Below are 55769 nucleotides of genomic sequence, written 5' to 3'. Positions count from 1 at the left end.
GCCGGGAGAGCGGGCACGGCAGCCAGGGTGGTGGGCGCGTGACGGTCGATGTGGATGCCGTCGACCGTCCGGGTCACGGTGTTGCCGGCCTTGTCGGTGCAGGTGGCGGTCGAGGACAGGTTGGAGCCCTCGCCGCGCACGACGTCGTCAACGGGACCGGTGGCGACGCCGGACAGCGCGTCGGTGCAGGACCACGTGACCGTGACGTCCCCGGTGTGCCAGCCGCCCGGGACGTCAGCGGTCAGGACGGGCTTCGTCTTGTCGACGTTGATCCCGCTGACCCCGGCAGACGCCTGGTTGCCGGCCGCGTCGGTGACCGTGGCGTCGGCGCTCTGGTTCGCGCCCTCGCCCAGGACGTCGCTCGCCAGGGCGCCCGAGACGCCGGAGAGCGCGTCGCTGGCGGTGTAGGTCACCGTGACGTCGGCGTTGTACCAACCGGCGGCGTTCTTGACGCCGTTGGCGGTCGCGGTGATGACCGGGGCGGTCCGGTCCACCCGGACGGTGGCCTGGTCCGTGGCGGTGTTGCCCGCGCCGTCCGTGGCGGTGCCGGTCACCACCTGGCCGGCCTTCGGGGTCTCGGCCGAGACGGTGGTGGTGGGGGAGCAGCTCGCGACCCCGGAGCCGCCCTGGTCGGCGCAGTCGAAGGTGACCGTCACGTCCTGGTTGGTCCAGGCGCCGTCCTCGTAGGACAGCGGCACGAAGGTGTGCGAGATGGTCGGCGCGGTGCGGTCGATCTTGACGTGCGCGGTCTGCGTCGCCTCGACGTTGCCGGCCTTGTCCGTCGAGGAGAAGGTGATCGTGTGGTCGCCCTCGGTCGACAGGGTGAAGTTGGTGCCCGTCTGCGGGGCGCCGCCGTCGACCGTGTAGGTGGTCGCGGCCACGCCCGAGAGGTTGTCCGTGGCGGACAGCGAGACCTGCACCTCGCCGTTCACCCAGCCGTTCGACGTGCCGCTGATGCCGGTGGTCGGCGCGGTGCGGTCGATCTTGACGGCCGGGCTGCTGGTGGCGGTGGTCGACAGGCCGGCACCGTTCGTGACGGTCGCCGTGCTGGTCAGCGCGGTGCCCTCACCGGTGATGGTGGTGTCGGCCGGCGCGGTGCGGATCCCCGACTCCGGGTCGGCCGCGGTCCAGCGGACGGTGACGTCGCCCTTGTACCAGCCGTTGCTGTTCGGCTGAGTGGTCGGCGCGCCCGAGAGGGTCGGAGCCGTGGTGTCACCGGCGGGAGCGGTCGACGACGCGGTGGCGGTGTTGCCGGCCTTGTCGGTGGCCCTGCCGGTCACCGTGGCGCCGGGCTGCACCGTCCTCGAGTTGGTGGTCGACCCGTCCGCGAGGCAGCTCGCGATCCCGGAGGCGTCGCCGCCGCCGGAGCTCGAGTCGGAGCAGGTGAACGTGACGGTGGTGGTGCCGTCGGCGTTCTTGGTCTGGGCGGCGCTGATGGTCGGCGCGGCCTTGTCCACGCGCACCGTGACCGAGCCGGGCGCGCCGGTGTTGCCGAGCCGGTCGACCTGCGCCGGCGCCGTCAGGTTGACGATGCCGTTGGACTTCACCGACTCGTTCTTGAAGGGCTGCGCCGCGGCGACACCGGAGCCGGCGTCGGTGGCCGTCCAGTTCACGGTGACGTCGCTGTTGTTCCACCCCGCGTCGTTCGCGGCCGAGGTGAGGGCAGCGCTGACGACCGGGCCGGTGTTGTCCACCGTGTAGGAGGCCTGCGTCGAGTTGGACTGACCGGTGCAGTTGTTGGGGTTGAAGTTCGGCGAGGCGGCCACGGTGAAGGCCTGGACCCCGTCGGCGGCCGGCGCGGTGGTCGAGAAGGTCCAGTTCGACTTCGCCGTCGAAGAGGTCTGGCGGGGCAGCGTGGCCGCACCGTCGACCTCGACGCACTTGGTGTCCGACGACGTGACGACCGTCAGGGTCAGCGTGGCGCCCCGCTTGGCGTAGAGGGTGCCGCCCGTGCTGACGGTGCCCGCACCGCCGGAGAACACCGCGGACGTGACCGACGCCGCCTGTGCCGGCGCGGCGGTCAGGGTGACCAGGGCCGGGGTCAGGACCGTGGTCAGGGACAGCAGGCCGGCTGTGAACCGCCTCGTCCGGGACGGGCGGGCAGGCGTGCCCGACGCAGGTTGGGACATGGAGCTCCTCGGTGAAGTGCCCGCGGGGGGCAGGTCGCCGCGGCGGTTTCGCTACTCGCTCCTCGGGGCCCAAGCGACCAGATACAGGCCCCGTATCACTGCATCGCGGTGTGTTACGGAAAAGGTAGAAAGCGCAGGTGGGGCCGCACAACGAGCCAGGCGTTGAGATCGCTCAACACCCGGCGCGGTCTCATCCCTCCGAGGGACCCCCGCGGGCCAGCCGGATCGCCGACTCGCGGTCCGGCACCCGGAGCTTCTTGAGGATCGCGCGGATGTGGGTGCGCACCGTGACCGGGGCGACGAACGTCTTCTTCGCGATCTCGTCCGTGGAGAGCCCGGCGGCCATCAGGTCCAGGACCTCGGCCTCCCGCTCCGTGAGCTCCACGGGCTTCGGGCGACCGGGCAGGGTGAAGCGGCGCCGCGGCTGTGCGCGGAACGCGTCGGCCACCCTGGTCACCAGCCACCGGGGGAGCACGGCCTCGCCGGCCAGCACACCGCGCAGCGCCGGCCCGAGCCGGGCGGGGTCCATCTCCTTGAGCAGGTAGCCGGAGGCCCCTGCCCGGAGGGCGGCGAACAGGTCCTCGTCGTCGCCCGAGGCGGTCAGCATGACGACGGCGACGCCGGGCAGCTCCCGGGTGATGTCCGCCGCCGCCACGATGCCGTTGCCGGGCATGTGGATGTCGAGCACGCAGACCTCGGGGCGGAGCTGCCGCGCCGCCTCGAGTGCGGCGTCCCCGCTGTCGACCGAGGCCACCACCTCGACGCCCTGGCCGCTCAGCGCCTCGGCGACGGAGATCCGGGTCGGGGCGTGGTCGTCGGCGAGGACCACTCGCAGGGGCTCGCTCACGGCCACCTCACCTCCACGGTGGTGCCCTCGCCGGGGGAGGAGGCGATCTCCAGTGCCGCGCCGAGCTGGGCGGCACGCTCCCGCATGCTGGTGAGGCCGAACCCGCCGGCACGCGCGCCCCGCGGGGTGCCGACGGCGAACCCGCGGCCGTCGTCGACGACGGACAGGGCGAGGGGCTGTGTGGTCAACGCGACCTCGATCCGCTGCGCCTCGCCGTGCCGGACGGCGTTGCGCACGGCCTCGCCGACGATCCGCAGGACCACCTCTCCCGCGGTGGGTTCGAGGCGCGCCCGGGCGTCGAGGTCGGTGACGATCTTGACGTCGTAGCGGTGGGCCAGGTCGTCGAGCGCCTGCTGCAACACGGCGGGGAACGGCATGTCGGGCGGCCGGGTCATCGCGCGCAGCGCCCTGCGCGCCTCGAACTGGGCCCGGGCCGCCGCCGCGCCGATGCGCTCCGCGGTCCCCGGGTCATCGGGCTCCGCCGCCAGCCGCTTCGACTGGGCGACGATGTAGGCCAGCTCCTGGCTCAGCCCGTCGTGGAGCTCCCGCGCGGTGCGCCGGCGGTCCTCCAGCACGGCGGCGCGGGTGCGCAGCTCCCAGAAGGACCGGATCTCGCGGGCCGCTCCGACGAGCAGGAAGACGTAGAAGCCGAGCCGCAGGACGTCCCCGGTGTACACGTAGTCGGAGTACAGCGACGGGAAGAGCACGTAGTGGACGCGTGCCGCCGCGCCGAGGACGCAACCGGCACCCAGCCACCGCAGGAGCTGGTCGCCCGAAGACCTGCCCTGGCGGGTGAAGGCGACGGCGGCGACGGCGTAGCAGAGCGCGCCCAGGGCCTGGACCGCGAGCACCGCCGGGTGCGCCGACAGGACCGGACGGGTCGCATCGCCGAGGGGCTGTGACGGGTCGACGGTCGGCGGGAGCGTGTCACCGAGGACGAGCCCGACGGTCGCCAGGGTCGCGAGAGCCGCGCCGACACCGGCGGACAGCAGGCCGGTGGACCGCCGCCCGAGGCTGATCGTGGGAGTGGTCAGCGCCGCGGCGAGGAGCAGCAGGGTCCCGCAGAACCGGATGACCAGACCGGTCCACCGGCTGAACTCCTCACCCTGCGCCAGCGCCACCGCGTTCGGCAGCGCGGTGAGCACGAGGTTGGCGCCCGCGACGGTGCACAGGGCCAGGACGAGCAGCAGCTCTCGCGCCTGACGGCCGGTCCGGAACCGGCCGTAGAGCAGGTAGGCGGCGAGGAGGGCGATGAGCGCGTCGGCGGTCTCCAGCGCGACGTGCAGCGCCGGCGCCCGGTAGGCGAACCCGAGGAACGGCACGACGACGACAGCGACCGTGGACCCGCCGGCGACGACGGCGGTCCAGCCGACCAGGGCGCCATACCGTCGCGACAGCAGCCCTCCCCCCGTGGGCAGCACGTCGGACACGGTAGTTGCCCCGAACTCCTCCCCATGCGTCCGCCACGGCGGCCCCACCCTTCGGGGGTACTCCAGGCCGGCCGTTCCTAGCGCCCCGCAAGCGGGCGACGGTCGACCGCCAGACGTTCGCAAGGGCGCGCCGACACGGTGGTCCCCGTCAGCCGGGCAGCCCGCCCGGCCCCGTCGCGGAGGCCCTGCCGTGTTCCTCGTGCTGTTCCTGTCGTTCCCCGTCGTCGTCCTCGTCGCGCTGCTGGCGCTCGAGGCGCGCCTGCACCGCAACCGCAGCCTGGCCGGCTCCGCCGGGATGCCCGCGGCCTTCGACCGGCCGGAGTTCGCCGGGCGGCTCGGGGGCCGCGTGCGGTGACCCGTCCACCAGCCCCCGGACGACGCGGGGAGGGGCCGCCCCGTACCGGGACGGCTCCTCCTCGTGTGTGCGGGTGCTACTTGCGCAGGGAGAAGCGCGCGGTCTGCGTGCTCCCGTCCGCGGCGGTCACGGTGAGGACGGCGCAGCCCTCGGCAGCGGGCTTCCAGGTGAAGACGAACTGGTGGTCCTGGGCGTCGTACCGCAACACGCTGCCACCCGCGGCCGTAGCGGGGACGGGAGTGCCCTTCGGCGCGAAGCCGGTGCAGTCGACCGCTGCGGTGACCGTGATGGACCGCACCGCGCTCACGTCGGTGAGCTCCTCAGCGCCCGCGAGGACGCGGAACTTGACCGGGACGGTGCTGCCGGCCTTGGCCGAGTTGACGGCCGGGGCGGCCGCGACCGGGTTGCCCAGCGCGCTGACGGTCCAGGGCAGCACGGTGTAGTGCTGCTCCGCGACCACCGCGTTCCCCGCGACGTCGTACGCGGTGGCGACCAGGGTGTGCTCGCCGATCTCGGTGCCGTACCCGCTCACCGTGCAGGTGCCCGGGCCGGACAGGTCGTCGTGGGCCGTGCAGGTCGGGACGGCGGGGACCCGGCCCCAGTACACGCTGCCGAACTCCGAGTCGAAGGTCGCCGTCGGCGGGGTGAGGTCGACGTCGACGTCCTCGACCGTCGCGGTGGCGGCGTTCCCGGCGTGGTCGGACACCTCGCCGCGGACCATCTGGTCCGCGCCCTCCGCGAGCGTCACCCTCTCTGGGCAGGCGACGACGCCCGACCCGCCGTCGTCGGCGCAGGTGAACGACACGGTGGGTGCGGTCACGTACCAGCCCCCGACCCCGTCGGGTCCGGCCGGGACGATGGCGGCCGTGATGGTCGGGGCGGTCGTGTCGACGACCGCGTAGGACGCGGTGGCGCGGTCGGACAGCCCGTCCTCGTCGGTGAACTCGCAGGCGACGGTCACCGTCCCGAGGCCGTGCTCGTCGACGCCGGACCGGTCGATCCGCGGCGCGGCGGTCGCCCCGGGCTGCTGGTCGTCCTCGACGTCGCAGCCGGCGGTCGGCTCGTCGCCGATCTCGTAGGCCTCCTCGTCGACGCCGGTGACCGAGACCCGCGGCGCGGTGTTGCGCGGCGGCGCCGGGGCGACCGTCACGGTGAAGGCGACGGGCTCGATGTCGAATCGACCCGCCGTGGCGCCGGTGGCGGTGTACCCGGTGGCGCGGACCGTGGTGGTGCCCGCGGACAGCGGCACGACCGTCACCGGGACGGCCGTGTCGCAGTCCTCGAGCGTGACGCTGCGGGAGGCGAGGCGCGCCACCGACTCGTCGCCCGACGCCAGGGCCACGGTGATCGAGGTGTCCTTGCCCTTGAGGTTGCAGCCGTGCTCGCCGTCCTGTGCAGGCCGGACGACGAGCGAGGTGGTCCCGGCCTCGCCCCCGGCCGTGAGCGGCATCGTCTCCAGCGTCACGTCGACGGTGCCGTCGAGCGTGTTGGTGACGGTGTCGGCCAGGGCGAGGCCGCCGCCGGTGAGGACGAGTCCGGCGGTCAGGGCCGCCAGGGCCCGGGAACGCATGCCCAGACGCATCCAGTACTCCTGTGAGGTGGGCCCCCTGCGGCTCCGTGGTGGGTCGGCGGGGGAGGTGATCGCGCGGCACGCTATGGCGCCGTCCGGCTGCACGGGGTGAGTTCCGTCGTGCGCCCCGGTGCGTCCGTGACAGGAGCGACGGCCGCGACGTCCCGAGTCCGAGACGACACCGCCCGGGGCCGTGCCGGCCGCTCAGCCGCAGTTGCGCTCGCGCTCGTCGGAGCCCAGCGCCGTCGTCAGCGCCTGGGCGAAGCCGTCCCAGCGCTGGTAGGCCTCCGGGAAGCCCGAGCGCTGCACCCACTGCGCGGCGTCGGTCAGGCGCATGGTCTCCCAGCCGGGCACCCGCACGAGCCGGTCGTAGAACTGGCCGGCCGCGTAGACCGGGTCCTGCACCTGCGCCGGCGTGCCCCAGCCCTGCGAGGGCCGCTGCTGGAACAGGCCGAGGGAGTCCCGGTCGCCGTAGTCGAGGTTGCGCAGCGTGGACTCCTGCATCGCCGTGGCCAGCGCGATGACCACGGCGCGCTCGGGCAGCCCGCGCTGCTGGGCGACGGCCGCGATCGTCTGGGCGTTGGTCCACTGCTCGGCGGACAGCGTCACCGACGTCGAGGGGACGGTGCAGATCCCGGTCGCCGCCGGCGCGGGCGGCTCGGACCGGTCGGCCTTCCACGCCAGGGCGAACACCACGACGATCCCGATCACGTAGGCGGGCCACCACGTGCGCAGGGCGGCCGGGCCGCCGCGGCGGGGGGTCCGGCCGGCGGGACGCCGGGCGGGGGTGCGCTTCGGGGCGGGCCGGCTGCCGGAGGGGCGCTTCGCGGCCGGGCGCCGGGTACCGGGCGCCGGCCGGCGGGGCGGGGCCGTCCGTGCGCTGGTCATCGCCCCCGACTGTAGGTGCGCTCCCCGGCCGGACCCCGGACGTCGCGGTGCGGACGGGTGTCGTGGGACGGGCGTGATCGCTACCGTGACGGCCGCCTCACGCCGTCCTCCCGCCCCGCGCACCTCCTGGAGCCCGCATGCCCGACGTGCTGCTGCCCGGCGTCTCCGCCACCCGCGTGCCCACCGCGCGGCTCACCCAGAACGTGTTGCACCCCGAGGGCACCGACCCGGCCGGCCCCGGCGAGGCGGTGCTCCTCGTGCACGGCAACGTCAGCTCCGCGCTGTTCTGGCAGCAGACGCTGCTGGCGGTGCACGGCACCGGGCGGCACCGGGTGCTCGCCGTCGACCTGCGCGGCTACGGCGACACCGACCCGCTGCCGGTCGACGCGCGCCGCGGGGTCGGCGACTGGGCCGACGACCTCGGCGCGCTGCTGGACGCGCTGGGCCTGGACCGGGTCCACCTGGTCGGCTGGAGCATGGGCGCGGCCGTCGTCCTGCAGCACCTGCTCGACGCGCCGCAGCGGGTGGCCTCGGTGACCCTGGTCGCGCCGGTCTCGCCGTACGGCTTCGGCGGCACCACGGGTCCCGAGGGACGGCGGCTGGCCGACGACGGCGCGGGCTCCGGCGGGGGACTGGCCAACCCGGAGTTCGTGGCGGCACTCGCGGCGGGCGACACCTCCGACGCGACGCCGTCCGCACCGCGGTCGGTGCTGCGCGCCTTCTACGTGGCGCCGGGCTCGCTGCCGCTGGACCCGGCGCTGGAGGACGTCTTCGTCGCCGCGATGCTGTCCACCCGCACCGGGGAGGACCACTACCCGGGCGACGCCGTGCCGAGCGACGCTTGGCCGGGGACCGCGCCGGGGACGCGCGGGGTGCTCAACACCATGGCGCCCACGGTGTTCGACGTGTCCGGCGTCGTCGACCTGGCCGACAAGCCGCCGGTGCTGTGGATCCGCGGCGACGCCGACGCGATCGTCTCCGACACCTCGGTGTTCGACCTGGCGTACCTCGGGCAGCTCGGCGCGGTGCCGGGCTGGCCGGGCGCGGAGGTCTGCCCGCCGCAGCCGACGGTCACCCAGACCCGCGCGGTGCTCGACCGCTACGCCGCGGCCGGCGGCGCCTACCGCGAGGTGGTCCTGCCCGGGGTCGGGCACTCGCCGCACGTCGAGCGGCCGCAGGAGTTCGTCGTCGCGCTGCTCGAGCACCTCGACGTCCCCGCCGAGGAGCCCGCCGGCCTCACCTGAGGCGCACCTCCGCGGGCGTGCACCGGGCACGTCCGCGGAGGTGCCCGCACTCAGTCGTTGGCGTGCAGGGCGGCGTTGAGGGCGCCCCACTGGCCCGACCGCGGCAGCGCCTCCAGCGCACCGGAGACGCTGTTGCGGCGGAACAGCAGCCCGTCGCGGCCGGACAGCTCGCGGCCCTTGACGACCGTCCCGTCGGGCAGGGTGATCCGCGAGCCGGCGGTGACGTAGCAGCCGGCCTCGACGACGCAGTCGTCGCCGAGGGAGATGCCGATGCCGGAGTTGGCGCCGAGCAGGCAGCCGGTGCCGATGGAGACGACCTCCTTGCCGCCCCCGGACAGCGTCCCCATGATCGACGCGCTGCCGCCGATGTCGCTGTCGGCGCCGACGACGACGCCCGCGCTGATCCGGCCCTCGACCATCGAGGGGCCGAGCGTGCCGGCGTTGTAGTTGACGAAGCCCTCGTGCATGACCGTCGTCCCCTCGGCCAGGTGCGCGCCGAGCCGCACCCGGTCGGCGTCGGCGACCCGCACGCCGGCGGGGACCACGTAGTCGACCATCCGCGGGAACTTGTCCACCGACAGCACGGTCACGTGCCCGTGCGCCGCCCGCAGGGTCGCGCGGCGGGCGGGGGTCAGCTCGGTGGCCAGCACCGGGCCGGCGCTGGTCCAGGCCACGTTGGCCAGCAGGCCGAAGACGCCGTCCAGGTTGACGCCGTGCGGGCGGACCAGGCGGTGCGAGAGCAGGTGCAGCCGCAGGTAGACGTCGTGGGCGTCGGCCGGCGGCGCGTCGAGGTCGGGGACGACCGTCCGGACGCCGACCACCTCCACGCCGCGGGCGTCGTCGGTGCGCACCAGCCCGGAGAACTCGTGCCCGAGCTCGCCCCCGAGCTCCAGGGTGCCGAGCTGGTGGGTCCCGGCCGGCCCGTCGCCGCCGCCGAGCGCGGGGGAGGGGTACCAGGTGTCCAGGACGGTGCCGGAGGCGGTGATGGTCGCGAGGCCGGCGGCGACGGCGGAGCGTGGAGCGGTCACGGTCCCGACGCTACCCAGCGACGCCGCACCGCCCGCCCGTAGGCTCGGGCACCGTGACCGGCGCGCTCGACCTGGACCTGTCCGCCGACGTCCTCACCCTCACCCGGGCGCTGGTCGACACCCCGTCGGTCTCCGGTGACGAGCGGGTGCTCGCCGACGCCGTCGAGGCCGCGCTGCGGGAGCTCGGCGGGCTGGAGGTCGAGCGGGTCGGCGACACCGTGCTCGCCCGCACCACGCTCGGCCGCGACACCCGCATCGTGCTGGCCGGTCACCTGGACACCGTGCCGATCGCGGACAACGTGCCGAGCCGGGTCGAGGACGGGCGGCTGCACGGCTGCGGCACCAGCGACATGAAGTCCGGCGACGCCGTCATGCTGCGGCTGGCCGGCCGGTTCGGCGTCCCGGGGGCGGAGCCCGCGCACGACGTCACGTTCGTCTTCTACGACAACGAGGAGGTCGAGTCCGCGAAGAGCGGCCTCGGCCGGGTGGCCCGCGAGCGGCGCGGCTGGCTCTATGGCGACCTCGCCGTCCTCCTGGAGCCCACCGACGGCGAGATCGAGGCGGGCTGCCAGGGCACGCTGCGGGCGGTGCTGGAGGTGACCGGCCGCCGGGCGCACTCGGCGCGCAGCTGGCTCGGCGTGAACGCGATCCACGGCGCCGCCGGGATCCTCGGCACGCTGGCGGCCTACGAGGCGCGGCAGGTCGAGATCGACGGCTGCACCTACCGCGAGGGGCTCAACGCCGTCCGGGTGGAGGGCGGGGTCGCGGGCAACGTCGTGCCGGACGAGTGCCGGGTGACGGTCAACTTCCGCTACGCCCCCGACCGGGACGAGGACGCCGCGGAGGCGCACGTCCGCGAGGTGTTCGCCGACGCGCTGGCCGCCGGCGCCACCCTGACCGTCGTCGACAACGCCGGCGGCGCGCTGCCCGGGCTGACCGAGCCCGCCGCCGCGGCCTTCGTCGCCGCCGTCGGCCGGCCGGCGCGGGCCAAGCTCGGCTGGACCGACGTCGCCCGGTTCGCCGCCCTGGGCATCCCGGCGGTCAACTACGGGCCGGGGGACCCCCAGCTCGCGCACACCCGCGAGGAGTCCGTGCTCGTGGACCGGCTGCAGCCGGCCGAGGACGCCCTGACCGCCTACCTGTCCGGAGGCAGCGCATGACGACCGTCCCCCCGCCCGACGGCGCGCGGAGGCCGCGCCCGACCCGTCACCGGGGCCCGATCACGCTGCGCGGGGGCGAGCCGGACCCGCAGACGGTCGGGACGACGACCGACCAGCGGCTGCTCGACCGCCGCGGACCGACCGACTGGGTGCACACCGACCCGTGGCGCGTGCTGCGCATCCAGAGCGAGTTCGTCGAGGGCTTCGGCCTGCTCGCCGAGCTGCCGCGGGCGGTCAGCGTGTTCGGCAGCGCCCGCACCAGGCCCGACCACCCGCACTACGCGGCCGGCGTGGAGATCGGCGCGGCGCTGGCGCGGGCGGGCTACGCGGTCATCACCGGCGGCGGGCCGGGCGCGATGGAGGCGGCCAACCGCGGCGCGTCGGAGGCCGGCGGGCTGTCGGTGGGCCTGGGCATCGAGCTGCCGTTCGAGCAGGAGCTCAACGAGTGGGTCGACCTCGGCATCAGTTTCCGCTACTTCTTCGTGCGGAAGACGATGTTCGTGAAGTACGCGCAGGCCTTCGTCATCCTCCCCGGCGGCTTCGGCACCCTCGACGAGCTGTTCGAGGCGCTGACGCTGGTGCAGACCCGCAAGGTCACCCGCTTCCCGGTCGTGCTGTTCGGCAGCGCGTACTGGTCGGGGCTGGTCGACTGGATCCGCGGCACGCTGGTCGAGGCGGGCACCATCAACGCCGGCGACCTGGACCTGTTCACCGTCACCGACGACGTCGACGAGGTGCTCGCGCTGATCCGCGAGGCGGAGACCGCCCGGCAGAACGGGGACGGCGGCGGGGGCATGCGGGCGCCGCTGGCCCCGCCGGTCGAGCCGGTCGAGGGCTGAGGCGGCCGTGCTGTCCCTGCTGGTCGGGATCGCCGCGGTCGCCGTCGTGGGGGCGCTGCTGTTCCTCGGCGGGTCGCTGCTGCTCGGCCGCGGGGAGACCCAGCCGCCGGCCGAGCTGGACCGCTCGCCGGTCGAGCTGCCCGACGACCGGCCGGTGACCGGCGAGGACGTGCGCGGGCTGCAGGTGTCGGTGGCGGTACGCGGCTACCGGATGAGCGAGGTCGACTGGCTGCTCGAGCAGCTCGCCCTGGCGCTGGACGAGCGCGACGAGACGATCGCGGCGCTGCGCGCGGTGCCGGCGCCGCGGGCCGCCGACGCCGACACCGACCCCGACCTCCCGCTGCCGGACCGCGACGGGCCGGGCGGGGCGCCGACCGGGGACGGGGTGCGCCGGGATGGGTGAGGTGGTCCTGCCGGTCCGCGTGGAGGCGTCGCCCGAGCAGGTGTGGGCGGCGCTGACCGACTGGCGCGCGCAGGGGCGGTGGATGCCGGCGACCGACGTCGAGGTGGTCACCGACGCGGTGGAGGGCGTCGGCGTGCGGCTGGCCGCGCGCACCGGCGTCCCGCTGCCGTGGCGGCGCGGCCGGCACCTCGGCGTGCTCGACACGATGGTGGTCACCGAGTGGGACCCGCCGCGGCGGGTGGTCGTCCAGCACACCGGCCGGATCGTGCGCGGGCCGGGCATCTTCGAGCTGACGCCCGCCGGGGGCGGCACCGACCTGGTCCTGACCGAACGGTGGTACCCGCCGTTCGGGCTGCTCGGCCGGGCCGGCTGGCCGCTGGCGCGCCCGTTCGTCGTCGTGGGCTTCCGGGTCGCGCTGCGCCGGTTCGCCCGCTTCGCCCGCGCCTATGCCGGCTGAGCGGCCGCCCGGACGGCGTCGCGGCTGACGTACCAGCGCCGCCACAGCAGCGCCGCCGTCAGCACGGTGACCACCGTGCCGCCGTCGTACACGAGCCGCGCGCCCTCCTCGGCGCCCACGGTGCCCGCGGGCGGGTGCGCGTAGAGGACCTTGGCCAGGACGTCGTGCGCGGCCGCGCCGCCGGCCAGCGCCAGCGCGCGCACGGCCACCGGCCGGCGGTGCGGCGCCGCGTCGACGGCGAGCACCGCGGCGGTGGCGAGGTGGCCGCTGGCCAGCACGTGCAGCCAGACCAGCGCGGCCAGGCCCGGCCGGTGCGCCACGGCGGTGTGCAGCCCGGTGCCGTAGAGCAGCCACAGCCCGGCGGCGTTGACCGGGACGGCGACGAGCGGGTCGGCGAGCCACCGGGCGGGGGCGGTGCGCAGCAGCCGGGACAGCCGACGCGCGGCCGGCGGCGGCAGGGCGCGCAGCGCGAGGGTGACCGGGGCGGCGAGCACGAGCAGCAGCGGGGCGACCATGCCCACCAGCAGGTGCGCGGCCATGTGCGCGTGCAGGTCCGTGTGGGCGGTGCCCGGCCCGGCGACCCCCACCGCCGCGGCGGCCAGCCCGGCGAGCCACGCGGCGGTGCGGGCGAGCGGCCACGGACGGCGGCAGCGCCAGGTCGCGGCGACGTAGGCGGCGGCCGCGGCGAGCAGCAGTGCGAGGACGGCGGTCACGTGCGCGGGACGGGGCGTCCCCGCGCGCGCAGGAGCAGCAGCACCCCGGCGGCCAGCAGCGCCACGCCGGGCAGCACCCACGCGACGTCGTAGCCGGTGAGGTCGACGCCGTAGCGCACCTGGTGCAGCCGCAGCAGCTTGTGGTGCACCAGGCCGTCCCACACCTGGAAGGCGCCGGCGCCGGTGAGCACCGCGCCCCACCACAGGACGGCGGCGAACGGGCCGCGGCGGCGGGCGTCGGCCAGCAGCGCCAGGCCCGCGACCGCGGCGGAGAACGTGCCGGCGTGCAGCAGCCCGTCGGAGACCAGGCCGGCCGCGCCGCTCGCCCGGTCGTAGAAGTGGTGCCAGTGCAGCAGCTGGTGGAAGACGATCTCGTCCACCGCGCCCGCGGTGCCGGCGCCGAGCAGCAGGCCGGAGACCAGCAGCCGGCGCCGGGGCGCCGGCCGGGGGAGTTCGTCGGGCACGGGGCCCTCCCGTCGTCGGGTGTCCCCGGGCGCTGCCCGGCCGGCACGGCCGGGAAACGGCGCCGCGTCGGCGGTGCGGGTCAGCCGCGCGAGACCGCCAGCCGCGCGCCGAAGGCCAGCAGCGCGCAGCCGGTGAACGCGTCGAGGGCCCGCCGGACCGGGCGGCGTGCCAGCACCCGTCGCGCCCGGGACACCCCGGCCACCAGCAGGAGCAGCCAGACCAGCCCGACCGCGGCGTGGGTGAGCGCGTAGGCCAGCAGCACCGGCACCGCGGTGCCCGGCGCGAGGAACTGCGGCAGGACGGCGAGGTAGAAGGCGAGCACCTTCGGGTTGGTCACGTTGCTGAGGAAGCCCTGCCGCAGGCCGGTGAGCGCGGCCCGGCCGGCGTCGGGCCCGCCGTCGCCGAGGTCGGGGTACCGGCCGCGCACCGCCGACCGGAACGCCTGGACGGCGAGGAACGTCAGGTAGGCGACCCCGGCCCAGCGGATCGCCTGGAACAGCGGCTCCACGCGCACGACCAGCGCGGCCAGGCCGGTCGCGGCGGCCGCTCCCTGCAGGACGTTGGAGACGGTGATGCCGACCGCGCTCCACGAGCCGCGTACCCGGCCGCCGCCGAGGGTGTTGCGCAGGACGACGGCGACGTCGGGCCCCGGCACCAGCACGAGCACGACGGCGAGGACGACGAAGGTCCCGTATCCCGACCGGTCCACGCCGTCGACGGTACCCATCGGGCCGCCCCGGGCAGGTGGGTCCCGCGGGGTGCGGGGGTCAGTCCCGCGCGGGCACCGGCGCCCCCGGGCCCAGGCGCTCCACCTCCGGACCCGGGGCGCCGAGGGCCGCCCCGCGCCGGGCGCGGGCGCGGCGCTCCAGGCGGGCGCGCAGCCCGTCGAGGAACAGCGCCAGCCCCTCCTCGAACCGCTCCTCGTCGCCGCCGGCCGTGGGGACCGCGGCGGTGAGGGTGGGGAAGCGGCCCGGGTCGTCGGGCGACCCGCCCGCCGGCTCGCCCGCCGGCCGGTCGAGCGCCGTCTGCGTCTCCAGCGCGTCCCCGAGGACGAACGAGCCCAGCGCGGTCACCACGCGCACCGCCTCGCCCGGCTCCAGCCCCGCCTCCACCAGGACGCGCAGCGTGCGCTCGATGCCGGGCAGCGCCACCTCGGTCGGCCGGTTGCCCGCCACCACCTGGACGCTGTCGCGGTGGGCGAGCAGCAGCGCCCGCCGGACCCGGCTCGCCTCCGCCAGCCACTCCCAGACCGGCTCGCCCGGCCGCGGCGCCCGCGTGCTCTCCGGCACCTCCGCCATGACGGAGTCGGCCACCAGGTCCAGCAGGTGCCGCTTGTCCTTGACGTGCCAGTAGAGCGTCGGCGCGCTCACGCCCAGCCGCGCGGCCACCCCGCGGAGGGTCAGGCCCGCCAGGCCCTCGTCGTCGAGCACCTCGACGGCGGCGCGGACGACGTCGTCCCTCGAGATCGGCACCTTGACACTCTAACGGTGTTCGAGGACGCTCCGGGGGTGACTCTAACGGCGTTAGGGACCCCGTCGGGGGAGGCCGCTGCCGACCGTCCGCCCGCGGTCGAGGCCGCCGGCCTGGTGAAGACGTTCGACGAGGTCGAGGCCGTGCGCGGCATCGACCTGACGGTGCGCGGGGGCGAGCTGTTCGGCTTCCTCGGCCCGAACGGTGCGGGCAAGTCCACCACCATCAAGATCCTTTGTACGCTGCTGCGACCCACCGCCGGCACCGCGCGGGTGGCCGGCTTCGACGTCGTCCGCGACCGCACCGAGGTGCGCCGGCACATCGGCCTGGTGTTCCAGGAGACCACCCTCGACGACCACCTGACCGCCGAGCAGAACCTGCGCTTCCACGCCGACATCTACGGGATGCCGAGGGCCGAGGTCGGGCCGCGGATCGACGTCGTCCTCGAGATGGTCGGCCTGACCGACCGCCGCGGCTCCTTCGTGCGCACCTTCTCCGGCGGCATGAAGCGCCGGCTGGAGATCGCCCGCGGCCTGCTGCACTCGCCGCGCGTGCTGTTCCTCGACGAGCCGACCATCGGGCTGGACCCGGAGTCGCGGGCGTCGCTGTGGCGCTACGTCGACCGGCTGCGCGCCGAGGAGGACATCACCGTCTTCCTCACCACGCACTACATGGACGAGGCCGAGCGCTGCGACCGCATCGCGATCGTCGACGCCGGACGGATCGGTGCGCTGGACACGCCCTCGGCGCTCAAGGCCAGCGTCGGCCACGACCGGGTGCGGGTCACGACCACCGACGACGACGCCGCCGAGGCGCTCGTGCGCGAGCGACTGGGCGTGGAGACGGAGCGGGAGGGCGGGGCGCTCGTCGTCCTCACCCCCGACGGCGAGCAGTTCGTGCCACGGCTGTTCGAGCTCGGCCTCACGGTGCGCTCGGTGAGCGTGTCCCGGCCGACGCTGGACGACGTGTTCCTGGCCTACACCGGCGCGCGCATGGCCGACCGCCAGGCGGCGGCCGGCCGCAACCCGATGGTGGCGGCCGTGTTCCGGGGAGGCCGGCGATGACCGCGACCACCGCTCCCGTCCGGCTGGCCGGCCGGGGCCTGCGGCACGAGCTGCGCGCGGTGAAGGTGGTCTGGCATCGCGACATCCTGCGGTTCCGCACCGACCGCGGCCGGATCCTGTCGTCGTTCGCCCAGCCGCTGCTGTTCCTGTTCGTGCTGGGCGAGGGCCTGGGCGCCACGCTCCCGGTCGACACCTTCGGCGACGCCGACTACTCGACGTTCCTGTTCCCCGGCGTGCTGGCCACCTCGGTCATGTTCACCGCCGTCTTCTCGGCGATCTCGATCGTCTGGGACCGGGAGCTCGGCTTCCTGCGGGAGATGCTCGTCGCGCCGGTCAGCCGGACCAGCATCGTGCTGGGCAAGGCGCTGGGCGGGGCGACGGTGGCGACGCTGCAGTCGGTCGTGCTGCTGGCGCTCGCCGGGCTGGTCGGCGTCCCGTACGCGCCGCTCATGATCGTCGGGACGATCGCGCTGCTGTTCCTCGTCGCGTTCTCGATCACCGCGCTGGGCCTGGTGATCGCGGTCCGGGTCGACCAGATCCAGACCGTCATGCCCCGGGTGCAGCTGCTGCTCGCCCCGCTGATGTTCCTGTCCGGCGCGTTCTTCCCGGTCAGCGGCGCGCTGCCGGGGTGGCTGCACGCCCTCGCGCTGGCCAACCCGATCACCTACGGCGTCGACGCCGTGCGGCGGCTGGTCCTGCACTACGTCGACCCGGCTGCGGCCGACGCCGTCGCGCTGCACTGGGGCGGCTGGCCGGTGCCGGTCTGGCTCGACGTCGTCATCGTGGGCGGGGTGGGCGCGGCGCTGCTCGCGGTCGCCGCCTGGCTGTTCAGCCGCCCCGAGTAGCGGTCGTCAGGTGCGCCGGCGGGCGGCCACGAACGCCATGGCCTCCTCGGCGAGGGCCAGATCGGACTCGGGGGTGCCGTGGTCGAGCGCGACCCACTCGCGCATCGGGGTGCCGTTGGCCGCGGCGAAGGGCAGCCCGGTGCCGGCGGTGACCAGGCCCTCCACCCGGTGACGCGGCAGCTTCAGCACCAGGGCGCCGCCGACGACCATCGCGAAGATCGACCCGTCGACGGTGAGCGCGGCCGAGCCGAAGCCCCGGCCGCCGCCCGCGCCGGGCGGGCCGACGCCGGGCCGGGTGGCGAGGGCCTCCACCAGGAGGTCGAAGCGCCGGCCGGGGTCCACGACGAGGAGTCCAACGCCGGTCACCGGGGATGCGCAACGGGAACGGGTGCCGGATCGGTGAGGATGTCGCGGTGAGTCGTCGCGGATGGGCGCTGTTCCTGGCCATGTCGGTCATCTGGGGAGTGCCCTACCTGCTGATCAAGGTGGCGGTCGAGGAGACGTCGCCGGTCGTGGTCGTCTTCGCCCGGTGCGCGATCGGGGCGGCGCTGCTGCTGCCGTGGACGCTGGCCCGCGGGCAGATCCGGCCGGCGCTGCGGCACTGGCGGGCGCTGCTGGTGTTCACGGTCCTGGAGATGACCGGGCCGTGGCTGCTGCTGTCCTACGCCGAGGTGTCGCTGTCGAGCTCGCTGACCGGGCTGCTGGTGGCCTCGGTGCCGTTCGTCGCCGCGCTGGCCGCGCGGCTGCTCGGTGGCGAGGAGCGGCTGACGCCGGTGCGGCTCGCGGGCATGGGGCTGGGTGTCGTCGGCATCGCCGCGCTGCTCGGTCTCGACGTGGAGGGCATCGCGCTGCTGCCGGTGCTCGCCGTCGTGCTGGTCGTCATCGGCTACGGCACCGCGCCGCTGGTGGCCAGTCGCTCGCTGGCCGACGTCCCCGGTGTGGCGGTCAGCGCGATCGCGCTGACGATCACCGCGCTGGTGTACGCGCCGTTCGCGCTGCCGCGGGTCGGGGAGGTGGCCGACGCATCGGTGTCCGCGCTGGCGTCGCTCATCGCGCTCGGCGTGGTGTGCACGGCGGTGGCGCTGGTGCTCTTCTTCGCGCTCATCCGCGAGGTCGGGCCGCAGCGGGCGCTGGTGATCACGTTCGTGAACCCGGCGGTGGCCGTCGTGGTCGGCGTCCTGCTGCTGGGGGAGCCGTTCACCCTGGGCCTCGCCGTCGGGCTGCCGCTGGTGCTCGTCGGTTGCGTGCTCGCCACCCGGCGCAACGCCCCCGCGCCCGCTCCCGTCGCAGTGGACGCCGCGGTCCCCTGAGGCCCGCGGGTCCCGGCCGGGCGGACGGTCGCCCGCGGAGGCGGTCGCAGGGACGCGAGGTCGTACGACCTGCCCGGGCGGGCGACAGGGCTGCCGCGCCACGAGCGCTTGGATCCGGTCCTGCGGATCACGTGCCCGCTCCCCGTGTCCCTGAAGGCGGCCTGTGGGACACCCTCGGGGCCTGGCCCGTCCTCGAGGACAGGACCGCGACAGGCGGGGCCATCGCCGCGTCCTGCTCCTCCGGCCGGCAAGCATGTGGGAGCGTGCAGGCCGTGAGCGACTGGCCATTCGCCGAGCCGCCCGACCTCGGGGTGATCACGACTCGACAAGTCCTGGACGGCGCTCCCGTACGGCTGGTGTCCCACGACGAGGACGACGGCGGCTGGCAGTTCCTCTGCGGAACGACGAGCGACCCTGCCGATGGTCGCATCGTCCACCTCTCGCACGTCGTCAACGACCGCCCACAGCTGGCAGCCATGGCCGACCTACCGCTCGGGTGGGTCGCTGCATGGTGCGAAGAGCACGGCGCATGGCATCGCCGGCCCGCGGAGGACGACGCGGAGGACTGACCGGCTGTCCCACAGTGGGCCGCTTGGGGACACCGGTCCCGGCTCAGTGCGGAGCGATGCTTCGGCCCTTGCTCCTGACCGTCGAGCTCTTCCACTCCAGGACGCGCGGAGGTCGGACCCGTCACGGTCACCGATTCGATACGTCTTCGACGCGAGGGCCGGGCGGGGTGGTCGATAACCGGAACGACCACGTAACGCATCGGGCGCCGAGTGCGCCCGTTCTTGAGGAGCGACTGTGCCCCTTGTCCGTCGAGTTGGCGCCATCGTGCTTGCGCTCGCCGCCGTCGTCATCTGGTTCGCGATGGCACCTGACGAGTCCAGCGATCGATCCTCGGACATCGCGAGTGCGCTGGCCAGTTATGAGCTCAACGAGGCGCGCACTGAGGGTGCGCCACAGCAGCAGGTGGTCAACGGGTGGGTGGCGAAGGACCTGCTGACCGTCATCGCCGAGCAGCAGAACGACTCCGTGACCGACGAGCGGCTCCCTGCGCTTGCCGTGCTGGTCGTCCTGGGACTGGCTCTGCACATCGCGACGTCCACGCGGCCCACCACGGCGGATGGGGTGGCCTCTGCACCGGCAGTGAACCCCAGCTCTGAGCCAACTCCTGCTTTGTGAGCGCATTGATGGTGGCAGCGGACGCCTCAGCACATGTCCCCAACGTTCCTGATCACCGCCGGTCCAGGGCGATGTCCCTAGGTGGGCCGCATGAGGACACGACTTCGCTCTCGGACGCTCCGCCCGGGTCAGCCCATGCATGGCATCGGCTCAGGCCTACGTCCTGGGCGAGTCCAGTCAGCCGCGCTCTTGAGCGAGGCGCGGCCATCGCCTACCGGCAACCAGCGCAAGCACCCCGAACAGCAGCGGCGGCAGCAGCAATTCTGGAACATCTGTCCCCATCGCACCCTCCGCGCTGCCGCCCGGATTCGCATCGGCTTGCTGTGCACTGATGACAACGAAGGCGGCGCACGTTGTGGCGGCCAGCATCGCGAGCAGTGCAGAGGCTGTGGACCACTGTTTCCGCTGGGTCAACACGACCGGGACGACGACGAAGGCCAGGCCCATCACGGCCAACGGCACGAGCAGCAGGGCTACATGACCCGCCGCGCTGAGCGCTGACATGGACGCATGGTGGCACGCCGGTCGACTGGTCGCCGCGCTTGATCGCCAAGCCCCGTCGTGCCCCTGAATGGGCCGCTACGGGACACCAGGCCTGCTCGCCAGGAGGGCGGCTTCGAAGCAGTGGCTTCGGCGCCCACGTATGCCGACCTGAAGCGCTCCTCCCAGGAGTGATGTGGCCGCCCGCGATGAGGCGTGCGCCGCGGTGCCGGGCCGGATGTGAGCCGACCGAGCACCTCGCACAGAGGGATGCACCGAGATGTCGGGCTGCCCCGAGAAGCGCTACCCGTCCCAAGTGGCAGCACTGCTGGCTCTACGGGCGATCCAGAAGCGGAGTCCGGAAGCCGAGCGCAAGCGGCCGACGGGCGTTCACCTCTGTTCCCGGTGTCGCAGGCAGTGGCACCTGACCTCGAGGTCGGCGTCCCAGTCCCCGCCGTGGCATGAGGCGCGCTCGCCGAGCTCGGGTGTCCCGTAGTGGGCCCCTCCGGGACAGCCGGCTGACTGGTCTCGGGGCGGTCTCAGAGCACCAGGCGTCGTCTCGCTACGGGTGACGCACCTCGCCCGGGAAGCGACCCGAGGAAGCGCCGCTCACGTCCTGTCCGGTTCGTGGCGCATGTAGGACCACCAGTGGGTCCCGTCTTCGAATACTCGGGATGTGGTCATCGGTCGATGGACGGCGCGGAAGTCGGTGAAAACAGACTGGGGGTAGTCCGCAATGACGTTGCTCTCGGCCAGGGACACGAGATCGCGTTCCAAGTCGGATGGTGGGCGTTCGTATGCGAAGCGAGCCACGATGGTCTTGTCGACCAGGCCGACCGAGACCTAGCGCAGAGCCGGCGTCACCATGTCCCAGAGTGACCGACTGACCGACATTGAGACATCGCGCCAGTCCTCAGGGTCTTCGGCCACGACAGCGAAGGCCATCGACCGCACCTGGCCTCGTCCCTGCAGCGCATGACCCTGGGTGAGCCGCTCAGGGACACCGGCAGCAGCGAAGGCTCGCGTGATCCCAGGACGGCCCCCGGTCCCGCATGTGACCGGAGCCGAGCTCAGGCGGCGGGGGCGCGCAGTGGCGGCCGGACGGTGATCTCGGTGCCGTCCGGTCGGTAGGTGCGCCATCGGCCGGTCGGTTGTCGTTCGACGCGGAAGCCGTGGTGGACCTGGGTGTGGTGCCGTTCGCAGAGGAGAGCCGCGTTCTCCAGGGAGGTGTCGCCGCCGTCGATCCAGTGGACGAGGTGGTGGACGTCGCACCACCAGGTCGGGGCGCCGCAGCCGGCGAACACGCAGCCGCCGTCGCGGAGTTCGGCGGCGCGGCGGATGTGCCGGCTCATCAGCCGCTGCTCCCGGCCGAGGTCGAGGGGTGCGCCGTCGGGGCCGAACACCACCCGGGAGACGGCGCCGTCGCAGGCCAGCCAGCGAGCGCGGGCGGCGGAGATGGTGGCGCCGAAGCCCATCCGCCCGGCGTTCGGGCCGCCGTGCGGGTCGACCAGGTCCTCGACATCGATCACGACGGCGATCTGCGGCTTGCGCCCGCGCAACTGCGGCAGCGTCCCGGCGGCGAGCACGTTGTCGGCGACCTGCACCAGCGCATCCCCCAGCCGCTGGGCGCGGGTGCGCTCGTCGCTGGCCGGCCGGTCGGCCTGCACGTGCGCCTCGAGCGCAGCCTGGACCTTCTCCCCGCCGACCGCGTCCAGATGGCCGCGGAAGGACAGCGACCCGTCGGCGTGCCGGGACAGCGTCAGCGACCGGCCCTCGGTGGGATCCGGCTCGGGCCCGTCGGGGTCCAGGTCGGTGCAGTAGTGCTGCACCACCTGCACCAGGTCGGCGTGCGCGCGCTCGATCGCCACGCCGGTGAGGACCGCGTCGATCACGGCCAGGTCCACGCCCTGCTCGAGAGCCGAGGCCAGCCGCTCGGGGGTCACGGCGCGGGCGGCGACGGCGACCTGCTCGGCCGACACCAATCCCGCCTCGTGGGCCTCGGCCAGCGCCGGCAGGTGCTCCAGGGCGCGGCCGTTGCGCACCAGCCGCGACGCCTCCGCGGTGGACAGCCGGCAGTGCCCGCGCAGCCAGGAGGCCATCGACCTCAGCCCGTCCCGCTCCGGCGCCTGCTCCAGCTCGGCGGCACGCACCGCGCGGGTCAGCCGGGCGTCGATCCGGTTGCGTTCGGCGACCAGCGCGGCGACGTCGTCGAGGACGTCACCGCCACCCAGCTCACTCGAACACATGTACGAAGGCTAGCCGATCACGGAGCCATCTACACGACGAATCCCCAGGTCAGCGGGCCGTCCACAGATCCCCGACCGCCGTTGCCCAGCCGGTCCGGACGGCGGTAGGACCTGTCCATGACGACCGACCTGTCGGACGGCGGCACTAGCGTCGCCGGCGTGGAGCCCGTGCCGACCACCGACCGCGTGCGCTGCGCCTGGGGTGACAGCGCCCCCGAGTACGTCGCCTACCACGACGAGGAGTGGGGCACCCCGCTGCACGGCGACGACGCGCTGTTCGAGCGGCTCTGCCTCGAGGCGTTCCAGTCCGGCCTGTCCTGGATCACCATCCTGCGCAAGCGCCCCGCCTTCCGGGCCGCATTCGCCGGCTTCTCCATCGACGCCGTCGCCGCCTTCACCGCCGACGACGAGGCCCGCCTGATGGCCGACGCCGGCATCGTCCGCAACCGCGCCAAGATCGCCGCCGCCGTCCGCAACGCCCGCGCCGCGCAGGAGCTCCCCGAAGGCCTGTCGGCGCTGCTGTGGTCGTTCGCGCCGACGGGGGAGCGCCCGCGGCCGGCCACGCTCGCCGACGTCCCGGCCACCAGTCCGGAGTCCACCGCGATGGCCAAGGAGCTCAAGCGGCGGGGGTTCGTCTTCGTCGGGCCGACCACCGCCTACGCGCTCATGCAGGCCACCGGCATGGTCGACGACCACGTCGCGACGTGCTTCCGCGCCACCCGGGAGGGGGCTCCGGTTGGTTCCGCGGCGGTCATACGGGATCATGGGTAGCGGAGCTCACTGCACGAGACACAGCCACACCGCAGCCGCACAGGAGCGACGGGTGGCCGGCGAAGGAGGCACGCATGGCGGCCATGAAGCCGCGCACGGGTGAAGGTCCCCTGGAGGTCACCAAGGAGGGGCGCGGCCTGGTCATGCGGGTGCCGCTCGAGGGCGGCGGCCGGCTGGTCGTCGAACTGTCCCCCGACGAGGCCGCAGCGCTCTCCGAGGCGCTGAAGGGCGCGACCAGCTGAACGTCCCCGCGAGCTCGCCCTCGGGCAGCACCGCGCAGGACGACGCGGCCCCGGCCGCCGGCAGCACGCCGGCGACCGGGGCCGCACCCTTGCCGCGGGTCGAACTGGTGGCCCGCCTGCCGCGCCTCACCGGGGACGACGTCCTCGCCGTCCCGGTCGGGTCCGGCGGCACGCTGCCGGCGTGGCTGACCTCGCCCGCCCCCGGCACCGCCCCGCCGGTCCCGGCCGACCTGCTCGCCGGCGCGCTCCAGGACACCGGCAACACCGGCCGGCGTGGCGCGATCACCAACCTGCCCGTCCCCGGCCGCACCCCGCGCAGCGTCGTCGCCGTCGGCCTGGGCGACGGGACGCTGCCGCACCTGCGCGGCTACGTCGCCACCGCGGTGCGCCGCGCGCAGACCCTCGCCGAGCACGGCGCCACCCGGCTGGTCCTGCCCCTCGACGCCGCCACCGCCCCCGCCGGGGCCGACGAGGTCCGCGCCGCCGTCGAGGCCGCGCTGCTGGCCGGCTACCGGTTCCGCGAGACGTCGAAGCCGCACCCGCGCCGGCTGGCCACCGTCACCGTGGTCGCCGCCGACGCCGACGACCCCGCCGTCGTCGCCGCCGCCCGCGCCGGGGAGGTCACCGGGTCCGCCGTCGTCTGGGCCCGCGACCTGGTCAACACCCCGAGCAACACGAAGGACCCCGCCTGGCTGGCCGGGCAGGCCGTCGAGCGGCTCTCCGGCCTGCCGCACGTGACCGTCACCGTGCTCGGCCCCGAGGAACTGGCCGCGGGCGGATTCGGCGGCGTGCTCGCCGTCGGCGGCGGCTCGGCGTCCCCGCCGCGGGTCGTCGTCGCCGCGTACGCGCCGCCCGGCGCCGGCCCCGACCGGCCGGTGCTCGTCGGCAAGGGCATCACGTTCGACACCGGCGGCCTGCAGGTCAAGCGCGGCCCCGGGATGCGCGAGATGAAGACCGACATGGCCGGGGGAGCGGCGGTGCTCGCTGCGGTCGACGCCGCCGCCCGCCTGGAGCTGCCGGTCGCGGTCACCGCAGTCGTCCCGGCCGCGGAGAACGCGGTGTCCGGGTCGGCCTACCGCCCGGCCGACGTCGTCCGGCACGTCGGCGGGCGCACCACCGAGGTGAGGAACACCGATGCCGAGGGCCGGATGGTGCTCGCCGACGGCCTCGCCCACGCCCGGCTGCACCTGGGCGCCACCGCGCTGGTCGACGTCGCCACGCTCACCGGCGCGATGCGGACCGCGCTCGGCGCCCGCACGGCCGGGCTGTACGCCACCACCGACGGGCTGGCCGGCGCGCTGTCCACCGCCGCGCTGCACGCCGGCGAGCGGGTCTGGCGGATGCCGCTGGCCGAGGAGTACGCCGACCTGCTCGACAGCGACGTCGCCGACGCGAACAACGCCCCCGGCAACCCGGGCGGCACCACGGCCGCGCTGTTCCTGCGCCCGTTCGCCGGCGACCTGCCGTGGGCGCACCTCGACATCGCGGGCCCGGCCCGGGCCGGCTCCGACGACGCCGAGGTGGTCAAGGGCGGCACCGGGTTCGGCGCCCGCACGCTGCTGCGCTGGCTGGAGGCCGGCGCCCCGCTCGACCCGCCCCCGACCGTGACGGACTGAGGAGCCCATGAGCAGCGACGACACCGGAGTCGTCTTCCCCGCCGGCCCTGACGGGCGGCGCAGCACCGCGGCGGTCGGCCGGGCCGTCGTCGCCGACGCGCTGCGCCCGGTCGACCCGACCGGCGCCCGCGCCGCCGAGTCCGAGACCAACTGGCGGGCGGGCTACCTGGTGCACTTCCGCCGCCTGGTCGAGGCGGGGCTGGCCTCCCCGGACGCGGCCCGGACCATCGCCGCGGCCGGCCTGGACGCCGTCCACGCCCGGCTGCGGGTGGCCGCCGACGGCGGCGAGCAGCCGCTGACCGCGCTGCCCGCGGCACCGGCCGGGCGGGCGCTGCAGACCCGCGAGGTCGCCGGCACCGCCGAGCCCCAGCGCGAGTTCACGCTGCCCTTCCACGGCCGGCGGCTGCGCGGTGACGACCTGCTGCGCCAGGTGGACACCTGGGTCGAGGGCGGGATCGCCGAGCCCGGCCTCGCCGAGGCGGTGCGCACCGTCGCCGCGCACCCCGAGTGGCTGGCGCTGCCGGGCCGGACCGTCGTCGTGCTCGGCGCGGGCGCGGAGATGGGCCCGCTGACGGCGCTGCTGCGCTGGGGCGCGACCGTGGCCGGGGTCGACCTGCCGCGGCCGGACCTGTGGCGGCGGGTGCTCGACACCGCCCGCCGCGGCGCCGGCCGGTTGCTGCTGCCCGCCGTCGCCGACGACGGCGACCTCGCCGGCACCGCGGGCGCCGACCTCGTGCGCGAGGTGCCCGCCGTCGGCGACTGGGTGGCCGGCCTGCCCGGCGACCCGGTGCTCGGCGACTACGTCTACGCCGACGGCGCCACCAACGTGCGGGTGTCGGCCGCCGTCGACGCGCTCACCCTCCGCCTGCAGCGCGACCGGCCCGACCTCGCGCTGGCCTTCCTCGCCACGCCCACCGACGTCTTCGCCGTCCCCGGCGACGCCGTCGAGCAGTCGGCGCGCGCCTACGCCGGCCGCTCCCGTGCCGGCAAGCTCCTCGGCCGGCCGCTGCGCACGCTCTCGGCCGGGCGGCTGCTGCAGCGGGCGTACGTGCCGGGCACCGACCCGGGCATCAGCGACAGCCTGGTCGCGCAGCAGGGGCCGAACTACGCGCTGGCCAAGCGGCTGCAGCGGTGGCGGGCGACCGTCGCGCGGGCGGGCGGGGCGACGGTGTCGATGAACGTCGCGCCGCCGACCCGCACCCGCTCGGTGGTGAAGAACCGGGCGCTGGCCGCCGCCTACGCCGGGGCGCACCGCTTCGGCGTCGAGGTGTTCGAGCCGGCGACGTCGAACGTGCTCATGGCCGCGCTGCTGGTGCACGACCTGCACACCGGCGGCGGGCCGCGGCACGAGCAGCCGTGGCAGGACGAGGCGTACGCCGCCGTCCACGGCGGGCTGTGGCGGGCGGCCTACGCGCCGCGCAGCGCGCTCGGGCTGGCCGCCGTGCTGGGCCTCGGTGCCGCGCGGGGCTGAGGCGTCGCGGGCGGCCGGGGGGTCGCGGGCCCGGTGGCTGATCCCACTGCTGGTGGCGCTGGCCGTCGTCGCGGTGACGGCCGGAGCGCTGGCCGCCCGCGCACCGGCCGGTGCCGAGGCCGCGGGCATCGGCGTCCCGCCCGCGCCCACCCCGTCCGCGGAGCCGACCGAGCCGGCCCCCGCACCCGGCGCCCCGGAGGTGCCGCAGCCGGTGACGCCGACCTGCTCGCCGCTGGGCCTGCTCGTCACCGCCGGCCCGGTCGACGCCGGCCTCGGCCACCGCGGCGTCGTCGTCACCGTGACCAACTGCGGGGACGCGCCGCGGGACGTCACCGGCTACGCCGGGGTCCAGGTGCTCGACGGGACGGGACGGTCGATGCCGTTCGCCGTCGAACACGAGTCGACCTACACGGTCCGCGACCCCGGGCCGGCGCCGCTGGTGCTGCAGCCCGGCGAGAGCGCGGTCACCGGCGTCTCCTGGTCGGCGACGGTCACCGACGGCGGGCTCACCGAGGGGCGGGCGCTGCGCGTCGTCCCGGTGCCGGGCGACCCCGGCCAGGTCCTGCCGATGTGGGTCGACGCCGGCACCACCGGGGAGATCGCCGTGGCCGCCTGGGCGACGGAGCTCGCGCAGTAGCGCCTCACTCGCCGGTGACGCCGTCCACCGCCTCGCGCAGCAGGTCGGCATGGCCGTTGTGCCGGGCGGTCTCCTCGACCAAGTGCAGCAGCATCCAGCGCAGGCTGAACCTGTTGCCGGTGCGCAGCGGCACCGCCGACAGCGCGTCCAGCGACCCGGCCGCCGCGACCACCGCGTCGGTGCGCCGCCCGGCCTCCCGGTAGCGCCCGCGCAGCACCTCCGGCTCCAGGTCCACGGCGGCGTCGAACTCCCAGTCGGGGGTCGCGTCCCAGTCGACGCCGTCCCACGGCGCGGGGATCGGCTCCCCGGCGAACCGCTCCACCGCCCAGGACTCCTCGACCAGCGCCAGGTGGTACAGCAGCCCCGCCAGGGTGAGCGACGACGGCGGGTGCGCCCGCGCCAGTTGCTCGCGCGAGAGCCCCTCGGTCTTCAGCAGCAGCGTCTCGCGCTGGTAGGCGAGGTAGGCGGTCAGCGTGGTGGTCTCGTCGGCGGTCTCCGGCGGGTCGGTGCGCACCGGAGGACCCTCGCACGCCGGGGTGCGTCAGGCCGGGCCGACCAGCCCGGCGACGATCTCCGCCGACAGGGTCACCAGCGGCAGCCCGCCGCCCGGGTGCGACGAGCCGCCGACCAGGTACAGCCCGCGCACCGGGGCGGCGTTGCCCGGCCGCAGGAACGCCGCGCGGGCGCCGTTGCTCGACGTGCCGTAGATCGAGCCACCGACGCTGCCGGTCTCGCAGGCGAGGTCGGCCGGCGTGCGGGTGACGCACCAGCGCAGCCGGGACCGGACGTCGAGCCCGCGCGCGGCCATCACCTCCAGCACCCGGGCGGCGTAGCGGTCGGCGAGACCGGGGGTGTCCCAGTCGACGCCGCACCCGGGGTCGTGCCGCGGCGCGTTGACCAGCACGAACCACGACTCGCTGTCGTCGTCGGGCCGGGTGGCGGGGTCGTCGGGGGCGCTGACGTAGACGGTCGGGTCGGGCACCGGGCAGGGCAGGCCGCGGTGCCGGCCGGTGCCGAACACCGCGTCGAACTCGGCGTCGTAGTCGGCGGGGAAGGCGACGGTGTGGTGCGCCAGCCCCGGCGTGCGGCCGCGCAGCGCGAGCAGCAGCACGAAGCCCGACAGCGACGGCGTCGCCCGGGTCAGCCCGCGCCGCACCGCGCGGGTGCGCCGGTCCGGCGGCAGCAGCCCGGCGTACAGGGCGGTGGCGTCGGCGCCGGAGACGACGACGTCGGCGGTCACCTCGCCGCCCTCGGCCAGCTCCACCCCGGCCACCCGGCCGCCGTCGCGCAGCACCCGCCGGACCGGCGTGCCGGTGCGGACGTCGGCGCCGTGCTCGCGGGCCCGCTCGGCCACCGCCTCCGCCAGCCGGTGCAGACCGCCGCGGACGTACCAGGAGCCGAACGCCTGCTCGACGTAGGGCACGGTCGCGAGCACGGCGGGGGCGCGCCGCGGGTCGGAGCCGGAGTAGGTGGCGTAGCGGTCGAGCAGCACCCGCAGCCGCGGGTCGCGCAGGTAGCGGGCGCCCAGGCCCCGCAGCGTCTGCCAGGGCGCGACGGCGGCGACGTCGGCCGGGTCGCGGGCCAGCCGGGCCAGGGTGGCCGCGCCGCGCAGCGGCGAGCGCAGGAACGGCTGTTCGGTGATCGCCCACATCGCGCCGGCGCGCTCGAGCAGCGCCCGCCACTGCGTGCCGGCGTCGTCGCCGAGAGCGGCGTCGAGCGCGCCGGGGACCGCGTCGAGGTGCCCGGGCACCGCCAGCCGCGTGCCGTCGGCGAACCGGTAGTCGACGGCGGGGTCGAGCCGGACGAGGTCGACGGACTCCTCCAGCGGTCCGCCGGTGGCGTCGAACAGGTCGCGCAGCACCTGCGGCAGGGTGACCAGGCTGGGGCCGGTGTCGAAGGCGTGGCCGTCACGGGCGTACCAGCCCAGCTTGCCGCCGACCGCGCCGGACTGCTCCAGGACGGTCACCCGGTGCCCGAGGGCGCCCAGCCGCGCGGCGGCGGCGAGGCCGCCCAGCCCCGCGCCGACGACCACCACCCGTGCCACAGCGTCACCGTAGTGCCGCAGCTCACCGCCCGATCGGGTGATCACCTGGGGTGGCGGGGTCCGGCTCCCCGTCCCACGATCGGTCCACCTGCGGAGCCGACGCGGGAGCACGACGGGAGGACCGACCCGTGCGGACTGCGGTGTGCTCGACGGCGGCGCTGGCGGCCCTGGCCCTGCTGGCCGGGTGCTCGGACGCGCACCTGCCCGACGTCGAGCAGGTGGCCCGGGACTTCGCGGCGGCCGACCCCGCCACCCGCTGCGACCTGCTCACCGACGCGGTGGTGCAGACCCTGGAGCACGAGGAGCCGACCGGCTGCCCCCTGGCGCTCGAGGAGCTCCCGCTCGGCACCGGCAGCGTCGTCTCCGCGCAGGTCTGGGGTCAGGAGGCCCAGGTGCGGCTCACCGACGACACGCTGTTCCTCACCCGCAGCCCCGACGGCTGGGAGGTGGCCGCGGCCGGCTGCGAGGCGGCCGGCGAGGGGCGCTACGACTGTCTGGTGGAGGGCTCGTGAGATCCGTGCGAGTGGTGTTCCTGGCCTACCTGGTGACCGTGCTCGGCGGCGTGGCCTACTGCCTGGTCCTCGCCCTGCTCGGGCGGTGAGCGACGTGCGGCGGTTCGTCCGGGAGAACTCGCTGAGCCTGGGCTTCGGCCTGCTGTTCCTGCTCACCCTGGCCGGGCAGGCGGTCGCCGGGGCGGCGCAGGTGAGCGAGGACCGGCAGGCCGAGGGCCTCACGCCGGTCACCCTGGTGCACTACGTGACCTCGTCGTCGTTCGCCGTCGACGTCATGGAGAACTGGCAGTCGGAGTACCTGCAGTTCTTCCTCTACGTGTTCGCGACCGTCTGGCTGGTGCAGCGCGGGTCGCCGGAGTCCAAGGAGCCGGACGACGCCGGCACCGAGAGCGACGAGGCCCAGCGGACGGGGGCGCACGCCCGCGACGACTCCCCGGCGTGGGCGCGGGTGGGCGGCTGGCGCGGCGCGCTGTTCTCCCGGTCCCTGGGCCTGCTGTTCGCCGGCATCTTCCTGCTCACCTGGGCGGCGACGTCGGTGGCCGGCTGGGCGGCGTACAACACCGAGCAGCTGCAGTCGCACGCCGACCCGGTCAGCTGGGTGGCCTACCTCGGCCACGCCGACTTCTGGAACCGCAGCTTCCAGAACTGGCAGTCGGAGATGCTCGCCGTCGGCTCGATGGCGGTGTTCGCCGTCTACCTGCGCCAGCGGGGGTCGCCGGAGTCCAAGCCGGTCGGCGCGTCCCACTCCGACACCGGCGCCACCGGCTGAGCCGCGCCCAGCAGTCCGGCCAGCGCCGCGTCGGAGGCGGCCAGCGCCACGCGGTCGTGCGTGCTGCCCGCGGCGACCAGCTCGGTCGCACCCGTGCGCTCGGCGAGCTCCGTCAGCCGCGCGGCCACCTGCGGGGCGGTGCCGGCGACCGCCGTGGCCGCCGTCCGCTCGGCGTGCCGCCGCTGCACCGCCGTCATCGGTGCCGCCCGCGCCGCGGCCACCGGCTCCAGCGGCGGGAAGACGCCGGTGGTGCGCGCCTGCGCCATCGCCCACGCCTCGGGCAGCAGCAGGTCGGCGGCCTCGGCCGCTGTGTCGGCGACGAGCACGTCCAGGCTGATCGCGACCTCCGGCTCCGGCGCCTGCTCCGAGGGCCGGTAGGCCCGGCGGTAGCGGGCCAGCGCCGCCCGGCCGGGCTCCGGGTCGCCGGCCACCCCGAGCAGCGGCCCGCCGACCACGACCGGCAGCCCGAGCGCCGCGGCGACGTCCAGCCCGGAGCCGGTGGCGAGCACCCACACCGGCACGTCGCCGGCCGGCCGCGGGTGCATCGTGATCTCCGCGGTCCCGGTGAGGTGGGCGCGCAGCTCGGCGAGGTCGGCGGCGAAGTCGCGCTCGGTCTCCCGCAGCGCCCGGCGCACGGACGGGGTGAACCCCGGCGAGCGGCCCAGGCCGAGGTCGACGCGGCCGGGCGCGAACGCGGTGAGGGTGGCGAACTGCTCGGCGACGACGAGCGGCTGGTGGTGCGGCAGCATGACGCCGGCCGAGCCCAGCCTGATCGTCGTCGTCCGGCCGGCGACGGCGGCCAGCAGCACCGCGGGCGCGGCGCCGGCGATGCCGGGCACGCCGTGGTGCTCGGCGACCCAGAACCGCCCGTAGCCCAGCCGCTCGGCGGACACCGCGCGCTCGACGGTGCCGCGCAGCGCCGCCGCGTCCGGCTCGCCGGCGCGGGTGCGCGACCGGTCGAGGAGCGAGAGCCGCATCAGAACGCGTACCGCACGCGCAGCCAGGGGGCGTGGGCGGCGACGAGCTCCCGCAGCCGCTCGACGCCGGCCCGCTTGACGTCGTTGCGGTAGCGCACGTTCCACTGGCCGTTCTGGCTGCGCTTGGGCTGCTGCAGGTCCGGCCGCCACAGCAGGTCCTCGGCCTTCGGGTGCCAGCCGAGGTTGACCTCGTGCAGGTCCCGGTTGTGGGTCAGCATGATCACCTCGGCGGCCGCCTGGGCCTTGGCCGCGGGGGAGAGGGTGTCGTCGAGCTGTCGCAGCAGCTGCGCCCAGTCGGCCTCCCACCCGTCGCGCAGGACCACGGGCGACAGGTTGAGGTGCACCTCGTACCCGGCCTCGACGAAGTCGTCGACGGCGGCGACGCGCTCGGCGACCCGGCTGGTGCGCACGTCGACGACCCGCGAGTCGGCGTCGGGCATGAGCGAGAACCGGATGCGGGTGCGGCCCTGGGGGTCGAGGTCGAGCAGCTGCCGGTTGACGTACTTGGTGGCGAACGACGCCTTGGCGGTCGGCAGCTCGCGGAAGGTGGCGACCAGGTCGGCGACGTTGTCGCTGACCAGCGCGTCGACCGAGCAGTCGCTGTTCTCGCCGATGTCGTAGACCCAGCTGACCGGGTCGCACTGGTCGGGCACCGTCTTCGTGCCCTGCCGGGCGACGTGCCGGCGCAGGTAGCCGGTGATCTGCTCGATGTTGGTGAAGACGGTGATCGGGTTGGCGTAGCCCTTCTGCCGGGGCACGTAGCAGTAGGCGCAGGCCATCGCGCAGCCGTTCGCCGTCGAGGGGGCGATCCAGTCGGCCGACCGGCCGTTCGGGCGGGCGGTGAGCGACTTCTTCACGCCGAGCACCAGCGTCTCGGTCTTCACCCGCACCCAGCGGTCCACGTTGCCCTCGTTGCCGTGCAGCTCGGGGATCCTCCAGTGCGACGGCACCTCGATCACCTCCACTCCGGGGAAGCGGGCGAGCACCTCGCGGCCGCGGGCGGAGTCCAGGGCGGCCGGCTCGGCGTAGACGGTGCGGACGTCGAGCAGGCGCGTGGGGGAGGGGACGGGCGCGGACACGGCGGATGGCGGGGGCGCTGCGGTCACGCGGGGTACAGCGCCCGCGTGCGGGGCCGGATTCCGCCCCTGACCTGGGGCAACTGTCACACGGTGCGGGTCAGTGGTGCCGGTCCGGGGCGAGCTCGCGCACGTCGAGCCGGCCCTGCTCGAGGTCCTCGGCGACGTCCTCCACGGCGCGCCCCCCGGCGTAGGCCTCGGCGCGCAGCAGATCGAGCGCGGTGGCCGGGTCGGTGTCCAGCGCCATCGCCGCCCGGCCCGCGGCCCGCAGCACCGCGGCCCGCCGGCGCGCCTCGGGGCCGTGCAGCCAGTCGGGGCCGCGCTCGGCCGGCCAGTCCGACCAGACGGCGGCGTCGCTGAGCGCCGCGGTGACCAGCTCGCCGACGGCCATCGCCGCGAAGACGTCCAGCTCCGGCACGGCGGCCTCGTCGGTGAAGTACAGGTCCAGCGCACCGGCGCCGGCGAGGTCCTCGCGCAGCGGGAGGGCGACCACCGCGCGGAACGGCGTCTGCGCGGTGAGCAGGTCGGCGAAGGGCATCCAGCGGCGCCGCAGGTCGTCCAGCAGCGCGAACACCGGCTGCCGGGTCTCCTGGGCCTCCCAGCACGGCCCCCCGCCGACGGTGAACTGCAGCCGCTCGGCGCACGCGGCCTCGGTGGTGCTCGCCCCGATCGGGATGCGCAGACCGGACCCGTCGACGACCGACAGTCCGGCGGCGTCGACCCCGAGGGTGGTGACACAGGCCCGGGTCAGGCGGACCGGCAGCAGCTCGGCCGACTCGGGGCTCCCGGCGGCCTCGGCGTCCAGCGCGGCGGCGAACCGCGTGGAGATGGTCACACGTCATCCTCGCCCCGTGCGGGCACCGGGGCCATCCCGGTCACCCGGCCGCGTCCGGCCGGTGCGCGTACGCCGCCCCGCGGACCGCGTCGTCGTCCTCCAGGCCCGCGCCCAGCGCCCCGCCGACCGTCGCCAGCGAGCTGGTCAGCCAGGCCAGCTCCAGGTAGTCGCCGATCGCGGCCGGGTGCCCCAGCCCCTCGGCGAACAGCGCCGACGGCACCAACAGCAGCGAGCCGGCCAGCGCGAGGACGAACAGCGCGGCGTAGAGGGTGAGCACCCCGATGACCACGGTCGCGACGGTGGCCAGGTTGAACAGCGCCACCTGCTTGCGCACCCGGCGCGAGCGGGCCCGCTCCCACAGCTCCGCGCCGACGACCAGCGTCGCGCAGATGGCCACCACCGAGCCCAGCCCGACCGTGGACAGCCGCAGCCAGCCGAACCGGTCGGCCAGCCGCCAGATGTCGGCGGTCACCAGGGCGAAGACGCCGGCCGCGACCGCCGCCGTCAGCGCGCGGGACAGCTGGATGGTCAGCCGCCACGGCCGGTTGGCGCGCACCATGCCGACCAGCAGCCGCAGGTTGCCCGTCAGCACCCGCGCGGTGAACCGGACGCCGTCGGCGGTGTCGGCCGGGTCGGCGGCCAGCTCGCGCACCCGGCGGCGCAGCGCGGCCGGGTCGTCGTCGCCCTCGGCATCGCCGAGCAGCGTGCGGACCAGCCCGACCGTCGTCTGCAGCGCGCGCCGGCGCCGGCCGACCGCGCCCAGGGCCGGCAGGGACAGCACCGCGACGCCGTGCACCGGGCTGGCGTGCGCGACGACGGTGCGCCGGTCGACCGACAGCGGCAGGTCGGTGACGACGACGGCGAGGTCCCACTCCTCCGACAGCAGCCGGTCGCGCGCCGCGGCGACGATCTCCGCGTCGTCGGCCGGCGGCTGGACCAGCCCGTCCTCGACCACGCGGACGTCCCACACGACGTCGGGGTGCCGCTCGCGCAGCGCGCCGGCCAGGTCGGCGGCCAGCTCGTCGGCCACCTCCACGGGCGCGCCGGGCGCGGCGACCAGCCCCACGACGACGTCGGCCGGACCCGCCGCCTCGCCGGTCAGGGGTCCCTCCGGTGCCGTGCTCACAGCCTCAACCGCTCCTCGTTCCCGGTCTGCCACTCGACCATGACGATGCTCGCGTCGTCCTGCAGCCGGCCGTCCTGGTGCTGCATGACGCTGCCCATGAGCCGGCGCATCGTCTCCGGCGGCGGGTCGCCGGCCAGCTCGGCGCGCACGACCAGGTCCGCGAGCCGGTCCTCGCCGAAGAACGCGCCGTCGGGCGAGCGCGCCTCGACGACGCCGTCGGTGTAGAGCAGCACGCGGTCCCCAGGGCGCAGCTGCACCCGGCACACCGCGGGCGCGGCCGCGAGCAGCCCGAGCGGGCGCGCCGGCGGGCAGGCCGGCGGCCGGATCAGGGCGCCGTCGCGCACGACGATCGGGTCGGGGTGCCCGCAGTTCACCCAGGCGAACAGCCCGGTGTCGAGGTCGAGCCGGGCGACGGCCGCGGTGGCGAACCGGCTGCCGGCGAACTGGCCGGCGACGACGGCGTCCATCGCGGCCGCGACCGCCGGGAGGTCGAGGTCTGCGCGCCGGGCGTGCCGGTAGGCGCCGACGGCGGCGGTGGTCAGCAGGGCGGCGGGCAGGCCGTGGCCGACGGCGTCGAGCACGGCCAGGTCCACCACCGCGCCGTTGACCGCGTAGTCGAAGGTGTCCCCGCCGATGTCGTAGCTCGGCTCGAGCGCGCCGGTGATGACGACGCGGTCGCTCGCGTAGGTCAGCGGCGGCAGCAGCTCCCACTGGATCTCCGCGGCCAGCGTCAGCTCGCGCCGCCGCCGCAGCCGGGCGAACAGGTCGCTGTAGGCGTCGCGCGTGACGACCAGCTCGGCGACCAGCGAGGTGAACGACCGCGCGTCGTCCTCGAGCTCCGGCGTCGGGTCGCCGTCGAGCACGTACTCGACCACGCCGACCCGCTCGGCGCCGTCGAGCAGGGGCACCCACAGGCTGGCCGGCCCGTCGCCGGCCGGGGCGTGGACCGGCTCGACCCGGCGGAACGCGCGCCCGGCCACCGACCCGTCGATGGTCAGCTCCTGCCGGGCGGGCACGCCCTCCCCGGGCAGCGGCAGGAGCGCGTGCTGGGCGTAGTCGGCGAGGTAGACGACCGCGCCGTGGACGCCCAGCCGCCGCGCCTGCTCCGCGACGACGGCGCCGAGGTCGTCGGCGGACAGGTGGTGCGACGCACGGATGAGCGCCCGGACGGGGTCCCGCTCGGACGGGCGCGGATCGGTGGCCACGACGGGTCAGGATCGCATCCCGGCCCGCGGCGGGCGCGGGGAGCGGGCCGCGGGGGATCAGCCCCGGGCGTCGAGGACGGACGCGTAGACGCCGACCGTCTGCTGGGCGATCGCCGGCCAGCCGAACTCCGACAACACCCGCTCGCGGCCCGCGGCGCCCATCGCCGCGGCCCGGGTCGGGTCGGCCAGCAGCTCGGCGATGCGTGCGGCCAGCCCGGCCTCGAAGGCGGCCGGGTCGGCCGGGTCGTAGGGGACCAGCAGCCCGGTGACCCCGTCGGCCACGACCTCGGGGATCCCGCCGACGGCGCTGGCCACCACCGCGGTGCCGCAGGCGGCCGCCTCGAGGTTCACGATGCCCAGCGGCTCGTAGACCGACGGGACGACGAACACCGTCGCCCCGGTGATCAGCGGCACCAGCTGCTCCCGCGGCAGCATCGCCTCGATCCAGACGACGCCCGGCCGCCGGGCCTGCAGCTCGGCCACGGCGTCGGCGACCTGCTGCCGCTCGGCCGGGGTGTCGGCGGCGCCGGCGCACAGCACCAGCCCGGCGTCGGCCGGCAGCTGCTCGGCCGCCCGCAGCAGGTGGACGACGCCCTTCTGCCGGGTGATCCGGCCGACGAACAGCGCGTAGGGCCGGTCGGGGTCCACCCCGAGCGAGCGGACGACGTCGGGCGCCGGCACCGGCTTGTAGGCCTCGGCGTCCACGCCGTTGCCGACGACGTGCACCCGGGCCGGGTCGAGGTCGGGATAGGCGTGGAGGACGTCGGCGCGCATGCCGTGGCTCACCGCGATGACGGCGTCCGCGGCGAGGTAGGCGGTGCGCTCCACCCACGACGACAGCCGGTAGCCGCCGCCGAGCTGGTCGGCCTTCCACGGCCGCCGCGGCTCCAGCGAGTGTGCGGTCACCACGTGCGGCACCCCGTGCACCAGCCCGGCGAGCAGGCCGGCGCCGTTGGCGTACCAGGTGTGGCTGTGCACGAGGTCCACCCCGGCCAGCGCCGCGGCGATCTCGACGTCGGTGCCCAGCGCCTGCAGCGCGCCGTTGGCCTGGGCCAGGCCCGGCGGCACCGCCCAGCCGCGGGCGTCGGGCCGGGGGCCGCCGAAGGCGTGCACCTCCACGTCCGGGCCCGCGGGCAGCGAGCGCAGGGCCGCGACGAGGTGCTCGACGTGCACGCCCGCACCGCCGTAGACGTCTGGGGGCCACTCACGGGTGACGATGCCGATCCGCACGGCGGTCACCCTAGGGGGCGGGGAGTGCGGAGGCGGGGCGACGGCGGACCGGTGCAGCGGCTACGTTCCCTCCATGCGTGGCGGTCCTCGAGTGCTCGGCATCGTCCTGGCCGGTGGTGAGGGCAAGCGGCTCGCGCCCCTGACCCAGGACCGCGCGAAGCCGGCGGTGCCCTTCGGCGGCAACTACCGGCTCATCGACTTCGTGCTGTCCAACCTGGTGAACGCGGACATCCGGCAGATCGCGGTGCTCACCCAGTACAAGAGCCACAGCCTCGACCGGCACATCACCACCACGTGGCGGCTGTCGCAGATGCTCGGCAACTACATCACCCCGGTGCCGGCGCAGCAGCGGCTCGGGCCGCGCTGGTACACCGGCAGCGCCGACGCGATCTTCCAGAGCCTCAACCTCATCTACGACGCGCGCCCGGACGTCGTCGTGGTGTTCGGCGCCGACCACGTCTACCGCATGGACCCGGCGCAGATGATCGACCAGCACCTGCAGACCGGCGCCGGGGTGACCATCGCGGGCCTGCGGGTGGCGCGGCGCGAGGCCACCGGGTTCGGCGTCATCGACGCCGGCGCCGACGGCAAGGTGCGCGGCTTCCTCGAGAAGCCGGCCGACCCGCCGGGCCTGCCCGACAGCCCGGAGGAGTCCTTCGCCTCCATGGGCAACTACGTCTTCACCACCGACGCGCTGCTCGAGGCGCTGCGCGCGGACGCGGAGGACGCCGACTCGGCGCACGACATGGGCGGCTCGATCATGCCGATGCTCGCCGAGACCGGTGACGCGTACGTCTACGACTTCTCCACCAACATCGTCCCCGGGGCCACCGAGCGCGACCACGGCTACTGGCGCGACGTCGGGACGATCGACTCCTACTTCGACGCCCACATGGACCTGGTGTCGGTGACCCCGGTGTTCAACCTCTACAACGACCGGTGGCCGATCCTCACCCTGCCCCCGCAGCAGCCGCCGGCGAAGTTCGTGCTCGGCGGGCGGGCCGAGGAGTCGATGGTCAGCGCCGGCGCGATCATCGGCGGCGGGTCGGTGCACAGCTCGGTCGTCTCGCCCGGCGTGCGGGTCGAGCGCGGCGCGCGGGTCGAGGACAGCGTGCTCATGGACGGCGTCCAGATCGGTGAGGGCGCCTACGTCCGGCGGGCGATCCTCGACAAGAACGTCGTCGTCCCGGCGTGGGCGCGGATCGGGGTGGACTCCGACGCCGACCGCGAGCGCTACCACGTGAGTGCCGGCGGCGTGACCGTCCTCGGCAAGGGCGCCCGCGCGATTGTCTGACCGGCCCCGTCCGGAGGCTCGCCCCGAGCCTGCGAGGGGTGAGGGGGACGGGGTCCTTCCTCCTCGCTCCGCTCGGGCCGGGACCCTGCACGAGGGCCGTTCCAGCACCTCACCGCTGGTGGTGACGCTGCTGTTGGCGGCGGAGGCGCAGGCGCGGTTCGACCGGCTGCGCGCCGAGCACTTCCCGGCCGGGCGGAACCACCTCGCCGCGCACGTCACGCTGTTCCACGCCCTCCCGGGCGACCGGCGCGACGACGTCGACGCCGCCCTGGCCGCGGCCGCCGCCCGGCCGCCGTTCGCCGTCGCCGTGACAGGCCTCCAGCTGCTCGGCCGCGGGGTCGCCTACCGGCTGGCCGCGCCGGAGCTGTCGGCCCTGCACGCCGGGCTGGCCGCGGAGTTCGACCCGTGGCTCACCCGGCAGGACCGCCAGCGGCTGTCGGCGCACGTCACCGTGCAGAACAAGGTGGAGCCCGTCGTCGCCCGGGCGCTGCGCGACCGGCTGGCCGCGGAGTTCGTCCCCGGCGACGTGCCCGCCCGCGGGCTGGGGCTGTGGCGCTACCTGGGCGGCCCCTGGGAGCCGCTCGCGGAGCACCCGTTCACCGGCTAGGCGCGGCGGGTGGCCACCAGCAGACCGGCCCCGATCGGCAGGACGGCGGAGGTCAGCCCCTCGTCCTCGCGGACGTTGTGGGCGAGGTCGCGCCAGGCGACGGTGTCGGGGTCGCGGGCGGCGCGGTCGCCGATGCGGTCCCCCTCCAGCAGGCCGTGGCAGGCCAGCGTCCCGCCGGTGCGCACCAGCGCGAGCAGCGCGCCCAGGTGCGGGGCGTACTCGGTCGGCCGGCCGGCGCAGACCACCAGGTCGTAGGCGCCGGGGGACAGGCGGGGCAGCACCTCGCCCGGGGTGCCGAAGATCAGCCGGGTCCGGCCCGGCGGGACGCCGGCCTCGGAGAACGCCCGCCGTGCCCCGCGCAGCTGCTCGGGGTCGGCGTCGAGGGCGGTGAGGACGCCGTCGGGCCGCATGCCGCGCAGCAGCCACAGGCCGACCACCCCGCCGCCGCTGCCGATCGACACGACCGCGCGGGCGCCGGCCGCCAGCACGGCGAGGGTGGCGCCGGCGGCCGGGCCGGGTGGAGGCGGGCCGCCGAGCGCCGCGGCCCGGGCGCGCGCCGCGGCGAGGACGGGCTCCTCGGTGGCGTAGCGGTCGGACCAGGCGGCTGCGCCGGTCCCGCCGGCGCGCGACGGTCCCTGGGCGCTCATCACCGGCCGAGGGTAAGGGGACCGCGGCCCGCGTTCCGGGAGGCGTTCCTGTGAGGAACCTGGCAAGAACTGACGACGGGAACACGGAATGCCGTCACGGCCGTTGGTCCCGGCGTGACACCCGAGCGTGCCGCCGTCCCCGTCCATCCCGCGGGGGAGGTCGGCAACGTGCGCGTCCGCGATACTGAGGACGTGCCCGAGGCCGCCGTCCCCCCTGCCGCCGACCAGCAGTCGGCCGCGTCCGGCGCCGGCGAGGTGTGGGTGGCGCCGACCTGGGAGCAGGTCGTGCGGGACCACTCGGCGCGCGTCTACCGCCTGGCCTACCGCCTGTCGGGCAACGCCCAGGACGCCGAGGACCTCACCCAGGAGACGTTCGTCCGGGTGTTCCGCTCGCTGGCCGACTTCTCGCCGGGCACCTTCGAGGGCTGGCTGCACCGCATCACCACGAACCTGTTCCTGGACATGGTCCGACGCCGCCAGCGAATCCGGTTCGACGCGCTGCCCGAGGACACCGAGCGGCTGCCCGGCACCGCGCCGAGCCCCGAGCAGGTCTACGCCGACACCCACCTCGACCCGCAGGTGCAGGCGGCGCTGGACGCCCTGCCCCCGGAGTTCCGCGTGGCCGTCGTCCTCTGCGACATCGAGGGCCTGACCTACGAGGAGATCGCGGCGACCCTCGGCATCAAGCTCGGCACCGTGCGCAGCCGCATCCACCGCGGCCGCGTGCAGCTGCGCCAGGCCCTCGCCCACCTCGCTCCGCGCAGCGTCCCGGCACCGGGGGCCCCCGCATGAGCCTGCCGGAGAGCCACCTGGCGCAGGAGGCGATCGCCGCGCTGGTCGACGGCGAGCTGGCCAGCGGCCCGGCCGCGCGCGCCGCCCGCCACCTGGCCGGCTGCTCCGAGTGCCGGATGCTCGTGCAGGCCCAGCGCGAGGCCAAGGACGCGCTGCACGCCGCCGCCGACGTCGCCGTCCCCGGCGACCTGCTCTCCCGGCTGCGCGCGATCCCGTTCACCGCCGACGTCCCCGGCGGCGGCGGGCTGGGCACCGTCACCGCGTCGGCGGGGGAGCTGACCGTGACCGGGTCCTCCGGCCGCTGGACCGTGTCGCTCGACGACCCGCCGGTCCGTCCCGCGTCGCCGCACCACGCGCGGTGGCTGCGCCGCAGCGTCGCCGGCACGCTGGCCGGGCTGGGCCTCGGCGTCGCGGTCCTCGCGCTGAACCTGCCGGACCCGGGGGAGCGGGTGACCCGGACGCCGTCGTCGGTGGCCGGCCCGTCCTCGCCGGACGAGCGCACCGAGGTCGTGCCCCCGGTGGTCCGCACGCTCAGCGGCCCGTCGTCCGGGCCGGGCGCCACGCCGTGACCCCCGGGCCCTGACCCCGGACCCCCGAGCCCGCGGACGGGTAGCGTCGCGCCGGCACCCGTAGTCCACGTCCGCTGCCAGGTCCGGGGAGGACCCTGAACCCGTGACCGCACCCGACGACCGCGAGACCGGTCCCGTCGAGCCCGCCCCCCGCGACGGTGAGCGCACGGTGGAGGCCGTCGTCCGCCCGCCGGTGACCGCCGGCACGGGGGACGACGCGGTCTTCGCCCGTCCCGCCGGCGCCACCGGCTCCTTCGCGCCGCCGGAGCGGCCGCGTCCCGCCACGGCGCCGGCGCCGGCGCCGGCCAGCCCCGCCCAGGCCGCCGCGTTCGGCCGCCCGGCCGCCGTCCCGGGCAGCTTCGCCGGGGACCGCCCGACGCCGCCGCCGCGGCCGGTGGCCCCGCCGCCGCCGGAGGCCGTGCTGCGCGCCTTCCGCGCCCCGGCCGGGCAGGCCGGGCTCCAGGAGCCGCCCGGCGGCCGGCCCGGGCGGCGCCGCACCTCGGCCGGGCCGTGGTGGAAGCCGGACGCGAAGAGCGACCCGTGGCGCGACCCGCACGCCCCGGCCGGCCTCACCGGCCCGGCGGTGTTCCAGGAGGAGACCGAGCAGGAGGGCCCGGTCGTCGTCGACCGGAAGGGCCGCAGGAAGCTGCGGCTGCGCGACCTGTCGGTCCGGGTGGCCCTGCTGGTCGTCCTCGCCGTCCTGCTCGCCGGCGCGCTCGGCGGCGGCGTGGGCTACCTGCTCACCCGCGAGGCGAGCGAGACCCCGCTGCTGGCGCCGGGCACCACGCTGTCGGAGACCGACGAGGGCATCAGCCGCGAGCCGGGGTCGGTGTCCGACATCGCCGGCCGGGTGGCGCCGGCGGTCGTGTCGATCGAGGTGCGCATCGGCGACGCCGGCGCGACCGGCTCCGGTGTCGTCATCGACGGCGAGGGCGGCTACATCGTCACCAACAACCACGTCATCTCCGGCGCCGACGGCGTGGACGGCGCGGAGATCCGGGCGGTGTTCAGCGACGGCAGCGGCTCGGCCGCGCGCATCGTCGGCCGCGACCCGGCCAGCGACATCGCCGTCGTCAAGGTGGAGAAGCCCGGCCTGGTCACCGCCTCGCTCGGCGACTCCGACGACGTCGTGGTCGGCGACCCGGTGGTGGCCATCGGCTCGCCGCTGGGGCTGGCCGGCACGGTCACCAGCGGCATCGTCTCCGCCCTCGACCGGCCGGTGCGGCTGGCAGGGGAGGGCAGCGACACCAACGCCGTGATCAGCGCGGTGCAGACCGACGCGCCGATCAACCCGGGCAACTCCGGCGGCGCGCTGGTCGACGCCACCGGTGCGGTCATCGGCATCAACACCGCGATCGCCTCGCTCGGCGGCGGCAGCGTCGGCCTGGGCTTCGCGATCCCGATCGACACCGCGCGCGACGTCGCCGAGCAGCTCATCGCCACCGGCAGCGCGGTGCACGCGACCCTCGGGGTGAACACCCGGTCGGTCACCGACGGCACCCGCGACGGCGCGCTGGTCCTCAACGTGGAGCCGGGCAGCCCCGCGGCCGACGCCGGCATCCGCGAGCAGGACGTCGTCATCGCCGTCGACGACCAGGAGGTGGGCAGCTCCGAGGAGCTCGTCGTCGCCGTCGACGCCCACGACCCCGGCGACGCGGTGACCATCGAGCTGGTCCGGAACGGGTCGTCGTCGACGGTCCAGGCCACCCTCGCCCAGGCCTAGCAGGACCTCCGCACCGAATACCCTGGGACCCGCGGAGGAGGGAGCGACGCGTGTTCGACTCGATCGGCTGGGGCGAGATCGTCGTCCTGGCGCTGGCCGCGTTGTTCATCTTCGGGCCCGAGCGGCTGCCCACCCTGGCGCGTGACGCCGCGGCGGGGCTGAAGAAGGTCAAGCAGGCGATCACCGGGGTGCGCGCCCAGGTCGACGAGTCCCTCGGCGAGGACCTCGCCGGGCTGCGGGACCTGGACCTGCGCAAGTACCACCCGAAGACGTTCATCCGCGCGCAGCTGTTCGACGACGACGACGCCCCGCCGGTGCGCCGCGGCGACGCCGGCGCCGCGGGCGCGACCGCGGCGAGCCTGGTGAAGCCCGCCACCCGCCCGGCCGTGGTCGAGCACGACCGGAGCGTCCCGCCGCCGTTCGACGTCGACGCGACCTAGCCGCCCCTCAGACGCACGGAGGCCCGGCCCCCCCGAGGGGGGACCGGGCCTCCGGTGCGTCAGCGCCTCAGCGGCGGACGGGGGTGAGCCCCAGCGACATGCCCGACAGCCCGCGCTGGCGGACGGCGAGGGAGTCGGCGACCTTCGTCAGCGCCTTGGCGGCCGGGGTCTCGGGGTCGGCGAGCACGATCGGCGCGCCGGCGTCCCCGGCCTCCCGCAGGCGGGTGTCGAGCGGGATCTGGCCGAGCAGCGGCACGTTGGCGCCGAGCAGGCGGGTGAGCGCGTCGGAGACCGCCTGGCCGCCGCCGGAGCCGAAGACCTCCATGCGGGAGCCGTCGGGCAGCTCGAGCCACGACATGTTCTCGATGACGCCCACGACCTGCTGGTGGGTCTGGGTGGCGATCGCGCCGGCCCGCTCGGCCACCTCGGCGGCGGCCTGCTGCGGCGTGGTCACCACGAGGATCTCGGCGTTGGGCAGCAGCTGGGCGATGGAGATCGCCACGTCGCCGGTGCCGGGCGGCAGGTCCAGCAGCAGGACGTCGAGGTCGCCCCACCACACGTCGGCGAGGAACTGCTGCAGCGCGCGGTGCAGCATCGGGCCGCGCCACACGACCGGGGTGTTGCCCGGGGTGAACATGCCGATCGAGATGACCTTCACGCCCATCGACTGCGGCGGCATGATCATGTTGTCGACCTGGGTCGGCTTGTCGTCGACGCCCAGCATGCGCGGCACCGAGTGGCCGTAGATGTCGGCGTCCACGACGCCGACCGACAGGCCCCGCTTGGCCAGCGCCGCGGCGAGGTTGACGGTGACGCTGGACTTGCCGACGCCGCCCTTGCCGGACGCGACCGCGTAGACGCGGGTCAGCGAGCCCGGCTGGGCGAAGGGGATGACGGGGTCGGCCGCGTCGGTGCCGCGGACGGTGCGGCGCAGCTCGGCGCGCTGCTCGTCGCTCATCACGTCCAGGCCGACCTGCACCGACGTCACGCCGGGGACGGCGGAGACGGCGGCGGTCACCCGGTTGGTGATCGTCTCGCGCATCGGGCAGCCGGCCACGGTGAGGTAGACCTCGACGCGTACGGCGCCCGGGTCACCGCCGACGCCGATCTGCACGTCCTTGACCATCCCGAGGTCGGTCAGCGGACGGTTGATCTCCGGGTCCTGGACGGTGGCCAGAGCGGCGTTGACGGCGTCGAGCGCCGGCGAGCCGGTCAGCGTGTCGGACATGGGGGGTTGTGTCTCCTTCGACGGGGGGACCCGGTCCGCGGCACCACACGGCGGCGACCTGCACTCCGGTCCACCTGCCACTGTACGGCGGCGGGCACCGGGTGCCGCCCGGTGCGGAGGTGATGTGCTGCGCACCCGGCGGTCCGTGCGGGCGGTCAGCCGCCGACGCGGTTCCGGAGGGGGTGCTCGACGCCGGCGTCCGCGGGCGCGCCGAGGGCGGTGAGCAGGGGGGGGGGGGGGGAACTGCCCGGGATCGGCGTCGACGGCGGACTCGTACTCGTCGTCCCCGCGCAGGCTCCGGCCTCGACGCGCAGGCCGGCGCCGGACAGCGCGGCCCACTCGGACCAGGTGCCCCGCAGGCCCCGGCCATCGCGCAGCACGACCCGGCGGTCGCCGGTGGCTCCGGTCACGGGCCCGACCGGACGCAGCCGGGCCGTAGGCTGCGGCGACGTGTCCGCTCCCGCCCGTGCCGCCGTCCTCCGCGACGCGATCGGGCTCGGGGTGGCGGTCGGCCTCTACGGCGTCGCCTTCGGCGCGGCCGCCGACGCCGCGGGCCTGGACCCCTGGCAGGCGCTGACCATGTCGCTGCTGATGTTCACCGGCGCCTCGCAGTTCGCGCTGGTCGGCGTCCTCGGCGCCGGCGGCGGGGGCGCGGCCGCGATCGGCAGCGCGCTGCTGCTGGGCACCCGCAACACCGTCTACGGGGTCCGCCTGGCGCCGCTGCTGGCCCCGCGCGGCCTGCTCCGCCGGTTGGGCCTGGCGCACTGGGTGATCGACGAGACGACGGCGCTGGCCGTGGCCGCTCCCGACCGCGACCTGTCCCGGCTGGCCTTCCTCGCCGGCGGGGCGTCGATCTTCACGGTGTGGAACGCCACCACGCTGGCCGGCGCACTCGGTGCCGGGGCCCTGGGGGAGACCGCGGCGGCGGCGCTGGACGCCGTCGTCCCGGCCGCGTTCCTGGCGCTGCTGTGGCCGCGGCTGCGCGCCGGCGCCGAGGAGCCGGGCGTCGCCCGCCGGGTGGCGCTGGGCGGCGCGGCCGTGGCGCTGGCGCTGACGCCGTTCGTGCCGCCGGGCGTGCAGGTGGTGGCCGCCGTCGTGGCGGTGGGGCTGGCCGGCCGGCCGCGGGCGGAGGCGGCGTGAGCGGCGGGACGCTGTGGACGGTGGTCGTCGTCGGGTCGCTGGGCTGCTACCTGCTCAAGCTGGCCGGGCTGTCGGTGCCCGCCGCCTGGGTCGAGCGGCCGTGGGTGACCCGTCTGGTCACCTTCGTGCCCGCGGCGCTGCTGGCCGCGCTGGTCGCGGTGCAGACCCTGACCTCGGGTCAGGACCTCGTGGTGGACGGCCGGCTGGCCGGCGTCGCGGTCGCGGCGGTCGCCCTCGCGCTGCGCGCGCCGTTCGTCGTGGTGCTGGTGCTGGCCGGCGCCACGGGCGCGCTGGTCCACCTCGCCGGAGGGTGAACCCGGCGGGCGCCGGTCAGAACAGCCGGGCGTCCCGCTGCTCCAGGTCGAGCAGGAAGCGCTTGCGGGACAGCCCGCCGCCGAAGCCGACCAGGCTGCCGTCGGCGCCGACCACCCGGTGGCACGGGACGACGATCGCCAGCGGGTTCCGCCCGCACGCCAGGCCGACGGCCTGCGCGCCGCCCGGCTCGCCGACGGCTCGCGCCACCGCCCCGTAGGTGGTCGTCGCGCCGTAGGGGATGTGGGTGAGCTGCTCCCAGACGGCCAGCTCGAAGTCGCTGCCGCGCGGGCGCAGGGACAGGTCGAACGCCTCCCGCTCGCCGGCGAGGTACTCGCCGAGCTGGCCGGTCACGTCGGCGAGCGCGGCGTCGTCCCGGGCGCCGAGGTCGGCCTCCGGACCCGGGGGCGAGAGGTACAGCCGGCCGAGCACGCCGTCGTCGGCGACGACGGTCAGCGGCCCGATGGGGGAGTCCACCACCGCGTGCGTGCGCATGCCGGCAGTGTGCCGCGGGGGGACGACGGTCCGGACGCCCCGCGCGCTACGCCGTCGGGTCCGCGAGCGCCGGCTGGACGGGGTCCTTCGGCTTCTTCTTGACCTTCTTCTCCCGCTCCTCGGGCGAGCGGCTCTCGGCGAGGCGGCCCAGCTCGCCGCGGATGAAGTCGCGGGTCGCGAGCTCGCCGATGGCCACCCGTAGCGCGGCGAGCTCGCGGGCCAGGTACTCGGTGTCCGCGCGGGTCTGCGCGGCGCGGGCGCGGTCCTCCTCGGCCTGCACGCGGTCGCGGTCGGCCTGCCGGTTCTGCGCCAGCAGGATCAGCGGCGCGGCGTAGGCGGCCTGGGTGGAGAAGGCCAGGTTGAGCAGGATGAACGGGTAGGGGTCCCAGCGCAGCCGGACGGCGAAGACGTTGAGGGCGATCCACAGCACCACGATCACCGTCTGGACGGCGAGGAAGCGCCCGGTGCCGAGGAAGCGGGCGATCCCCTCGGCGAAGCGGCCGACCGCGTCGGGGTCCAGCCGCAGGTAGCCGGTGATCCCGCGGGAGGAGCCGCGGGGGACGTCGAGGCGGCGGCCGTCAGCCACGGCGGGCCCGCTCGCGCCAGTCCTCGGGCAGCAGGTGGTCGAGGACGTCGTCGACGCTCACCGCGCCCACCAGCCGGCCCCGGTCGTCGACCACCGGCGCGGCGACCAGGTTGTAGGTGGCGAAGTAGCGGGTGACCTCGCCCAGCGGCGCCTCCGGCCGCAGCGGGTCCAGGTCGTCGAGCACCCCGCTCACCAGGCTGGACGGCGGCTCGCGCAGCAGCCGCTGGATGTGCGCCAGGCCCAGGTAGCGCCCGGTCGGGGTGGCCGACGGCGGCCGGCAGACGTACACCTGGCTGGCCAGCGCCGGGGTCAGCTCGGGCTCGCGCACCCGGGCCAGCGCCTCGGCGATGGTCGCGTCCGGCGCGAGGATCACCGGCTCGCTGGTCATGATCCCGCCGGCGGTGTCCTCGGAGTACTGCAGCAGCTGGCGCACCGGCTCGGCCTCGTCGGGCTCCATCAGCTCGAGCAGCCGGTTGCGGTCGACGTTGGACAGCTCGGCGAGCACGTCGGCGGCGTCGTCGGGGTCCATGACCTCGAGCACGTCGGCGGCCCGGGACTCGTCCAGCGTGCCGAGGATCGTGACCTGCTCGGCCTCCGGCAGCTCGCCGAGCACGTCGGCCAGCCGCTCGTCGTCGAGGGCCTCGGCCACCTCGTGCCGCCGCTTGATCGGCAGGTCCTGCAGCGCGTGCGCGAGGTCGGCGGCGTTCAGCTCGCGGTAGGTGGCGATCAGCGTCTCGGCGCCCTGCCCGCTCTCCGGCAGCGCGAGCCCGGCGACCTCGTCCCACGCCAGCTGGTGCAGCTGCCCGCGGCGGCCGAGCCGGCCGGGCTCCTGCACGGCGAGGCGGGTGACCTGCCACTCGCCGGTGCGGGTCTGCTCGATCCCGGCGTCGACGACGGCGGCCGGCCGGCCCGACTCCGTGATGGTCACGGTCCGGTCCAGCAGCTCGCCGAGGACCAGCGTCTCGCCGCGCCGCTGCTCGAAGCGCTTCAGGTTGAGCGTGCCCGAGGCGAGCACCACCGCGCCCGGGTCGATGCTGGTCACCCGGCCCATCGGCACGAAGATGCGGCGGCGCGCCACGACCTCGACGACCAGGCCGAGCACCCGGGGGGCGGCGGTGCCCACGCGCAGCGCCACGACGACGTCGCGCAGCCGCCCGACCCGGTCCCCGTTGGGGTCGAAGACGGGCAGGCCGGCGAGCCGCGAGACGTACGCCCTGGTCACCGTGCTCACACTCGGTGAGGCTACCGTCGGGGTCGTGGCGAGCCCGGGGTCCGGCGAGTACGCGTCCGTCGAGTACGAGGTCGTCGACGTGTTCGCCCCCCGGGCGTTCGCGGGCAACCCGCTCGCGGTGGTGTTCGACGCCGACGCGCTGACCACCGCGCAGTGCCAGGCGCTCGCCGACGAGTTCGCGCTGTCGGAGACCTCGTTCCTCTGCGCGCCGACCGAGCCGGGCGCCTCCTACCGGGTCCGGATCTTCACCCCGTTCGCCGAGCTGCCCTTCGCCGGGCACCCGAGCGTCGGCGCCGCGCACACGCTGGTGCGCACCGGCCGGCTGGCCGGTGGCACCCTGCACCAGGAGTGCGGCGCCGGCGTCCTGCCGATCGAGGTCACCGGCGACGGCGCGACGCTCACCGGCGGGCGGCCGACGCTGGAGGACGGCCCCGACCCGGCGGCGCTGGCCGCGGCGCTGGGGCTGTCGGCGGCCGACGTCGTCGGGCTGCCCGCGCACGTCGCCGGCTGCGGCCTGCCCTTCGCGTTCCTGGCCGTGCACCCGGACGTCGTCGACCGCGCCGTCCCGGACCCCGCCGCGCTGGCCGCGTTCGGCGTGGGGGAGGGCGTCTCGGTGCTGTCCTGGGACGGCTCCACCGCGTACGCCCGCGTGTTCGCGAACGACCTGCGCTGGGGCGAGGACCCGGCCACCGGCTCGGCGGCGCTGGGCACCGGCGTCTGGCTGGTCGCCACCGGGCTGGTCGCCCCGGACGGGACGTCGTCGTACACCGTCCGGCAGGGCGAGGCGATGGGCCGGCCGTCGGTGCTGTCGTGCACGGTCACCGCCGACGGCGGCCGGGCGACGGCGGCCACGGTGTCCGGGGCGGTGGTGCCGGTGGCCTCCGGGCGCATCCGCGTGCCGTGAGCGCCGGCTCGACGGCGGCCGTCTCCCCGTGGGCGGTCCACCGGCCGGGCTCCCGCGACGTCGCGCTCATGGCGGTCGCCGTCGTCGGGGTCTCCTTCTCCGGCCCGCTGACCGCGCTGGTCGGTGCGTCGTTCCTGGCGCTGGCGTTCTGGCGCAACGCCGCCGGCGCCGCGCTGCTGGTGCCGGTGCTGCTGGGCCGCGAGCGCGGCACCCTCGCCGGGCTGCGGCCGCGGGACCTGGGCAGCTCGGTCGTGGCCGGGCTGTTCCTCGCCGCGCACTTCGCCGCCTGGCTGCCCAGCCTGTCGATGACCACCGTCGCCGCGTCGACGGCGCTGGTCACCACGACGCCGATCTGGACCGCGCTGGCCGCGCGGGTGTCCGGCGTCCGGCTGCCCGCGCAGGTGTGGACCGGGCTCGCGCTGGCCGTCGTCGGTGCCGCGCTGATCGCCGGGGTCGACGTCGCGGTCAGCCTGGAGGCGCTGGCCGGGGACGGGCTGGCGCTGCTCGGGGCGGTCTGCGCCGGCGGCTACATGCTCGCCGGGGCCCGCGCCCGCACGCGCCTGGCGACGTCGGCGTACTCGGTCGTCTGCTACTCCACCTGCGCGGCCGTGCTCGCCGTCGCCGCGCTGGTGACCACCACCCCGCTCGCCGGGTTCCCCGCCCGAGACTGGTGGCTGATCCTGGCGATCACCGTGTGCGCGCAGATCCTCGGGCACACGCTGCTCAACCTGGTGCTGTCCAGCGTGGGACCCACCGTCGTCGGGCTGGCGGTGCTGCTGGAGGTGCCCGGCGCGCTGCTGGTGGCGCTGGTGCTGCTCGGCCAGACCCCGCCGCTGCTCGCGCTGCCGGGGATGGTCGCCGTCGTCGCGGGGGTGGCGCTGGTGGTCCGGGCCGGCCGGCCGCGGACGCCGGTCGAGCCGGTCACCTGACCCGGCAGAAATGGCCCTCTCCGCCCCGTGGTTACCCTCCGGTAGCCGAAGATCCCGATCAGACAGCGGAGGCACCGTGGCCGAGCTCCGATCCCGTCGTTCCAACCTCGCCGTGCCGGGCAGCAACCCGCGCTTCCTCGAGAAGGCCAAGGGCCTGCCGGCCGACCAGGTGTTCCTGGACCTCGAGGACGCCTGCGCCCCGCTGGCCAAGCCGGGTGCCCGCAAGAACATCGTCGCGGCGCTCAACGAGGGCGGGTGGGGCGAGAAGATCCGCACCGTCCGGGTCAACGACTGGACGACGGAGTGGACCTACCGCGACGTCATCGAGGTGGTCGAGGGCGCCGGCGCGAACCTCGACTGCATCATGCTGCCGAAGGTCGTCGACGCCCACCAGGTCGCGGCGCTGGACTTCCTGCTCAGTCAGATCGAGAAGGCCAACGGCCTGGAGGTCGGGCGGATCGGCATCGAGGCGCAGATCGAGACCGCGCAGGGCCTGATCAACGTCAACGACATCGCGTTCGCCAGCCCGCGGATCGAGACGATCATCTTCGGCCCGGCCGACTTCATGGCCAGCATCAACATGAAGTCGCTGGTGGTCGGCGCCCTGCACCCCGACTACCCGGGCGACCCGTTCCACTACATCCTCATGCAGATCCTCATGGCCGCCCGCGCCCGCGGCGTGCAGGCCATCGACGGCCCGTTCCTGCAGGTGCGCGACGTGGACGCCTTCCGGGAGGTCGCCAAGCGCTCGGCGGTGCTCGGCTTCGACGGCAAGTGGGTGCTGCACCCCGGCCAGATCGACGCCGCCAACGAGATCTACGCGCCGTCGCAGGAGGACTACGACCACGCCGAGCTCATCCTCGACGCCTACGACTGGTACACGTCCGAGGCCGGCGGCAAGAAGGGCTCGGCCATGCTCGGCGACGAGATGATCGACGAGGCCAGCCGCAAGATGGCGCTGGTCATCGCCGGCAAGGGGCGCGCCGCGGGCATGGGCCGCACGTCGTCGTTCACCCCGCCCGACGCCGCCTAGCCACCCGCGTCGCACGGCCCGCCCGGGGCACTCCCGGGCGGGCCGTCGTCGTTCCCGGGGTGACCGGTCCGGGGGTGACCGGGGACACGGCGACGGGTCCGGAGAGGTCGCCCATACTCCCCGGTAGCAAACGGACACCGGAGTCCCGGAGGAGCGAACGTGGCCCGACTGGCGCAGACCGCCGACCTGACCGACATCCAGCAGGAGATCCTGTCGACGGTCAGGAGCTTCGTGGACAAGGAGATCATCCCGCACGCGCAGGAGCTCGAGCACGCCGACGAGTACCCGCAGGAGATCGTCGACGGGCTCAAGGAGCTCGGCATCTTCGGGCTGATGATCCCCGAGGAGTACGGCGGCCTCGGGGAGTCGCTGCTGACCTACGCGCTGGTGGTCGAGGAGATCGCCCGCGGCTGGATGAGCGTCTCCGGCGTCATCAACACCCACTTCATCGTCGCCTACATGATCCGCCAGCACGGCACGCAGGAGCAGAAGGACCACTTCCTCCCGCGCATGGCCACTGGCGAGGTCCGCGGCGCGTTCTCGATGTCCGAGCCGGGGCTGGGCTCCGACGTCGCCGGCATCCGCACCAAGGCGGTCAAGGACGGCAACGAGTACGTCATCGACGGTCAGAAGATGTGGCTGACCAACGGCGGCTCCTCCACGCTGGTGGCCGCGCTGGTGCGCACCGACCTGGGCGCCGACAAGCCGCACCAGAACCTGACGACGTTCCTGGTCGAGAAGCCGGCCGGCTTCGGCACCGTCGCCCCGGGCCTGACCATCCCCGGCAAGATCGACAAGATGGGCTACAAGGGCGTCGACACCACCGAGCTGGTGTTCGACGGCTACCGCATCGGCGCGGACATGGTCCTCGGCGGGGAGCCCGGCCGCGGCTTCGCGCAGATGATGGACGGCGTCGAGGTGGGCCGGGTCAACGTCGCCGCCCGGGCCTGCGGCATCTCCATCCGCGCGTTCGAGCTGGCCGTCGAGTACGCCCAGCAGCGGGAGACCTTCGGCAAGCCGATCGTCCAGCACCAGGCGATCGCGTTCCAGCTCGCCGAGATGGCCACCAAGGTCGAGGCCGCGCACCTGATGATGGTCAACGCCGCCCGGCTCAAGGACGCTGGCAAGCGCAACGACGTCGAGGCCGGCATGGCCAAGCTGATCGCCAGCGAGTACTGCGCCGAGGTGACCACGCAGTCCTTCCGCATCCACGGCGGCTACGGCTACTCCAAGGAGTACGAGATCGAGCGGCTCATGCGCGAGGCGCCGTTCCTGCTCATCGGCGAGGGCACCAGCGAGATCCAGAAGACGATCATCAGCCGCGGCCTGCTCAAGGAGTACGGCCTCAAGCGCTGAACGACCGCACGTCGGGCGGCCCGGGACCGGACCGGTCCCGGGCCGCCCGCGCGTTCAGCGGGCCGGGCGGTGCCGGTGTCAGCGCGGTGTCGCGCGGCTCGCGCGGGACCCGGCGAGCACGAGCAGGAGCGCCGCGACCAGCAGCGCGGGCTCCAGGACGAACGCCGCGGTGAGGCCGTGCGCGTCGGCCAGGGCGCCGAGCAGGAAGGGGGCGGCGGCGGTGACCAGGCCGCCCAGCAGCTGGGTGCGGGCGTTGGCCCGGTCCTCGTGCCCGCGGGCAGCGCCCAGGGCGAGCGCCAGTGCCAGGGGGTAGAGGTTGGCGATGCCGATCCCGCAGACGAACAGGCCGAGGACGGCGACGACCGGGCTGTCGGTCAGCCAGAACGGCACGAACCCGGCCGCGGTCACCGCCAGGGAGGCGTGCAGCAGCGGCACCGTCCGGCCGGGGCGCCGGGTGAGCGCCGCCCCGCCGAGCCGGCCGACGAGCAGGCCCAGGTAGTTGCTGCCCAGCGCCGTCGCGGCGGTGGTGGTCGCCAGTCCCGTGCCGACGAGCACCTCGGTGCCGAAGTAGATGAGACAGAACTCCACGGCCGTGGCGATCGCGGTCAGGGCGGCGAACAGCCAGGCGGCCAGGGGCAGCGGTCCGGGCCGCCCGGCGACCCGGCGGTCGGCCGGCGGCGGCAGCGGGCGGCGCCTCGAGCGGAGCCACAGCAGGCCGAGGACGAGCGCGGGGAGGGCGAAGGCCGCCCGCCAGCCGGCCGGCCCCGCGGCGAGCCCGCCGAGGACGAGGGGGGCCAGGACCGCGCACGCCCCCGCGCCGACGTTGGCCTCGGTGAGCGCCCGGTCGCGCCGGGCGCCGTGCCGGTCGGAGAGCACGGCCTGCGTCGCCGTCAGCAGCACCGTGCCGGCCGTGCCCATGACCGCCGCCCCCAGCAGGGTCGGCGCGAGCCCGCGGCCGAGGGTGAACAGCGCGGCGCCGGCGGCGGTGCCCAGGGCCGAGGACCACAGCAGTGCCGACCGCGGCAGCCGCCGGGCCACGGCGGCGAACCCCGCGCCGGCCAGGGCCGCGCCGCCCGACCACAGCACCGAGTAGACGCCCAGCAGCGTGTACGAGAAGTGCAGCTCCTCGCGCAGCAGGGACAGTGCGGGGCCGAAGGCGTAGAGCCAGCCGGTGAAGCACCCGAGCACCGCGTAGGCCAGCACGGTCGGCGCGTCGCGGACGAAGCCGTCGTCCCCGCTCGCCCCGAGGGGGGTGCCGGCCTGCTCCTCGGTCGTTGTGTATGGATACACACCTAGACTGTACGAGTGGCCAGTCCTCCGGACCACCGGTCGCGCCGGCCGACGATGCGCGAGGTGGCCCGCGCCGCCGGCGTCTCGCCGATGACGGTGTCCTACGTCTACTCGCGGCCCGGCCGGGTGTCGGCCGAGGCGGCGGCGCGGGTGCGGGCGGCGGCGCAGGAGCTCGGCTACCCCGGGCCGCACCCGGCCGCCCGCTCGCTGCGGCGGGGGCGGGTCGGCAGCCTCGGCGTCGTGCTGGGGGAGCGGCTGGGCTACGCCTTCGACGACCCGCAGGCGGCCCGGTTCCTCGCCGGGGTAGCGGACGTCTGCGCCGCCGAGGGGGTCGGCCTCACGCTGGTCCCGACCACCGGGGCGCCCAGCGACCCGGAGCGGGTCGCCCGGGCCGTCGTCGACGGCTTCGTCGTCTGGACCACCAGCGACGACGACCCGGTCCTCGACGCGGTCGCCGACACCGGCCTGCCCGCCGTCGTCCACGCCGGGCCGCACCACCGGGGCCTGCCGGTGGTCGGCATCGACGACCGCGCCGCCGCCGCGGCGATCGGGCGGGTGGCGTTCGCCGGGGCCCGGCGGCCGGTGGTCCTCGGCTTCCCGCTCGACCGCGCCCGCGCCCGCCGGCTGCTCCCCGCCCCGGAGGTCGGGGCGGTCCGGTTCCCGGTGACGCGGAACCGGTGGGAGGGCCTGCTCGGCGCCTGGACCGGGGCCGGGCACCCGGCGGCGGAGCTGCGGCTGGCCGTGTGCCCGGTCAACGACGCCGAGGAGGGCGAGGAGTTCGCCGCCGAGCTGCTCGCCGGCCCGGACCGGCCGGACGCGGTCGCCGCGATGAGCGACGAGCTCGCGCTCGGGGCGCTGCGCGCGGTGGCGGCCGCGGGCCTCGCCGTGCCCGGCGACGTGGCGGTCACCGGCTGGGACGACAGCGACGCCGCGGCGCCGGCCGGGCTGACCACCGTCGCCCAGTCGCTGCGCCGGCAGGGGGCCGCCTGCGCGCTGGTCGCGCTCGGGCGTGCCCCGGAGGTCCCGGCGCCGGACGGGTGGCGCGTGGTGGAGCGGGCGAGCACCCGCCGGCCGCGCTGACCGCCGGCGGTCCTCCTAGGGTCGGGACGTGCGAGCCGTGGGAGTGACCGAGTTCGGCGGGCCCGAGGCCCTCACCGTCGTCGACGTCCCCGCCGAGCCCCTCGGGCCCGGGCAGGTGCGGCTCCGGGTGCGGGCCGCCGCGGTGAGCCCGACCGACACCCACCTGCGCGAGGGCGCCTACGCCGGCCGCGACCCGGTGAAGACGCCGCCGTGGGTGCCCGGGATGGACGCCGCCGGCGAGGTCGTCGAGGTCGGCGAGGGCGTCGACCGGGTGGCCGCCGGCGACGCGGTCATGGCGATCGTCGTCCCCACCGGCGCCCACGGCGGCTACCGCGAGGACCTCGTGCTGCCGGCCGGCTCCGTGGCCCGGGTGCCCGCGGGCGCCGACGCCGTCGCCGCGTGCACCCTGCCGATGAACGCGCTCACCGCGCGGCTGGCGCTGGACCAGATGGCCCTCCCGCCCGGCTCGGTGGTCGCGGTGACCGGCGCGGCGGGTGCCTTCGGCGGCTACGTCGTCCAGCTGGCCAAGGCTGACGGGCACACCGTCGTCGCCGACGCCTCCGAGGCCGACGAGCGGCTGGTCCGCGACCTCGGCGCCGACGTCGTCGTGCGGCGGGGCGACGACGTCGCCGAGCGGATCCGCGCCGAGTTCCCCGACGGCGTCGACGGGCTGGCCGACGGGTCGGTGCAGGACGCGCTGGTGCTGCCCGCCGTGCGCGACGGCGGGAAGGTGGCCACCGTGCGCGGGTACCGCGGCGACGGGACCGGCCGGGTCGACGTGCTGCCCACGAGGGTGCGCCACTACGCCGAGAACGGCGCCGCGCTCGACCGGCTGCGCGAGCAGGTGGAGTCGGGCGCGGCGACGCTGCGGGTGGCCCGCACCTTCGCGCCGGAGGAGGCGCCCGAGGCGCACCGGGTGCTGGCCGCCGGTGGCGTGCGCGGCCGGCTGGTGATCACCTTCTGAGGTCGCGCGCCCGGGCCCGTGTGCCAGGGTGGGGGAGCCCCCGGCAACGGTGCCCGGGGAGGAGCGCGGAGGAGCGGCAGATGGTGCACAGGCTGGTGGTCAGCTACGGGCAGCCCGAGGACCCGGCGGCGTTCGACGCCCACTACCGGGACACCCACGTCCCGCTGACCGTGCGGATGCCGGGCCTGATCCGGTTCACCACCGGCACCCCGCAGCCGCTGGACCCGCGCCAGTCCGCGCCCTACCTCGTCGCCCACCTGGACTTCGACTCCGAGCAGGCGATGGGCGCGGCGTTCGCCTCCGACGCGGGCAAGGCGAGTGCTGCCGACGTCCGCACCTTCGCCAGCGGCGGCGTGACCATGACGCACTACGAGGTGAACGAGGTGCACGTCTCCCGGTGAACGGCGCCCAGGCACTGATCCGCACGCTCGTCGACGCCGGGGTCGACGTCTGCTTCGCCAACCCCGGCACGTCCGAGATGCACTTCGTCGCCGCCCTCGACGACGTCCC

General features: G+C 75.7%; 61 protein-coding genes and 1 riboswitch (2 of these 62 running past the window's edge). Of the genes, 34 read left to right on the top strand and 27 right to left on the bottom strand.

Annotation, left to right across the window (positions count from 1 at the left end):
• The 3 genes from ACI79B_RS01150 to ACI79B_RS01140 form a co-directional block, all read right to left on the bottom strand.
• On the bottom strand, positions 1-2129 hold the beginning of the coding sequence (locus ACI79B_RS01150; RefSeq protein ID WP_456926274.1) for an OmpL47-type beta-barrel domain-containing protein. Its footprint begins 2566 nt before the window's first position; the window shows 2129 of its 4695 coding nt (coding positions 1-2129); it begins with the start codon at positions 2127-2129; its stop codon lies off the left edge, out of view.
• A 31-nt stretch (positions 2130-2160) separates the two neighbouring features.
• A riboswitch (cyclic di-GMP riboswitch) is annotated at positions 2161-2244 on the bottom strand.
• Positions 2245-2319: 75 nt separating this feature from the next.
• Positions 2320-2976, bottom strand: a complete 657-nt coding sequence (locus ACI79B_RS01145) for a response regulator (protein ID WP_456926272.1) — start codon at positions 2974-2976, stop codon at positions 2320-2322.
• Positions 2973-4397 (bottom strand): sensor histidine kinase, encoded by a 1425-nt coding sequence (locus ACI79B_RS01140; protein WP_456926271.1) that lies wholly within the window; start codon positions 4395-4397, stop codon positions 2973-2975. Before ACI79B_RS01140 ends, ACI79B_RS01145 begins: the two co-directional genes overlap by 4 nt.
• A 199-nt stretch (positions 4398-4596) precedes the next feature.
• Here ACI79B_RS01140 and ACI79B_RS01135 point away from each other — a divergent pair, with 199 nt between their 5' ends.
• Complete coding sequence (locus ACI79B_RS01135; RefSeq protein WP_456926270.1) at positions 4597-4761, top strand: hypothetical protein; 165 nt, start codon at positions 4597-4599, stop codon at positions 4759-4761.
• A 76-nt stretch (positions 4762-4837) separates the two neighbouring features.
• On the opposite strand, the gene ACI79B_RS01130 is transcribed toward ACI79B_RS01135, so the two are convergent.
• Positions 4838-6343 carry a PxKF domain-containing protein gene (locus tag ACI79B_RS01130; protein WP_456926269.1) on the bottom strand — a complete coding sequence of 502 codons (1506 nt, stop codon included), beginning with the start codon at positions 6341-6343 and terminating at the stop codon, positions 4838-4840.
• A 192-nt stretch (positions 6344-6535) separates the two neighbouring features.
• Positions 6536-7219 (bottom strand): hypothetical protein, encoded by a 684-nt coding sequence (locus tag ACI79B_RS01125; protein ID WP_456926268.1) that lies wholly within the window; start codon positions 7217-7219, stop codon positions 6536-6538.
• 137 nt (positions 7220-7356) lie between these two features.
• On the opposite strand from ACI79B_RS01125, the gene ACI79B_RS01120 reads away from it, so the two are divergent.
• Positions 7357-8463 carry an alpha/beta fold hydrolase gene (locus ACI79B_RS01120; protein WP_456926267.1) on the top strand — a complete coding sequence of 369 codons (1107 nt, stop codon included), beginning with the start codon at positions 7357-7359 and terminating at the stop codon, positions 8461-8463.
• Between the two features lie 50 nt (positions 8464-8513).
• Here ACI79B_RS01120 and dapD read toward each other — a convergent pair whose 3' ends face one another.
• Positions 8514-9491: a 2,3,4,5-tetrahydropyridine-2,6-dicarboxylate N-succinyltransferase gene (dapD, locus tag ACI79B_RS01115; RefSeq protein WP_456926266.1), complete on the bottom strand. Its 978-nt coding sequence runs from the start codon at positions 9489-9491 to the stop codon at positions 8514-8516.
• Positions 9492-9544: 53 nt separating this feature from the next.
• Here dapD and dapE point away from each other — a divergent pair, with 53 nt between their 5' ends.
• From dapE to ACI79B_RS01095, 4 genes are read left to right on the top strand one after another with little or no spacing between them, the layout of a single operon-like run.
• A complete protein-coding gene (dapE, locus tag ACI79B_RS01110) occupies positions 9545-10651 on the top strand; it encodes a succinyl-diaminopimelate desuccinylase (RefSeq protein WP_456926265.1) in 1107 nt (368 codons plus the stop codon).
• Positions 10648-11490 carry an LOG family protein gene (locus ACI79B_RS01105; RefSeq protein ID WP_456926264.1) on the top strand — a complete coding sequence of 281 codons (843 nt, stop codon included), beginning with the start codon at positions 10648-10650 and terminating at the stop codon, positions 11488-11490. The genes dapE and ACI79B_RS01105 overlap by 4 nt, the downstream gene beginning before the upstream one ends.
• A gap of 7 nt (positions 11491-11497) precedes the next feature.
• Positions 11498-11893 carry a DivIVA domain-containing protein gene (locus ACI79B_RS01100; protein WP_456926263.1) on the top strand — a complete coding sequence of 132 codons (396 nt, stop codon included), beginning with the start codon at positions 11498-11500 and terminating at the stop codon, positions 11891-11893.
• Positions 11886-12350 carry an SRPBCC family protein gene (locus ACI79B_RS01095; protein WP_456926262.1) on the top strand — a complete coding sequence of 155 codons (465 nt, stop codon included), beginning with the start codon at positions 11886-11888 and terminating at the stop codon, positions 12348-12350. Before ACI79B_RS01100 ends, ACI79B_RS01095 begins: the two co-directional genes overlap by 8 nt.
• Here ACI79B_RS01095 and ACI79B_RS01090 read toward each other — a convergent pair.
• The 4 genes from ACI79B_RS01090 to ACI79B_RS01075 all read right to left on the bottom strand — a co-directional run bounded on the left by ACI79B_RS01090 (position 12338) and on the right by ACI79B_RS01075 (position 15000).
• Complete coding sequence (locus ACI79B_RS01090; protein WP_456926261.1) at positions 12338-13063, bottom strand: cytochrome c oxidase assembly protein; 726 nt, start codon at positions 13061-13063, stop codon at positions 12338-12340. The genes ACI79B_RS01095 and ACI79B_RS01090 overlap by 13 nt on opposite strands.
• Complete coding sequence (locus tag ACI79B_RS01085; protein ID WP_456926260.1) at positions 13060-13527, bottom strand: DUF2243 domain-containing protein; 468 nt, start codon at positions 13525-13527, stop codon at positions 13060-13062. Before ACI79B_RS01085 ends, ACI79B_RS01090 begins: the two co-directional genes overlap by 4 nt.
• A gap of 80 nt (positions 13528-13607) precedes the next feature.
• A complete protein-coding gene (locus ACI79B_RS01080; RefSeq protein ID WP_456926259.1) occupies positions 13608-14237 on the bottom strand; it encodes a LysE family translocator in 630 nt (209 codons plus the stop codon).
• 58 nt (positions 14238-14295) lie between these two features.
• Entirely contained in the window at positions 14296-15000 is a 705-nt protein-coding gene (locus ACI79B_RS01075) for a TetR/AcrR family transcriptional regulator C-terminal domain-containing protein (RefSeq protein WP_456926258.1), read from the bottom strand.
• Between the two features lie 114 nt (positions 15001-15114).
• Between ACI79B_RS01075 and ACI79B_RS01070 the strand changes: the two genes are divergently transcribed.
• Positions 15115-16062, top strand: coding sequence for an ATP-binding cassette domain-containing protein (locus tag ACI79B_RS01070; protein ID WP_456926257.1), 948 nt, complete (start codon positions 15115-15117; stop codon positions 16060-16062).
• Positions 16059-16907 (top strand): ABC transporter permease, encoded by an 849-nt coding sequence (locus ACI79B_RS01065; protein WP_456926256.1) that lies wholly within the window; start codon positions 16059-16061, stop codon positions 16905-16907. Before ACI79B_RS01070 ends, ACI79B_RS01065 begins: the two co-directional genes overlap by 4 nt.
• Positions 16908-16913: 6 nt before the next feature.
• Here the strand turns inward: ACI79B_RS01065 and ACI79B_RS01060 are convergent, their stop codons facing one another.
• Positions 16914-17273 (bottom strand): hypothetical protein, encoded by a 360-nt coding sequence (locus tag ACI79B_RS01060; protein WP_456926255.1) that lies wholly within the window; start codon positions 17271-17273, stop codon positions 16914-16916.
• Between the two features lie 47 nt (positions 17274-17320).
• On the opposite strand from ACI79B_RS01060, the gene ACI79B_RS01055 reads away from it, so the two are divergent.
• The 3 genes from ACI79B_RS01055 (at position 17321) to ACI79B_RS01045 (ending at position 19402) form a co-directional block, all read left to right on the top strand.
• On the top strand, positions 17321-18217 hold the full coding sequence (locus tag ACI79B_RS01055; RefSeq protein ID WP_456926254.1) for a DMT family transporter: 897 nt from the start codon (positions 17321-17323) through the stop codon (positions 18215-18217).
• 272 nt (positions 18218-18489) lie between these two features.
• Entirely contained in the window at positions 18490-18786 is a 297-nt protein-coding gene (locus ACI79B_RS01050; protein ID WP_456926253.1) for a hypothetical protein, read from the top strand.
• 265 nt (positions 18787-19051) lie between these two features.
• The gene (locus ACI79B_RS01045; RefSeq protein WP_456926252.1) at positions 19052-19402 is read left to right on the top strand and encodes a hypothetical protein; all 351 of its coding nucleotides are present in this window, start codon (positions 19052-19054) and stop codon (positions 19400-19402) included.
• A 177-nt stretch (positions 19403-19579) separates the two neighbouring features.
• Here the strand turns inward: ACI79B_RS01045 and ACI79B_RS01040 are convergent, their stop codons facing one another.
• Both ACI79B_RS01040 and ACI79B_RS01035 read right to left on the bottom strand, forming a co-directional pair.
• On the bottom strand, positions 19580-19906 hold the full coding sequence (locus tag ACI79B_RS01040) for a hypothetical protein (RefSeq protein WP_456926250.1): 327 nt from the start codon (positions 19904-19906) through the stop codon (positions 19580-19582).
• Positions 19907-20952: 1046 nt separating this feature from the next.
• Positions 20953-22128, bottom strand: coding sequence for a DUF222 domain-containing protein (locus ACI79B_RS01035; RefSeq protein WP_456926249.1), 1176 nt, complete (start codon positions 22126-22128; stop codon positions 20953-20955).
• A 117-nt stretch (positions 22129-22245) separates the two neighbouring features.
• Here ACI79B_RS01035 and ACI79B_RS01030 point away from each other — a divergent pair, with 117 nt between their 5' ends.
• From ACI79B_RS01030 to ACI79B_RS01010, 5 genes are all read left to right on the top strand, one after another.
• Entirely contained in the window at positions 22246-22899 is a 654-nt protein-coding gene (locus tag ACI79B_RS01030) for a DNA-3-methyladenine glycosylase I (RefSeq protein WP_456926248.1), read from the top strand.
• Between the two features lie 74 nt (positions 22900-22973).
• Positions 22974-23141 carry a DUF3117 domain-containing protein gene (locus ACI79B_RS01025; protein ID WP_012947303.1) on the top strand — a complete coding sequence of 56 codons (168 nt, stop codon included), beginning with the start codon at positions 22974-22976 and terminating at the stop codon, positions 23139-23141.
• A gap of 107 nt (positions 23142-23248) precedes the next feature.
• Positions 23249-24757 (top strand): leucyl aminopeptidase family protein, encoded by a 1509-nt coding sequence (locus tag ACI79B_RS01020; protein ID WP_456926247.1) that lies wholly within the window; start codon positions 23249-23251, stop codon positions 24755-24757.
• A 7-nt stretch (positions 24758-24764) separates the two neighbouring features.
• Positions 24765-26228: a hypothetical protein gene (locus ACI79B_RS01015; protein WP_456926246.1), complete on the top strand. Its 1464-nt coding sequence runs from the start codon at positions 24765-24767 to the stop codon at positions 26226-26228.
• Complete coding sequence (locus tag ACI79B_RS01010; RefSeq protein ID WP_457000052.1) at positions 26212-26865, top strand: DUF4232 domain-containing protein; 654 nt, start codon at positions 26212-26214, stop codon at positions 26863-26865. The genes ACI79B_RS01015 and ACI79B_RS01010 overlap by 17 nt, the downstream gene beginning before the upstream one ends.
• A 4-nt stretch (positions 26866-26869) precedes the next feature.
• Here ACI79B_RS01010 and ACI79B_RS01005 read toward each other — a convergent pair whose 3' ends face one another.
• Positions 26870-27379: a DinB family protein gene (locus ACI79B_RS01005; RefSeq protein WP_456926243.1), complete on the bottom strand. Its 510-nt coding sequence runs from the start codon at positions 27377-27379 to the stop codon at positions 26870-26872.
• A 27-nt stretch (positions 27380-27406) separates the two neighbouring features.
• A complete protein-coding gene (locus tag ACI79B_RS01000; protein ID WP_456926242.1) occupies positions 27407-28909 on the bottom strand; it encodes a phytoene desaturase family protein in 1503 nt (500 codons plus the stop codon).
• Between the two features lie 128 nt (positions 28910-29037).
• Here ACI79B_RS01000 and ACI79B_RS00995 point away from each other — a divergent pair, with 128 nt between their 5' ends.
• Both ACI79B_RS00995 and ACI79B_RS00990 read left to right on the top strand, forming a co-directional pair.
• Positions 29038-29421 (top strand): hypothetical protein, encoded by a 384-nt coding sequence (locus ACI79B_RS00995; protein WP_456926241.1) that lies wholly within the window; start codon positions 29038-29040, stop codon positions 29419-29421.
• An 85-nt stretch (positions 29422-29506) separates the two neighbouring features.
• A complete protein-coding gene (locus ACI79B_RS00990) occupies positions 29507-30190 on the top strand; it encodes a DUF6766 family protein (protein WP_456926240.1) in 684 nt (227 codons plus the stop codon).
• Here ACI79B_RS00990 and ACI79B_RS00985 read toward each other — a convergent pair.
• The 6 genes from ACI79B_RS00985 to glgA form a co-directional block, all read right to left on the bottom strand.
• Positions 30115-31167 (bottom strand): MsnO8 family LLM class oxidoreductase, encoded by a 1053-nt coding sequence (locus ACI79B_RS00985; protein WP_456926239.1) that lies wholly within the window; start codon positions 31165-31167, stop codon positions 30115-30117. The two genes, ACI79B_RS00990 and ACI79B_RS00985, sit on opposite strands and share 76 nt — an antisense overlap.
• Positions 31167-32246: a spore photoproduct lyase family protein gene (locus ACI79B_RS00980; protein ID WP_456926238.1), complete on the bottom strand. Its 1080-nt coding sequence runs from the start codon at positions 32244-32246 to the stop codon at positions 31167-31169. The genes ACI79B_RS00985 and ACI79B_RS00980 overlap by 1 nt, the downstream gene beginning before the upstream one ends.
• 97 nt (positions 32247-32343) lie before the next feature.
• Positions 32344-33078, bottom strand: a complete 735-nt coding sequence (locus ACI79B_RS00975; RefSeq protein ID WP_456926237.1) for a GAF domain-containing protein — start codon at positions 33076-33078, stop codon at positions 32344-32346.
• A gap of 40 nt (positions 33079-33118) precedes the next feature.
• A complete protein-coding gene (locus tag ACI79B_RS00970) occupies positions 33119-34204 on the bottom strand; it encodes a hypothetical protein (RefSeq protein ID WP_456926236.1) in 1086 nt (361 codons plus the stop codon).
• Complete coding sequence (locus tag ACI79B_RS00965; protein WP_456926235.1) at positions 34201-35409, bottom strand: PP2C family protein-serine/threonine phosphatase; 1209 nt, start codon at positions 35407-35409, stop codon at positions 34201-34203. Before ACI79B_RS00965 ends, ACI79B_RS00970 begins: the two co-directional genes overlap by 4 nt.
• Before the next feature lie 57 nt (positions 35410-35466).
• A complete protein-coding gene (gene glgA, locus ACI79B_RS00960; protein WP_456926234.1) occupies positions 35467-36639 on the bottom strand; it encodes a glycogen synthase in 1173 nt (390 codons plus the stop codon).
• Between the two features lie 73 nt (positions 36640-36712).
• Between glgA and glgC the strand changes: the two genes are divergently transcribed.
• Together glgC and ACI79B_RS00950 are read left to right on the top strand one after the other, a co-directional pair.
• Positions 36713-37933 carry a glucose-1-phosphate adenylyltransferase gene (gene glgC / locus ACI79B_RS00955; RefSeq protein ID WP_456926233.1) on the top strand — a complete coding sequence of 407 codons (1221 nt, stop codon included), beginning with the start codon at positions 36713-36715 and terminating at the stop codon, positions 37931-37933.
• A gap of 121 nt (positions 37934-38054) precedes the next feature.
• The gene (locus tag ACI79B_RS00950; RefSeq protein ID WP_457000051.1) at positions 38055-38540 is read left to right on the top strand and encodes a 2'-5' RNA ligase family protein; all 486 of its coding nucleotides are present in this window, start codon (positions 38055-38057) and stop codon (positions 38538-38540) included.
• Here ACI79B_RS00950 and ACI79B_RS00945 read toward each other — a convergent pair.
• Positions 38537-39187 carry an O-methyltransferase gene (locus tag ACI79B_RS00945; RefSeq protein ID WP_456926231.1) on the bottom strand — a complete coding sequence of 217 codons (651 nt, stop codon included), beginning with the start codon at positions 39185-39187 and terminating at the stop codon, positions 38537-38539. The genes ACI79B_RS00950 and ACI79B_RS00945 overlap by 4 nt on opposite strands.
• 114 nt (positions 39188-39301) lie before the next feature.
• On the opposite strand from ACI79B_RS00945, the gene sigE reads away from it, so the two are divergent.
• The 4 genes from sigE (at position 39302) to ACI79B_RS00925 (ending at position 42711) form a co-directional block, all read left to right on the top strand.
• Positions 39302-39979, top strand: a complete 678-nt coding sequence (gene sigE, locus ACI79B_RS00940; RefSeq protein ID WP_456926230.1) for an RNA polymerase sigma factor SigE — start codon at positions 39302-39304, stop codon at positions 39977-39979.
• A complete protein-coding gene (locus ACI79B_RS00935; RefSeq protein ID WP_456926229.1) occupies positions 39976-40548 on the top strand; it encodes a zf-HC2 domain-containing protein in 573 nt (190 codons plus the stop codon). The genes sigE and ACI79B_RS00935 overlap by 4 nt, the downstream gene beginning before the upstream one ends.
• Positions 40549-40651: 103 nt before the next feature.
• Positions 40652-42271, top strand: coding sequence for a S1C family serine protease (locus ACI79B_RS00930; RefSeq protein ID WP_456926228.1), 1620 nt, complete (start codon positions 40652-40654; stop codon positions 42269-42271).
• A gap of 50 nt (positions 42272-42321) precedes the next feature.
• A complete protein-coding gene (locus ACI79B_RS00925; protein WP_456926227.1) occupies positions 42322-42711 on the top strand; it encodes a twin-arginine translocase TatA/TatE family subunit in 390 nt (129 codons plus the stop codon).
• Between the two features lie 67 nt (positions 42712-42778).
• Here ACI79B_RS00925 and ACI79B_RS00920 read toward each other — a convergent pair whose 3' ends face one another.
• The gene (locus ACI79B_RS00920) at positions 42779-43939 is read right to left on the bottom strand and encodes an Mrp/NBP35 family ATP-binding protein (protein ID WP_456926226.1); all 1161 of its coding nucleotides are present in this window, start codon (positions 43937-43939) and stop codon (positions 42779-42781) included.
• Positions 43940-44389: 450 nt separating this feature from the next.
• On the opposite strand from ACI79B_RS00920, the gene ACI79B_RS00915 reads away from it, so the two are divergent.
• Complete coding sequence (locus ACI79B_RS00915) at positions 44390-45079, top strand: AzlC family ABC transporter permease (protein ID WP_456926225.1); 690 nt, start codon at positions 44390-44392, stop codon at positions 45077-45079.
• On the top strand, positions 45076-45393 hold the full coding sequence (locus ACI79B_RS00910) for an AzlD domain-containing protein (RefSeq protein ID WP_456926224.1): 318 nt from the start codon (positions 45076-45078) through the stop codon (positions 45391-45393). Before ACI79B_RS00915 ends, ACI79B_RS00910 begins: the two co-directional genes overlap by 4 nt.
• 16 nt (positions 45394-45409) lie before the next feature.
• On the opposite strand, the gene ACI79B_RS00905 is transcribed toward ACI79B_RS00910, so the two are convergent.
• Genes ACI79B_RS00905 through ACI79B_RS00895 form a run of 3 tightly spaced genes read right to left on the bottom strand, consistent with a single transcriptional unit; the run spans position 45410 to position 47703 of the window.
• A complete protein-coding gene (locus ACI79B_RS00905) occupies positions 45410-45886 on the bottom strand; it encodes a methylated-DNA--[protein]-cysteine S-methyltransferase (protein ID WP_456926223.1) in 477 nt (158 codons plus the stop codon).
• A 46-nt stretch (positions 45887-45932) separates the two neighbouring features.
• Positions 45933-46472 (bottom strand): DUF1003 domain-containing protein, encoded by a 540-nt coding sequence (locus tag ACI79B_RS00900; RefSeq protein WP_456926222.1) that lies wholly within the window; start codon positions 46470-46472, stop codon positions 45933-45935.
• Positions 46465-47703 (bottom strand): magnesium transporter MgtE N-terminal domain-containing protein, encoded by a 1239-nt coding sequence (locus ACI79B_RS00895; RefSeq protein ID WP_456926221.1) that lies wholly within the window; start codon positions 47701-47703, stop codon positions 46465-46467. The genes ACI79B_RS00900 and ACI79B_RS00895 overlap by 8 nt, the downstream gene beginning before the upstream one ends.
• A gap of 25 nt (positions 47704-47728) precedes the next feature.
• Here ACI79B_RS00895 and ACI79B_RS00890 point away from each other — a divergent pair, with 25 nt between their 5' ends.
• The 4 genes from ACI79B_RS00890 (at position 47729) to ACI79B_RS00875 (ending at position 51925) form a co-directional block, all read left to right on the top strand.
• Positions 47729-48607, top strand: a complete 879-nt coding sequence (locus tag ACI79B_RS00890) for a PhzF family phenazine biosynthesis protein (RefSeq protein WP_456926219.1) — start codon at positions 47729-47731, stop codon at positions 48605-48607.
• The gene (locus tag ACI79B_RS00885) at positions 48604-49536 is read left to right on the top strand and encodes a DMT family transporter (RefSeq protein ID WP_456926218.1); all 933 of its coding nucleotides are present in this window, start codon (positions 48604-48606) and stop codon (positions 49534-49536) included. Before ACI79B_RS00890 ends, ACI79B_RS00885 begins: the two co-directional genes overlap by 4 nt.
• A gap of 76 nt (positions 49537-49612) precedes the next feature.
• On the top strand, positions 49613-50569 hold the full coding sequence (locus tag ACI79B_RS00880; RefSeq protein WP_456926217.1) for an HpcH/HpaI aldolase/citrate lyase family protein: 957 nt from the start codon (positions 49613-49615) through the stop codon (positions 50567-50569).
• A gap of 159 nt (positions 50570-50728) precedes the next feature.
• Positions 50729-51925 carry an acyl-CoA dehydrogenase family protein gene (locus tag ACI79B_RS00875; protein ID WP_456926215.1) on the top strand — a complete coding sequence of 399 codons (1197 nt, stop codon included), beginning with the start codon at positions 50729-50731 and terminating at the stop codon, positions 51923-51925.
• A 78-nt stretch (positions 51926-52003) separates the two neighbouring features.
• Here ACI79B_RS00875 and ACI79B_RS00870 read toward each other — a convergent pair whose 3' ends face one another.
• Positions 52004-53215, bottom strand: a complete 1212-nt coding sequence (locus tag ACI79B_RS00870; protein ID WP_456926214.1) for an MFS transporter — start codon at positions 53213-53215, stop codon at positions 52004-52006.
• 15 nt (positions 53216-53230) lie between these two features.
• On the opposite strand from ACI79B_RS00870, the gene ACI79B_RS00865 reads away from it, so the two are divergent.
• The 4 genes from ACI79B_RS00865 to ACI79B_RS00850 form a co-directional block, all read left to right on the top strand.
• A complete protein-coding gene (locus ACI79B_RS00865; protein ID WP_456926213.1) occupies positions 53231-54295 on the top strand; it encodes a LacI family DNA-binding transcriptional regulator in 1065 nt (354 codons plus the stop codon).
• A gap of 28 nt (positions 54296-54323) precedes the next feature.
• A complete protein-coding gene (locus ACI79B_RS00860) occupies positions 54324-55259 on the top strand; it encodes an NADP-dependent oxidoreductase (protein ID WP_456926212.1) in 936 nt (311 codons plus the stop codon).
• Between the two features lie 80 nt (positions 55260-55339).
• A complete protein-coding gene (locus ACI79B_RS00855) occupies positions 55340-55660 on the top strand; it encodes an EthD family reductase (protein ID WP_456926211.1) in 321 nt (106 codons plus the stop codon).
• Positions 55657-55769: the beginning of an acetolactate synthase large subunit gene (locus ACI79B_RS00850; protein WP_456926210.1), read on the top strand. 1438 nt of this gene lie beyond the right edge of the window; only the first 113 of its 1551 coding nucleotides appear in the window; it begins with the start codon at positions 55657-55659; the stop codon falls past the right edge of the window. Before ACI79B_RS00855 ends, ACI79B_RS00850 begins: the two co-directional genes overlap by 4 nt.

This window comes from Geodermatophilus sp. SYSU D00879 (assembly GCF_054050375.1).
Note: the sequence above shows the minus strand (reverse complement) of the source record. Positions and strands in the feature narration are given on the sequence as shown.

Excerpts from the sequence above, each read along its gene's own strand:
- ACI79B_RS01035 (WP_456926249.1), bottom strand. The coding sequence starts at position 22,128 with ATGTGTTCGAGTGAGCTGGGTGGCGGTGACGTCCTCGACGACGTCGCC.
- ACI79B_RS01120 (WP_456926267.1), top strand. The coding sequence starts at position 7,357 with ATGCCCGACGTGCTGCTGCCCGGCGTCTCCGCCACCCGCGTGCCCACC.
- ACI79B_RS00935 (WP_456926229.1), top strand. The coding sequence starts at position 39,976 with ATGAGCCTGCCGGAGAGCCACCTGGCGCAGGAGGCGATCGCCGCGCTG.
- ACI79B_RS01015 (WP_456926246.1), top strand. The coding sequence starts at position 24,765 with ATGAGCAGCGACGACACCGGAGTCGTCTTCCCCGCCGGCCCTGACGGG.
- ACI79B_RS01030 (WP_456926248.1), top strand. The coding sequence starts at position 22,246 with ATGACGACCGACCTGTCGGACGGCGGCACTAGCGTCGCCGGCGTGGAG.
- ACI79B_RS00945 (WP_456926231.1), bottom strand. The coding sequence starts at position 39,187 with ATGAGCGCCCAGGGACCGTCGCGCGCCGGCGGGACCGGCGCAGCCGCC.
- ACI79B_RS00920 (WP_456926226.1), bottom strand. The coding sequence starts at position 43,939 with ATGTCCGACACGCTGACCGGCTCGCCGGCGCTCGACGCCGTCAACGCC.
- glgC (WP_456926233.1), top strand. The coding sequence starts at position 36,713 with ATGCGTGGCGGTCCTCGAGTGCTCGGCATCGTCCTGGCCGGTGGTGAG.
- ACI79B_RS01125 (WP_456926268.1), bottom strand. The coding sequence starts at position 7,219 with ATGACCAGCGCACGGACGGCCCCGCCCCGCCGGCCGGCGCCCGGTACC.
- ACI79B_RS01025 (WP_012947303.1), top strand. The coding sequence starts at position 22,974 with ATGGCGGCCATGAAGCCGCGCACGGGTGAAGGTCCCCTGGAGGTCACC.
- ACI79B_RS01095 (WP_456926262.1), top strand. The coding sequence starts at position 11,886 with ATGGGTGAGGTGGTCCTGCCGGTCCGCGTGGAGGCGTCGCCCGAGCAG.
- ACI79B_RS01130 (WP_456926269.1), bottom strand. The coding sequence starts at position 6,343 with ATGCGTCTGGGCATGCGTTCCCGGGCCCTGGCGGCCCTGACCGCCGGA.
- ACI79B_RS01040 (WP_456926250.1), bottom strand. The coding sequence starts at position 19,906 with ATGTCAGCGCTCAGCGCGGCGGGTCATGTAGCCCTGCTGCTCGTGCCG.
- ACI79B_RS00905 (WP_456926223.1), bottom strand. The coding sequence starts at position 45,886 with ATGCGCACGCACGCGGTGGTGGACTCCCCCATCGGGCCGCTGACCGTC.
- ACI79B_RS01065 (WP_456926256.1), top strand. The coding sequence starts at position 16,059 with ATGACCGCGACCACCGCTCCCGTCCGGCTGGCCGGCCGGGGCCTGCGG.
- ACI79B_RS01105 (WP_456926264.1), top strand. The coding sequence starts at position 10,648 with ATGACGACCGTCCCCCCGCCCGACGGCGCGCGGAGGCCGCGCCCGACC.
- ACI79B_RS00855 (WP_456926211.1), top strand. The coding sequence starts at position 55,340 with ATGGTGCACAGGCTGGTGGTCAGCTACGGGCAGCCCGAGGACCCGGCG.
- ACI79B_RS00985 (WP_456926239.1), bottom strand. The coding sequence starts at position 31,167 with ATGCGGCTCTCGCTCCTCGACCGGTCGCGCACCCGCGCCGGCGAGCCG.